The following is a 49,556-nucleotide window of genomic DNA, read 5'->3' on the forward strand; positions in this document are numbered from 1 at the left end:
ATCGGGTTTTCCGGTGCGGCCATTCCGCGGCTTCCGGCCGCGGTCGGCGGCCCTCACCCCTGCCGCGCGAGCAGCCCGGCCAGCAGGTTCGTGAGCCCCTCCGCCAGCCCGAACGCGGGCGGCTCCTCCCGCTCGGCCGCCGCCACGGCCGCCGTCGGGTTGGCCGCGGGCCACGAGCCCGACAGCAGGACCACCACCCCCCGGGCGAAGTGCCGGGCCGCCTCCGCCGGCAGCTCCGGCACCCGGATCCGCACCAGCTCGCCCAGCCGCTCGGTGTTCGCGGCGGCCCGGCGTTTGAAGCTGCGGGCGAACTCCACCGGGATGTTGCGCTCCAGCACCGGCGCCATCGAACTCAGCAGCTCGCACAGCACCGGCTGCCCGGTGAGCGTCGCCGCGATCGTCCCGGCGATCCGCTCCTCACGCGCGAAGCCGGGCTCCGCCGGCCCCGGTTCGCCGAGCGCGGCTTCGAGGTCGCCGAGCCAAGCCGTCCACGCGCTGTCGAGGACCTCCAGGAAGATCGCCTCGCGGCTGTCGAAGTACCGGATCACGTTGGACTTCGCCAGCCCGACGCGGCAGCTGAGCTCCCGCAGGCTGATGTCGGCGACCGGGCGCTCGGCGAGCAGCTCCCTCGCGGCGGCGAGGATGGCCCGCCGGCGCGCCTCGATCTGCTCGGGACGGCGGGCGCGCTGGAATCCGGCGCTCATGGCGCCGAGGCTACCGATCGGTCGAAGCCTTCGTTCCGGTTTCCCGGCGCGACTTGACCCGGCGGTAGCTCCAGCCCAGCAGCGCGAACAGGATCACCGACGACAGGATCAGGCTCGACCCGGTGCTCCAGCCGCTGAACGGCAGCGACTTCACCGTGCCCCAGACGATCCCCGCCGCCAGCAGCGCCAGCCCGGCCAGCACCGAGCCGGCGATGCGCAGCGGCGACGACACGCTGTCCTCGGCCGCCTTCATCGCGCGGTCGCGCACCGGGTCGACGTACCGCTCGAGCGCCGGGAACTCCGAGGCGAGCAGCAGCAACCCGGCCAGCACCAGCAGCAGCCCGGGGCCGGGCAACACGAGCAGCAGCACCCCGACCACCAGCAGGACGGCACCGGCCACCACCTTCAGGCCCCGCCTCATCCGCTTTCCGAGCCCCACGCGACCACTCCTGTCGTTTGGACCGATTCTTCCCGTCCCGGCCGCTGTCTGCCACTCACGAGAGCCCATACCCGCGCGGCGGCCACGACTAACGCGCAGAGCGTCGCCGAACCCAACCAGCCGACGACACCCGGCCAGACGTACAAGAGCTGCCCGAACGTGCCCCGCCGCCCGGCGAAGACGACCCCCATCAGGTCCGGCAGCAGCACCAGGACCACGCCGGGCACCAGGCAGGGCAGCAGCCGCAGTCCGGCCCGCCACGGGCTCGTCCGCCGCGCGGCCCACCGGCGCGCGTGGACGGAGCCGAGGGCGGCGAGCAGCACCGAAAGCAGGATCAGCCCGGCGAGCACCCGGTCCGCGACCACCCCGGCGGGCAGCGCGAGCTCCGGCGTACCGCCCTGGACCAGGGTGGCCAGGCCCTGCGCCAGCGTGTCCGCGTCGTTGTCCAGCGCCATGCCGGTGGTGGCGAGCACGGCGATGCCGTAGCCGTCCGGCAGCAGGAGCTGCGCGGCGGTGTGGCTGAACCACTCGCCGGTGTGGGACAGCCGTCCCGACGGATCGGCACGCCAGCCCAAGGCGTAGTCGCGCCCGGGTGCCGGGGTGTGCGCGAGCGCGACCGAGGACGGCGACAGGACACCGCCACCGTCACGCTGCGCGATCAGCCACCGCGCCAGGTCGTCCGCGGTGGTCAGCACGCCGTGGCTGCCACCGGTGAACCAGTCCGGTTCGGTCACCGGCACCTCGAACCCGAACGCCCGCACGTACCCCGGCGAGAGGTCCGCGGGCGGCTCGTCCACGGTCGTGCTCGACGTCATCCCGAGCGGCTGGAACAGGCGCGTCCGCAGGTAGGTGCCGAACGGCTGTCCGGCGACGACCTCGACGATCCGGGCGGCGACCTCGTAGTTCGGGTTGTGGTAGTGGAACCGCGTGCCCGGCTCGTCGGCGAGTTCGGCGTCCTTCAGCCGGGTGACGGCCTCGGCGAGGGTGTGCGGCTGCGGCAGCGCCAGATCGGGGAACGCCGAGTCGGCCATCCCGGACGTCTGGTCCAGCAGCATCCGGACGGTGATCTTCGCGCCGCGCGGGTCGGCGAGCCGGAAGTCCGCCAGGTACCGCGTCACCGGCTCGTCCAGCCCCAGCCGGCCCGCTTCGGCGAGCTGCAGGATCGCGAAGGCCGTCATGGACTTGCTCACCGACGCGATCGGCAGCCGGGTCGACGCCGTGAGAGGTGTGCCCGCGGCGTCGTGCCCGTACCCGGCGACGCGGACGACGTCCTGGCCGTGGGTGACCGCGACCGTGACGCCGGGCAGGCCGGTGTGGTCCAGGTAGGCGCGGACGTAGCTGTCGATGTCCCGCGGCGGGGCTGCGCCGGCCGGGGTGGCCGTGGCCAGCAGGAGGGCCGCCAGCACGAGGAGGAGCCGTGTCATGGCTGTGAAGGTAGGCAGCGCGGGGTGGCTGTCGCTGCTGCCGGACGGCCGGGGCGACCCCCTACTTTCGGCAGCTCCTTGACGGGCTGTCACGGCCGCCTTATCTTCAACTCATCGGTTGATAAACCATCTGGTTGACCAGGAGGTGCGGCTCATGCCGGGCGTGGTGGCGAGCTTCTGCATGTCGCTCGACGGGTTCGTGGCACGGCCCGACGACAGCGTCGGACCGCTCTTCGACTGGTACCAGGCCGGAGACGTCGAGGTGCCGATGGTCGGCTACCCGATGACGTTCCGCGTCGCACCCGCCAGCGCGCAGTACCTGAGCACGTTCCTCGATTCGGTGCGCCACAGCGCCTTCGTCTGCGGCCGCCGGGTGTTCGAGCACACCCACGGCTGGGGCGGCCGCCCCCCGGGCGGCGGCGCGGCGTTCGTCGTGACACACCGGCCCCCACCGGCCGGCTGGCCCGCGGACCACTTGGCGCCCTTCACGTTTTGCGCGGACATCGCGAGCGCGATCGAACAGGCCAAGGCGGCCGGCGACGGAACGGTGGGCGTTTCCGGGCCGTCGATCGCCCAGCAGCGCCTGCGCCTCGGCCTGCTCGACGAGGTGCGGATCGACCTGGTTCCGGTGCTGCTCGGCGCCGGCGTGCGGTACTTCGGGGACTCCGGCATCGGGAACGCCGAGCTGGAGCAGGTGGAAGTCGTTGCGGGGCAAGGGGTTACGCATTTGCGGTATCGGGTTCACTACCGCTGATCCCGGTTGGACACCACCTGATCGGTAACTGTTCAGGCCGTTTCGGGCTGTGAGCGGGGGTTGTGGGATGATCTTGTTGTGGGGGAAGGTGTTCGTCCGTCGTATGACGAGCTGGTCGCGTTGGTTGCAGCGCAGGCCGTGGAGCTCGCGCGGGCGCGGGAGGAGATCACCGCGTTGCGGGCGGAGGTCGCCGCACTCAAGCGCCAGCTGGGCACGAACTCGGGCAACTCCTCGATGCCACCATCCTCGGACCGGTTCGCCAAGCCCGCCCCCAAGTCACTGCGAGGCAAATCCGGACGCAAGCAGGGCAAGCAACCCGGAGCAGCGGGAGCGAACCTGTCCCTGGTGGAGAATCCGGACACGATCCTCGACCACGCACCGTCGGCCTGCTCGGGATGCGGCGCGGCCCTGCGCCGCGCCCACCGTGCGGGGATGATCCGGCGGCAGGTCGTGGACCTGCCACCAATCCACCCGTCGGTGACCGAGCATCGTCTGCACCGGTTGCGGTGCCGCGGATGCCACCACGTCACGACCGCACCCGCCCCAGCCGAGGCGACCGCGCCCGCCTGTTACGGACCGAACGTGACCGCGTTGGCGGTCTATCTGCTGACTTACCAGCACATCCCGGTGGCCAGGACAGCGCAACTGCTGCAGGACCTGCTCGGGGTGCCCGTGTCGACCGGCTGGGTCGCCGGTGTTCTCCCTCCGGTCGCCGCGCAGCTCGACGGGTTCGCCGAGCGGGTCGAGGACGCGTTGCGGGCCGCGCCGGTGGCGCACTTCGACGAGACCGGCATTCGGGTCGAAGGAAAGAACTGGTGGCTGCACGTCGCCTGCACCCCACGCCTGACCGCCTACCTGCCGCATCCCCAGCGTGGTGGTGAGGCGATGGACGAGTTCGGGATCCTCACTCGGTTCCGTGGTGTTGCGGTCCATGACGGGTTGATGTCATATCAGGACTTCGGGCGCAACCACGCCCGCTGCAACGCCCACCATCTCCGCGAACTGGTCGCGGCCGGCGAAGCGCATCCGGAGCACGCCTGGCCCCGGATCGCCATGAAGACTCTCGAAGAGCTCAATACCGCTGCTCATGCCGCCCGCGACGCCGGCCTGGCCGCGATTCCCGCCAATATCGTCGATCCGTTGCTCTCGAGGTTCGTCCGCACTGTCCACCTTGGTCTGCTGCACCCGCCGGATCGGGGTCGCAAGCAAAGCAAGACACGGAACCTGCTGGTGCGCCTACGCGACTACCAGCACCAAGTGCTGCTCTTCGCCCGCGACCTCACCGTCCCGTTCACCAACAACCAAGCCGAACGGGACCTGCGGATGATCAAGGCACAGCTGAAGATCTCCGGCGGCTGGCGCACACAACACGGCGCCCATGCCTGGCTGCGGGTTCGTGGCTACATCTCCACCGCACGCAAGAACGGCCTCCACATCATCACCGCACTCCGTGACGCCATCACCGGAAACCCCTGGCTGCCAACAACTATCGAAATTGCCTGAATAGTTACCCTGATCGTGTGATGAACTCATGTTCGATGCTCGGTAATCTTGAGCTATGTCCGACAACGCGACTCTCTCCTCCGACGCGGTGGCCATCGCCGACCGCATCGGTGAGCTGCTCGCGTGCATGCGCTCTGCCGAAGCCGAACTTGGTGCACTGCTGGTGGAAATCGAACAGCGTGGGGTGATGGAGCTCTTCGGCTACCGCTCTGCCGCTCGGCTGTTGGAGCATCTCGGCGATGTTCCCAAGCAGGCCGGCGAACGGATGATGAAACGCGCTCGCGCTCTCAATCCGGGCCGGAATCTCGACGGCAGCCCGATTCCCGCTTTGGCGCCCGCGACTGGTGTTGCCGCGCTGGCGGGGCGGTTGAGCAACCCGATGATCGATGTGATCACCGGGGTGCTCACCCAAGTCCCGCCCGAGCATCACGCGAACGTCGAAGTCGACCTTCTGACTTTCGCCGCCGATGCCGGACACAAGCAGGTCGCCGCCCTCGGCGCCCGCATCCTCGCCCACCTGAACCCCGACGGCGCCGAACCGGACGACACCGAGCCCGCCACCCCGACCCGGGAACTGTTCTTGCGCCGCAAGCGAACCGGGGTCTGGGAGTTGAACGGCACGTTCGACGACGAGACCGGCACCCGCACCAACGCCCTACTCGACTCGCTCGCCGAACGCCGCACCACCGACGACGGCCCCGACCACCGCACCCTGCCCCAACGCTACGGCGACGCCTTCTCCGACGCGGTCGACCTCGCCCTCAACTCCCCAGACCTACCCATGCAAGCCGGAGAACGAGCCCACGTGATGGTCGCGGTGTCGCTAGCCGACCTAAGGACCGGCGTGGGGACAGCCACTCTCGGCGACACCGGTGAGATGACCGCTGCCGAAGCCCGGGTGCACGCCTGCGACAGCATGCTCATCCCCGCCGTCCTCGGTGACAAGAGCGAACCGCTCAACCTCGGTCGCCTCCGCCGCTTGATCTCTGCCGGACTCCGCCGCGCCCTGTACCTGCGCGACCGCGGCTGCGCCTTCCCCGGCTGCCACCGACCACCACGCCACTGCCAAGGTCACCACATCCGCCACTGGGCCGACGGCGGACCCACCAACCTCACCAACCTCGTCCTGATGTGCGCCCACCACCACCGACTCCTGCACCGCTCCGGCTGGGAAGTCCGCATCGCCCCCGACGGCCTTCCCGAATTCCTCCCACCGGTGTTCATCGACAGGCGCCGAAAACCCAGGCGCAACAACCTCCACGAACCACTGCCATTCGCAGCCTGAGCCAGCCGGACACGGGAAAGGCCCGCAGCCATACGGCTACGGGCCCACACCCACGCCAATCCGGGCAGGCGACCGACTCAGCAGTCGCAGCGCATCGGCAGACCACGCCCATCGACCGCCAGCCGGCTCAACCGCCTGCAGGCTTCACTCGGCCGCCAGCAGCTGCTCGAACGGCACGAAATCCGGCTCCCCCGACGCAGAAGGCCGTCCACCCGCCAGCGAAGCCAGCTCCGCCCCTGCCTTCTCGATCCGCCGCTGCAACGCCCCCGAGGCCTCACCACTGCCCCAGTCGGACGAAGCCGCGTACACGCCCGTTGCGACCGGATCCGCCTTCAAATACCCGAACAACGGCCGCAACTGGTAGTCGAGCACCAGGGAATGCCGTTCCGTCCCGCCCGTGGCCGCGAGCAGCACCGGCTTGCCCACCAGCGAATCCGCGTCCAGTACGTCGAAGAACGACTTGAACAACCCGCTGTACCCCGCCGTGAACACCGGCGTCACCGCGATCAGCGCGTCCGCGCCGGTCACCGTCTCGATCGCCGTGCGCAGCTGCGGGCTCGGGAAGCCCGTCAGGAGGTTCTTCGTGATGTCCAACGCCACGTCCCGCAACTCCACCACCGACACCGAGACCGGTTCCCCGGCCGCGGCGACGGTCGCCGCGGCCAGGCGGTCGGCCAGCAGGCGGGTCGACGAAGGCACCGACAGACCCGCCGTCACCACTGCGAGCTTCATACCGTTGCCTCCACCGAAGCCGAAGCGGCCGCCTTCAGCGACGCGTGCGTCGGCGCGTCCGGGACGTGGGCGGGGCGCCGGGCGTCCAGTTCCTTGCGCAGCACCGGGATCACGTGCTCGCCGAGCAGGTCGAGCTGCTCCAGCACCGTCTTCAGCGGCAGGCCCGCGTGGTCCATCAGGAACAGCTGGCGCTGGTAGTCACCGAAGTTCTCGCGGAAGGTCAGCGTCTTGTCGATGACCTCCTGCGGGCTGCCGACCGTCAACGGCGTCTGCTCCGTGAACTCCTCCAGGGACGGGCCGTGCCCGTACACCGGTGCGTTGTCGAAGTACGGCCGGAACTCGTTCCACGCGTCCTGGGACTTCGGGCGGATGAACGCCTGGCCGCCCAAGCCGACGATCGCCTGGTCCGCCGATCCGTGGCCGTAGTGCTCGAAGCGCTGGCGGTAGAACGAGATCAGCTGCTGGAAGTGCGACGTCGGCCAGAAGATGTGGTTGGCGAAGAAACCGTCGCCGTAGTACGCCGCCTGCTCGGCGATCTCCGGGCTGCGGATGGACCCGTGCCAGACGAACGGCGGGACGCCGTCCAGGGGCCGCGGTGTCGACGTGAAGCCCTGCAGCGGGCTGCGGAACTTGCCGGACCAGTCGACGACGTCCTCGCGCCAGAGCCGGCGCAGCAGCGCGTAGTTCTCGATCGCGAGGGGGATGCCCTGGCGGATGTCCTGGCCGAACCACGGGTAGACCGGGCCCGTGTTGCCGCGGCCCATCATCAGGTCGACGCGGCCGTCGGCGAGGTGCTGCAGCATCGCGAAGTCCTCGGCGATCTTCACCGGGTCGTTCGTGGTGATCAGCGTCGTCGACGTCGACAGGATCAGCTTGGACGTCTGCGCCGCGATGTGGCCCAGCATCGTCGTGGGCGACGACGGGACGAACGGCGGGTTGTGGTGCTCGCCGGTCGCGAAGACGTCGAGGCCGACCTCCTCCGCCTTGAGCGCGATGCGGACCATCGCCTTGATCCGCTCGTGCTCCGTCGGCGTGGTGCCGTTGGTGGGATCGGTCGTGACGTCGCCCACCGTGAAGATTCCGAACTGCATGACCTGCTCCCTTCGCGAGCACCATCTTACATGCGCGTTCAACTACTTCCAAGCAAGAGATATTCCGGCCGTCAGGTGCTCCAAGGGCACCGGCTAAGGTCGTGGGCATGGACGCGGAGCTCGCTCGGCTGGGTTTGGCAGAACGTTCGGTACGACTACTCGCCGGTCGCGACATCTGGGCCTCGATCACCCCCTTGCTCGCCCCGCGCCGGAACCTGGTGGCCGCCTTCGGCCACGTCGGCCCCGGCGCGGCGGCCTTGCTGCCCTTGCAACCCGGCGACACGCTGATCACGGACGCGAGCCTGGACACGGTGCTGTCCGGCGCGACGAGCCCGCACGCGCTGCTGCACTGGGTCAAGGCGGGCGTGATCGTGCACTCGCTGCGGGGGCTGAACGCGAAGCTGGTGATCGCGGAGGACGACCCGTCCTTCGTCGTGGTCGGCTCGGCCGACGTCACCGCCGCCGGCCCGCGGCAGCTGTTCGAGGCCGTCACCGTCTCCCACGAGCGGCACACCGTCGAGGAGGCCCAGGAGGCCTGGCTCGAGTGGTGCGACCTCGCGGGCCCCTCGCTGACCGCCGGTGACCTGGAGCCGCTGCTGGAGCAGTACGGCGCCGGCAAGCTCGTCACGGCCCGCCCCGCGGCGACCCGGTCCGCCGCGGCCCGGCCGGTGGTGACCAGCCGCCCGGTGACGCCGGTCCGGCCCGCGGCCGCGACACCGCCGCCCTCGCCGGTGCGCCCGGCGGCCCCGCCCGCTTCCCCGGTGCGCCCGGGCGTTCCGGGCGCGGCTCCTTCGGGCGTGATCCGTCCGGGTGTCCCCGGTGGCCCGGCCACCACGACCCGCCCCGGCGCCCCGGGGAGCCCGGCCACCACGTCCGCGACCCGCCCCGGCGTCCCTGGGGGCCCGGCCGCGGACCACCCCGGCGCCTCGAACGGAGCCACCCCTTCCGAGGTCGCGGGCCCCGCACAGCCCGCCGCGGCCACGCCGGCCGCCTCCCCCGCCGAGCCGGGCACCACGCAGCCGGAACAGCCGGAGCCTGCCGCGGCCGCCGCCGAGCCCGGTTCCCCGAACGGGACCGCGGAACCGGTTGCGGCCGAGCCGGAAGCCGAAGCCCCCGAAGCCACTGACGTGCCCCGGCCGTCCTGGCCGCGGCCGGCCGAGCTGTACCTGGTCAGCCTCGTCGAAGGCGGCGAACCGAACGCCGAGGCCGCGTACCGGCTCGAAGAGCTGCAGCGCGAATACACCCACCCGGGCGAAGCCGGCGAGTCGCCGTTCCGCGTCGAGCTGCTCTGGGCCGACGACGGCCAGGGCCAGGACCCGCCGCGGACGCTCCGCCAGGGCGTGCACGTGATCCCCGTCTACAGCCAGAAGCAGGGCCGTCCCCTCGTCGGGTCGCGGATCGAGGCCCCCGGTCTCGTCCTGCAGGCGTACATCGACGAGTTCGCGTACCCCCGCCGTACCTACTGCTACGTCCTGACCCGGCAGTCGGCCGCCAAACCGGCCTTCGGGGACCTCCGCAAGGCCCTCGCCGCGATCGGCGAGAAGCCGAACTTCCGGAACAGCTTCCAGGTCCCGCGGAAGATCGAAGCCCTGCTGGGCCTGTGGCCCGACCTGGGCTACGACCCCCGCTGACGCGCGGCGTACGCCACTCCGGGGACGGGAGCGCGCGAAAGTTGTCGGGGTCGGCGGATATCCTGCACTACGGTGCAGGCGAGTCCGCACCACCACCAGCACTTTCGCGAGCCACGATCCGGGAGAACGACCCTGTGACTGCCGAGACCTTGTACGGGGCCGACGACCTGACGCATCTCGAGGGTCTCGAAGCCGTCCGCAAACGACCCGGGATGTACATCGGCTCCACCGACAGCCGGGGCATCAACCACCTCTTCTCCGAAGTGGTGGACAACTCGACGGACGAGGGTGTCGCCGGCCACGCGACGAAGATCGTCGTCACCCTGCACGCCGACGGCAGCGTCCAGGTGGACGACGACGGCCGCGGGATCCCGACCGGCACCCACGCCAAGTCCGGTTTGTCCGGCGTCGAGCTGGTGCTGACGCGCCTGCACGCCGGCGGCAAGTTCGGCGGCTCGGGCTACAAGACCTCCGGCGGCCTCCACGGCGTCGGCGCTTCGGCGGTCAACGCGCTGTCGCACCGCTTCGACGTCACGGTGAAGCAGGACGGCAAGGTCCACCAGATGTCGTTCAAGCACGGCGTCCCCGGCACGTTCGACGCGCCCGGCCCCAAAGCCAAGTTCACCCGCCGGTCCGGCCTGAACCTCGTCGGCAAGATGAAGCGCGGCGAGCGCAGCGGCACGTCGATCCGCTACTGGTACGACGCGCGCTACTTCGAGTCCGGCGCGGCGCTGGACGTCGAGGCCGTGCGGACCAAGATGCGCAACACCGCGTTCCTCGTCCCGGGCGTCACGTACGTGCTGCGCACGGCGATCGAAGACACGATCAACGAGGAGACCTTCCACTTCCCGCACGGCCTGGTCGACATGGTCGACTTCCTCACGCCGTCGGGCGAGAAGCCGGTCTGCGGCACGCTGCTGATCACCGGCGAGGGCACGTACAAGGAGAACGCGGCGGACGCAGCAGGCGTCATGCAGTCCAATGTGGAGCGGCACGCCGAGATCGAGGTGGCGCTGCGCTGGGGCACCGGCTACGAGCGCACGGTGGAGTGCTTCACCAACACGATCCGCAACGTCCACGGCGGCACGCACCGCCGAGGCTTCGACCGCGCGATGGCGAAGGCGTTGCAGGACGCCATCTCCAAGACCCGCGGGCTGCTCAAGCCCAAGGAGGACATGCCGACGATCGAGGACGTCCTCGAGGGCATGACCGCGGTCGTGCACGTCCGGCTCCCGGAGCCGCAGTTCACGTCGCAGACGAAGGACGAGCTGTCCACCGCCGGCATCACCCGGGTCATCCAGGGCATCGTCGACAAGCACGTCAAGGCCTGGACCGAGGACCGCAAGACCAAGTCCGAGGCCAAGGTCGTGCTGCAGAAGGTGGTCGACGCCTCCCGCGTCCGGCTCACCCAGAAGCAGCAGAAGGACGCCGCCCGGCGCAAGACCGCCCTGGAAGGCGCGGCGATGCCGCCGAAGCTGGTCGACTGCCGCACCACCGGCGTCGCCCGCAGCGAGCTGTTCCTGGTCGAGGGCGACAGCGCGCTGGGGTCGGCGCGGATGGCGCGCGTCTCGGAGTACCAGGCGCTGCTGCCGCTGCGCGGCAAGATCCTGAACGTCCAGAAGGCGTCGCTGGGCGACACGCTGAAGAACGCCGAGATCGCGTCGATCGTCCAGGTCCTGGGCGCGGGCACCGGGCGCACGTTCGACCTGACGACCATGCGCTACGGCCGCGTGATCCTGATGGCGGACGCGGACGTCGACGGCTCGCACATCCGCACGCTGCTGATCACGCTGTTCGCGAAGTACATGCGCCCGGTGATCGAGGACGGCCGGCTGTACGCAGCGATGCCGCCGTTGCACAAGCTGGTCACGAAGGGCCGCAACCCGGAGACGCACTTCACCTTCACCCAGCGCGAGATGGAGCAGAAGTTCGCCGAGCTGGAGAAGGCGGGCAAGAGCATCGTCACGCCGGTGCCGCGGTTCAAGGGTCTCGGCGAGATGGACGCCGACGAGCTGTGGGAGACCACGATGAACCCGGCGACCCGCTCGGTCCGCCGGATCACCATGGACGACGCCGAAGCCGCCGAGGGTGCGCTGGAGCTGCTGATGGGCGAGAAGGTCGAGCCCCGGCGGAACTGGCTGGTCGCCTCCTCCGACCGGGTCGACCGCGAAGCCATCGACGCCTGAGTTTTTCGTAGCTACCAAGGAGTTCTGCCGTGGCACGCCGCAAGGGCACCACCACCAAGGTCGATCCGAGCGCGTTCGACGCCGCCGGGGCGCAGGTCTTCGAGAACCCGCTGAAGACGGAGATCGAAGACTCCTACCTGGAGTACGCGTACTCGGTCATCCACTCGCGCGCCCTGCCGGACGCGCGGGACGGGCTCAAGCCGGTGCACCGCCGGATCCTGTACTCGATGAACGAGAACGGCTACCGGCCGACGCACGCGTACGTGAAGTCGTCGCGCGTGGTCGGTGACGTGATGGGCAAGTACCACCCCCACGGCGACGTCGCGATCTACGACGCGATGGTGCGGCTGGCGCAGGACTTCTCACTGAACGTCCCGCTGATCGACGGCCACGGCAACTTCGGCTCCCCCGACGACGGCCCGGCCGCCAGCCGGTACACCGAGGCGCGGATGTCGCCGGAGGCGATGCAGCTGGTCGGCGAGCTCGGCGAGGACACCGTCGACTTCCGCCCGAACTACGACGGTTCGCTCGAAGAGCCGTCCGTGCTGCCCGCGGCGTTCCCGAACCTGCTGGTCAACGGCACGTCCGGGATCGCGGTCGGGATGGCGACCAACATGATCCCGCACAACCTCGGCGAGGTCATCGCCGCGGCGCGGTGGCTGATCACGCACCCGTCCGCGACGCTCGACAAGCTGATGGAGTTCGTGCCGGGCCCCGACCTGCCGACCGGCGGCAAGCTGCTGGGCCTCGACGAGGTCCGCCGCGCCTACGAAACCGGCCGCGGCGTGGTCCGGATGCGCGCGAGCGTCGAGACCGGGCCACTCGAAGGCAGCCGCGGGCGGCAGGCGATCACCGTCACCGAGCTGCCCTACGGCGTCGGGCCGGAGAAGGTGATCGAGAAGATCACCGACGAGGTCAACAAGTCCAAGCGGCTCACCGGCATCGCCGACGTCAAGGACCTCACCGACCGCGAGAACGGCACGCGGCTGGTCATCGAGTGCAAGGTCGGCGTCAACCCGCAGGCGCTGCTGGCCGACCTCTACCGGCTGACACCGCTGGAGCAGTCGTTCGGCATCAACAACCTGGTCCTCGTCGACGGCCAGCCGCAGACCCTGGGCCTGAAGGAACTCCTGGAGGTCTTCCTCCGCCACCGCTACGACGTCGTCACGCGGCGCACGAAGTACCGGCGCCGCAAGCGCGAAGAGCGGCTGCACCTGGTCGACGGCCTGCTGATCGCGCTGCTGAACATCGACAAGGTGATCAAGCTCATCCGCGAAAGCGAGAACGCGCAGGCCGCGAAGGACGGCCTGATGACGCGCTTCAAGCTGTCGGAGATCCAGGCGACGTACATCCTGGACACGCCGCTGCGCCGGCTGACCAAGTACGACCGCCTCGAACTCGAGTCGGAGCAGGAGCGCCTGCGCGAGGAGATCGCGGAGCTGACCAAGATCCTCGACGACGAGTCGGTGCTGAAGAAGCTCGTCTCGGCCGAGCTGGCGAAGGTCGCGAAGGACTTCACGACCGAGCGCCGCACCGCGCTGATCGACGGCGACCTGAAGGAGGTCCTGGCCGCGTCCAAGCCGTCCGGGCCCCTGGAGGTCGCGGACGACCCGTGCCAGGTGATCCTGTCGGCGACCGGGCTCGTGGCGCGCACCGCCGCCGAGTCCGAAGAAGCCACCGAGACGCGTCGCCGCAACGGCCGAGTGAAGCACGACGCGGTGGCGGCATTGGTCCACACGACCGCGCGCGGGCAGGTCCTGCTGGTGACCAGTCGCGGCCGGGCGTTCAAGACCGACGTGCTGCCGCTGCCGGTGCTGCCCGAGCAGGCCGGCACGGTGTCGCTGCGCGGCGGCATGGCGGCGAAGGAACTGGTGCCGCTGGAGAAGGGCGAGACGGTCGTCGGGATCGCGCCGCTGGGCGAGCAGGCGGCGGGCTCGCCGGGCCTGGCGCTCGGCACCCGGGCCGGCGTCGTCAAGATCTGTTCGCCGGAGTGGCCGGTCCGCTCGGACGAGTTCGAGGTCATCTCGTTGAAGGACGGCGACGAGGTCGTCGGCGCGACGTGGCTGACGGACGGCTCGGAGACGCTGGCGTTCGTGTCGTCGGAGGCGTCGCTGCTGAAGTACGCGGCGTCCCTGGTCCGCCCGCAGGGGCTCAAGGGCGGCGGAATGGCCGGGATCAACCTGCCCGGCGAGGCGACGGCGGTGTTCTTCGGCGCGGTCCGCACGGACGACGACGAGCACGGCGAGCCGATGGTGATCACCGCGACGGGCCAGAGCGTGAAGATGACGCCGTTCAGCGAGTACCCGGCGAAGGGCCGCGCAACGGGCGGCGTCCGCGCCCAGCGGTTCCTCAAGGGCGAAACGGCGTTGCGGGTGGCCTGGATCGGCCCACGCCCGGCGGCCGCGGCCCGCAACGGCGACCCGGTGGAGCTCCCGGAGATCGACGTCCGCCGCGACGGCTCGGGCCACGCCCACCCCGGCCCGGACGTGGTGGGCCACCTCATCGAGCGCGGCTGATCCGTGAGGGGCCACCTCGGCAGGTGGCCCCTCACGCCCCGCTAGGCGACCTTGAACGACTGAGCGGCGCTGCCGCTGCAGGCCGCCTGGACCAGCTGGACGCTGTCCGCCGTGGACGAGCCCGGCACGGTCAGGCACTTGCCGCTGTGGCGGGCGACGAAGTGGTAGTAGCCGCCGCCCTCGGGCACCGGCTGCCACTGCTGGTTGCCGCCGCCGCTGTAGGACCACAGCTGCAGCCCGGCGTTGTCCGCGGTCGAGACGTCGGTGACGTCGATGACCTCGGCCGCGTTCGTCCGGTTGTTGATCCGGTCGTAGCCGCCGCTCGTCGGGGCGAACTGGTATTGCTGGGCGGCGGTGCCGTTGCACGTGTACTGCTGGATCACCGTGCCGTTGGCGCTGCCGGCCGCGCGGGCGTCGACGCACTTGCCGGACGCCTTGTTAGTCACCGCGTAGAAGGCCGCGGGGTCGATCGTGCCCGGGTCGGTCGGCCCGGTCGAGCCGCCACCGAGCCACTTGAGCCCGTCCAGCACGAACCGGTTCTGGTCGGCGCTCTCGAACGTCGACGACAGCGCCGTGTTCGTGTCGTAGTTCATCGCGTTGTGGCCGAAGTTGGCGTAGAGCATCTTGTAGTTCTTGTTCGTCCACGCGATCGGGTAATAACCGCTGTACCAGGTCTGGTTCGGGTCGGTGCCGATCGGGAAGGTGCCCTGGTCCATCGACGCCAGGACGGTGATGTTGCCGTTCTGGCGCAGGTCGTTCTGCCAGGCGTACCACTCCGACGTCGACGACCGGATCGTCGCCGGCAGGTTCGCCGTCGACGGGTGCGTGCGGTTCTCGATCTTCAGCGTCTCCGGGGTGGGGCCCCACGTGTTCGACGTGAACCGGCCGGTGCCGAGGAAGTCGTTGTGGAACCAGTTGGCGTACGACGGCGTCGAGCTGTCGTTGTAGGCGGTGACGTGGAAGCCGAAGAACCCGCCACCCGCCTGCATGTACCGCTGGAAGCCCTGGAACTGCGCCTGCGACTGCGGCTGGTCGTCGAGGAACAGCACCACCTGGTACTGGTCCGGGGTGATGGTCGTGAGCTGGTTCCAGTTGGTCGTCGCGGTGTAGGTGAACCCGTTGACCGACGCCTGCTGCGGGAACCAGACGTTCGCTTCCTTCTCGAAGCTGATGTGCGCGGCGTCGTAACTGCCGCTGTAGAAAGCCAGCACCTTGAACGGGGTCGCGGCCTGGACGGGCGGAGCGCCGAGGCTCAACCCCAGGCACGCGGCGAAGAACGCCAGGATCCGGATCAGCGGACGGCGGGATCTCATGGGCGGACCTTTCCGGTGGGGGACGGGGATCACCAGGGGCGGTGCGGGTACCGCAGGCCGAAGCCGAACGGGAACAGCGCGGGTTGGCCGTCGCCGGCGTTGATCGGCTGCTGGCCGGCGCTGCGCATCCAGGTCACCGGCAGCTTGCCGGTCGGGTTGTAGTCGCCGAAGAGAACGTCGGCGACACCCTGTCCTTCGCTGCCCGGGAGCCACGATTCGAGGAGCCCGGCCCAGTCCGGCAGCTGCGCGGCGATGTCGAGCGGACGTCCGGACACGAGCACGACCACCGTCGGCACCCCGGAGTCCTTCAGCTTCTGCAGCGTGGCGAGGTCGGTGGCGTCCAGCCCCATCCCCTGGGGCCGATCGCCCTTGCCTTCGGCGTACGGCGTCTCCCCCACGACCGCGACGGCGACGTCGTAGCTCTGGTCGATCCCCGTGCCGTCCTTGGCGAAGGTGACGTTCGAGGACTTCTGCCGGAGGCCCTGCAGGATGGTGGTGCCCGGGATGACCGGGCCGCCGGTGCCTTGCCACCCGACCGTCCAGCCGCCGGACTGGTTGCCGAGGTCGTCGGCGTTCTTGCCGGCCACGAAGACCTTGCCCCGCTTCGAAAGCGGCAGGACATTCCCTTCGTTCTTCAGCAGCACCTGGGATTCCCGCACGGCCTGGCGCGCGAGATCGCGGTGCGGCTTGCTGCCGATCGTGTTCAGGAACCGGCGGTCGGTCAGCGGGTGCTCGAACAGGCCGAGCTCGAACTTCTTGGTGAGGATGCGGCGGTTGGCGTCGTCGATCCGGGACATCGGCACGCGGCCCTGTTCCACCAGCGACCGCAGCGTGTCGATGAACTTCTGCCACTCGTAGGGCACCATCACCATGTCGATGCCGGCGTTGATCGACGCCTCGACCTCTTCCGGGGTGAAGCCGCTCTTGCCGTCGATCTTGTCGACGCCGTTGTAGTCGGAGACGACGATCCCGGTGAACCCGAGTTCCTTCTTGAGGACGTCGTTGACCAGGTAGGAGCCGGCGTGCATCTTGACGCCGTTCCAGCTGCTGTAGGAGATCATCACCGAGCCGACCCCGCGCTGGATCGCGGCCTTGAACGGCGGGAGGTGGATCGCGCGCAGCTCCTGCTCGCTGATCTCGGTGTTGCCCTCGTTGACGCCGCCGGTGGTGCCGCCGTCGCCGACGTAGTGCTTGGCGGTGGCCAGCACCGAGCCGGGCTGGTTCAGCCGGCGCCCCTGCAGGCCGGTGATGATCGACGTCATCTGCGTGGCGAGCTGCGGGACCTCGCCGAAGGACTCGTAGGTGCGGCCCCAGCGGTCGTTGCGGGCGACGCACAGGCAGGGCGCGAAGTCCCAGTCGATCCCGGTGCCGGAGACCTCTTCCGCGGTGGCGCGGCCGATCTTCTCGACCAGCCGCGGATCGCGCGTCGCGCCGAGGCCGATGTTGTGCGGGAAGACGGTGGCGCCGTAGAGGCCGTTGTGCCCGTGAACGGCGTCGACCCCGTAGATCAGCGGGATGCCCAGCGGCGTGGCGAGCGCGGCCTTCTGGAAGCCGTCGTACATGTCGGCCCAGGTGACGGGGGTGTTCGGGGCCGGCTGCGAGCTGCCGCCGGAGAGCAGCGAGCCGAGCCGTCCGGTGGTCACGTCCGCCGGGCTTTTGACCCCCAGGCGTTCGGCCTGCATCATCTGGCCGAGCTTGTCGTCGAGGGACATCCGGCCCAGCAGGTCGGCCACCCGCACCTTGACCGGCCGCCAGGCGTCCCGGTAGGCCGGGCCGTGCTGCCCGGCCGTCGCGGGTGTTTCCGACGCCAGCAGCAACGCCAGAGCCAGCGCGCCGATACCGAGCCTGCGTTCGAGGCGCATCCGGGTCCTCCTCGTCGAGCGACCAAAATTCACGCCTTGAATTAATGCATAGCCGTTACGGGTTGGTCCAGACCTCTGAATGAACTCGGTTTCCGCTCAGCGGGATGGGACTTCCGGTCGGGAACTGGCCTGATTCGGCCATACGGTGACACCATGACTCGCGAACACGAAGACCTCCTGGGCCTGCTGGCCGAAGTCCGCAAGCGCTTGCTGATCCCGGCCCGCGGCATCTCGGACGCCGACGCGGCCAAGCGCACGACGGTCAGCGAGCTGACCCTGGGCGGCTTGATCCGCCACCTGGCCACGGGCGAGCGCCTCTGGCTGCAGATCCTGCGGACGGCCGACGGATCGCTGCCGGACGGCATGCTGGACACGGACCAGTACGCGATGAGCGAGACGCTGTCCCACTGGCTCGCGGCTTACGCGGAGGCCGCCGCCGCGACGGACGAGTACGTGGCTTCGCTGCCTTCACTGGACGTCGAGGTACAGCTGCCGACGACGCCGTGGTCACCCCCGGAACCCCAGTTCTGGTCGGCCCGCCGGATCGTGCTGCACCTGATCCACGAGACGGCCCAGCACGCCGGCCACGCGGACATCATCCGCGAGTCGCTGGACGGCGCGAATTCGACCGCCCAGCTGGCTTAACGGTCCGAGCGCAGCGAGGCCGGGTCGAAGGATTCCCAGTACGCGTCCTCGTCCTCGGCACTCGCGGCCGGCGCGGGTTCCGGCGATGAAGGCGCGGCCCCCAGCCGTTCGGCTCGCAGCCGCTGGAACTCCTCGACCGTCATGCCGGGGTCGTCGTCCTCGGCGCGGGCCGGGGCCGGCATCCCGGTCATCTGCTCGATCATGGCCGTCATGTCCTCGCCGAGCAGCAAGGCCACCTTGTTGTAGCCGTCCTGGGTCGCCTCGCGCATCGCCGCCTGGGCGATCTCCACCACCAACGGCCCCAGTCGCTCGCCCAGCTCCACCGCCGAGGGGGCCAGCCACAGCCGCAGGAGTTTGCCGCGGGCGTCGACCGTCACCTCGACCTGGCCGTCGAGGTCGTGGGCCGTGCCCGACGCCGACGCGAGCAGTTCCTCCACGCGGGCCATGGCCTCTTCGCGGGCCCGGGCCTGGGCGATCAGCTGGCGGGTCGTGATCACCGCGGTCCCCCACCGTAGGAGTAGGTCTCGGCGTCCGGGTCGTCGTCCGGAATCGGCTCGTAGCCCAGGGTTTCCAGCTGCTCGCGATCGACGACGGGCGACAGCGCGTGGTACATCCGGTCGCCCGCGCGGCGGGTCGCGCGCTGGGCCAGCTCGAAGATCCGGTCGGCGAGCACCGCGGACCCGTGCCGCAGCTCCGATCGGTGGATCGACACGCCCGTCAGCAACCCGCCCGGCGCCACCTGGACCTCGATGCCGCCGGACGAAGCCTTGCCCACCACCGGACCCGAGCGCGCGAGGCGGGCGGACGCCTCCGCGCCCGCCCGCTCCGCCTGTTCGGCGATCCGCGCGGACGCCAGGTCGATGTCGAATTCAGCCACAGCTCACCCCGTAGGCCGGTAGAAGCCGATGAACGACTGTCCCGCGTTCGTGGTGCGGATCTTGCTGACCTGCACCGGGTCACCCGCCTCGACCATCTGGCCGTCGCCGATCACCATCGCCACGTGCCCGGACCACACCACGAGGTCGCCGGGCAGCAGCTGGTCGATCGAGGGCACCTCGGCCCCGACCGTCTGCTGCGCCGCCGTCCGCGGCAGCTGCAGGCCGGCGTCCTGGTAGGAGGTCATGGTCAGCCCGCTGCAGTCGAGGCCGACACCGCGGGCCGTGCCGCCCCACACGTACGGCACGCCGAGCTGGGAGAGCGCGTTGCGCACGGCCTTCGCCGCGGTTTCGTTCGGCGCCATGACCTGCTTGCCGCCGGGCAGGTTGATCGCGACGCCGCTGCCGGGCTGCGGCGGAATCGCCACCGGTAGCCGCGGTTTGTGGACGGCGCCACCGCCGCCACCGCCGCCGCCACCTCCCCCGCCGCCACCGCCGTCCGAACCGCCGGAGTACCCGCTGTTGCTGTTGAACGACGATCCGACCTTGGTCGCGGGAGCGGCCGACGAAGCCGACGTCGACTGCTCGCCGCCACCGAGCCGGCCACCGATGGCGGTCAGGTCGTTGATCGTCTGCTCGCTGAACGTCGCCGCCTGCCCGGTGAGCTGGCTGATCTTCGTCTGCAGCTTCATCAGGATGTCGCGCGAAGCGGCGCCGCGGCTCTCCGGCGGCTGGATGGTCTTCACCGCTTCCAGCGCCTTCATCGACGCCGCGATCTCCTTGATGATCTGGTCGCGGACCTGGTCGTTCTTGATCTCGCCGACGTGCAGCGTCTCGGCCGCCTCCGCGACGGCCTTCTCGATCTCGGCGCTCTCGTCGAGGAGGTCCTGGACCTCCTTCTCCAGGCTCTGCGACGTCGCCGTGGCGCGGTCGGTCGTCGAGCCGGAGCTGGCCGAAGCCAGCGAAACGCGCTGGTCCGACGCGACGTCGCGGGTGCGGCCCACCGACGTCTGCAGCGCGACGTGCGCGTCCCGCGCGCCGCCGATGGCCGCCGGGTCGTGGCGCAGCTTCTGCGCGAACTGGTTCGTCGTGTCCAGGCCGTGCCGGACGAGCTGGTCGGTGTGTTGCTCGGTCACGCGCGGTCCTGCCCGAGGTCGCCGCCGAGCCGCCGGAGGACGTCGCCGTGTTCGCCCTCGACCGCCGCGTAGTTGCGATCGGTCTGCCGGGCGGCTTCGCCGACCTGCCCCCAGCCGCCGCCGACGCGGTGCATCTTCTCCTGCAGCGCACGCATCCGGCCGCTGTAGGCGCCGGAGAAGCCGGACTCGCCGCCCATCTCGGAAAAGCCGTGGCCACCGAGCGTCACGTGCGGGCCGACGTGCCGCTCCGCAGCCCCCTTGACGTCTTCCCCGAGCGGGTCGACTTCGCGCGCGTACCGCGTGTACGCGCCCTCATCGACGTGAAACCCCGAACCGTCCACTGGCCCTCCCTGTCACCGAGGATGCGACGTACGCGAGGCACCCCCGGTTCCCTGTGCGGGAATCAGCCTAGTCCACGCTCCGTACCCGGGTGGGCGAATTGCCCGGAGTCAGCCGGTGACCTTCTTGAGCCAGTTCGGGTCCTGCCAGGACACGATCGAGCCGTTCGCGGTGACCGTCGGCGTGCCGAACCCGGACTGCCCGCCGCCGAAGTCCTGCGCCAGCTTCGGGTCGTTCTCGATCTGCTGGAACGCGGTGTTCAGCTGCTGGTCGTAGGTGCCGGCGTTGACGGTCTGGGCGAACTCCGGGTCGGTGATCCCGACGTTCTTGCCGAGCTCGATCAGCTGCGCCTTGTCGTAGCCGCGCTTGCCCTCTTGCGGCTGGTTGGCGAACAGCGCGTCGTGGAACTGGAGGAACTTGCCGGCGTCGGCCGCGGCCAGCGCCGCGTTCGCCGAGTCGAGCGAGTAGCCCGGCGGGCTGGAGCGCTGGTTGAGCAGCGGCACCATGTGGTAGCGCACCTGCAGCTTGCCGTCGTTGATCGCCTGCTCGACCTGGCTCTTGTACTGCTTCTCGAACTCGCCGCAGATCGGGCAGAGGAAGTCGGCGTAGACGTCGATCGAGGCCTTGGCGCCGGCCTTCCCCACGGTGACGACCACGCCGTTGCGCTTCTGGGTGACATCGCCCGCCAGCGCGCTCGCCGACGCGCCGGGGTTGATCACCTGGCCCTCGGTCTGGTTCCGGTCCGCGATCGTCCAGATCACGCCGCCGATCACCAGCAAGGTCAAGACGACCACGGCACCGATGCCGATGATCCACTTCCGCTTGTCCCCGGACGCGCCCCTGGCCTGGGCCACCGCCCTCGCCCCACCGGCCTGCGCCGCCTGACGGCGCTTCCGTGCGGTCCGCTCTGCTCCACCCACTGTGTATCAGTTCCCTTCCGCGATACCCGAGTAGTCGGGTCCGGGTTCGCCCGAGTTCCCGCGACCTCGCGCCAGCCAGCCGTCGAGCGACAGCGAGGTGCGCGGACGCGCCAGCAGCCACACCGCCAGCAGCGCAAACCCCGTGTCGCGGAGGATCTCCTGCGGGTACTCGGTCTGCCCCGCCGCCACGTGGCCACCGCCGCCGAAGCACCCGCAGTCGATGCTCAGGCCGCGCGCCCACGATTGGGCGATACCGGCGATGAGCACGAGCAGCAGCCCCAGCGCGGCCGCGGCGGCCCACCGGGTCGCCAGGCCGGCGAGCAGCAGCAGCCCGAGCACGAGTTCCACGAGCGGCAGCGCGATGGCCACCATGTCTTCGAGCGCGTCCGGCAGCACCTCGTACGCCTGCACGGCGATCAGCGTCTGGCCGGGATCCGCCAGCTTGAGCGCACCGGAAACGAGCCAGACGGCCGCCAGCCCGAGCCGGGCGAGCGTGCCGACGGTGTTCAGCACGGGTTGGGACGGTCGCACCACGCGCTTAGGCTAACGGGGGGACCTGAGAACAACGTGAGGCGGAGGGAGCGGCCGGATGCGGTGGCGCACGCTCCTCGGCTCGGCGTTGCTGCTGGTCACCGCGTCGGCGTGCGGCCCGGCGAAGGTCTCGCCCACGGACTCGCTCGTCACCCGGGCGAGTGCCGCGGATCACCTGACCATCGGCATCCGGTTCGACGCCCCGGGGCTTTCCGAGCACACCATCGACGGCCGGTTCGTCGGGTTCGACGTCGACGTCGCGACTTTCGTCGCGAGCGAGCTCGGCGTGCCCGCGAAGGACATCACGTGGCGCGAGACGACGTCGGCGACGCGGGAAACGGACCTCACCTCCGGCGCCGTCGACCTGGTCGTGGCGAGCTACTCGATCACCGACAAGCGCAAGCAGGTCGTGTCGTTCGCCGGCCCGTACTTCACCACCGGCCAGGACCTGCTGGTGCGGCGGACGTCGGCCGACATCGCCGGGCCCGAGGCGCTGAACGGGCGCCGGCTGTGCTCGGTCACCGGGTCGACGCCGGCGCAGCAGGTGAAGGACAAGTACGCCCAGGCCGTCCAGCTGGTCGAGTACCCGCGGTACTCCGACTGCGTGACCGCGCTGCTCGCCGGGCAGATCGACGCGGTGACCACGGACGCGGTGATCCTGGCCGGCTACGTCGCGCGCGACCCGGAGCTGCTGAAGATCGTCGGGAAGCCGTTCTCGAAGGAGAGCTACGGCGTCGGCCTGCGCAAGGACGACACCCAGGGGGTGGCCGCGGTCGACGACGCCATCCGGAAGATGATCTCCTCCGGCGAATGGCTGCGCTCGCTCAACGCGAACATCGGCCCGTCCGGTTACCAGCTGCCCCCGCCCCCCGAGGTCACGTCGAAGTGAAGCTCCCCGACCTGCCGGTGCGTGCCGTGCTGCCCGACGTCGTCGCCGCGCTCGACGAACGCGGCACCGCGGTGCTCGTGGCGCCGCCCGGCACGGGGAAGACGACGCTGGTCCCGCTCGCCCTGGCGGCGGCGGCCGAGGGCCGGGTCGTGGTCGCCGAGCCGCGGCGGCTGGCGGCCCGCGCGGCGGCGGCGCGGATGGCGGCGCTGCTGGGTGAACCGGTCGGCGAGACGGTGGGCTACGCCGTGCGCGGCGACCGGAAGGTGTCCGCGCGGACCCGGATCGAGGTCGTGACGTCGGGGCTGCTGGTGCGGCGCGTGCAGGGCGATCCGGAGCTGCCCGGCGTCTCGACGGTCCTGCTCGACGAGTGCCACGAACGGCACCTGGACGCCGACCTGCTGCTCGCGCTGCTCTTGGACGTCCGCGCCGGGCTGCGCGAGGACTTGCGGCTGCTGGCGACGTCGGCGACGGTCGCGTCCGGGCGGCTCGCGGCCCTGCTCGGCGACGCCCCGGTGGTGACGGCCACGGCGCGGACGTACCCGGTGGAGTTCTCGTACGTCCCGCCCGCTCGCGGTGAGCGCGTCGAGGCGTGTGTCGCGCAGGCGGTGCGGACCGCGTTGTCCGACGGGGACGGTGACGTCCTCGCCTTCCTTCCCGGCGCCGGGGAAATCGCCCGGACGGCGGGTCTGTTGTGTTTGTCCGATGTGGACGTTCTCCCGCTGCACGGCCGGTTGTCGGCGGCGCACCAGGACGACGCGCTCCGGCCGCGTGACCGGCGGCGGGTGGTGCTGGCGACGGCGGTGGCGGAGTCGAGCCTGACGGTGCCGGGCGTGCGCGCGGTGGTGGACTCGGGACTGGCGCGCGTGCCGCGCGTCGACCACCGGCGCGGGCTGCCGGGGCTGGCGACGGTCCGGGTGTCGGCGGCGGTGGCCACGCAGCGGTCCGGCCGCGCGGGCCGGGAGGCGCCCGGGCGGGCGTACCGCTGCTGGGCCGAGCACGAGCAGGCGACGCTGCCGGCGTACCCCGAACCGGAGATCCGCACGGCCGAGCTGGCCCGGCTGGCGCTGGAGCTGGCGTGCTGGTCGACCCCCGACGGCAGCGGGCTGGCCTGGTGGGACCCACCGGGCGAAGGCGCGCTGGCCGCGGGCCGGGCGCTGCTGGTGACGCTGGGCGCGACGTCGTCGGACGGGACCGTGACCCGGCGCGGACGCCGGATGGCCGAGCTCGGCCTGCACCCGCGGCTGGCCCGCGCACTCCTGGACGGATCTTCCGAAGTGGGCGCCCGCAACGCGGCCGAGGTGGTGGCGCTGCTGGACGCGGGCGCGACGCTGACGGACGTGCACGCGGAGCTGAGACGCCTGCGCTCGGCGGGGGACGAAGGAGCGCGGCGCTGGAAGCGGGAAGTGCGGCGGCTGGAGGGCTTGGTTTCACCCGCCCGCGCAGCCGGCCGGCCCGATCCCGCGCTGGTCGTCGCCCTCGCCCACCCGGAACGGCTCGCCAAGCGGCGTCCCGGCGGCGCACCCGTCTACCTCATGGCCGGCGGCACCGCCGCCGAACTCCCGCCCGGCAGCGGCCTCGACGCCGAGTGGCTGGCGATCGCCGAAGCCACCCGCGATCCCGGCCGCGTCCACGGCACCATCCGCCTCGCCGCGGCCGCCGACGAGACCCTCGCCGTCCGCACCGGCCAGGTGTCCGAAGTGGACGAAGTCACCTGGGACGGCGACGTCGTCGCCCGGCGGGTCCGCAAGCTCGGCGCCATCGTCCTGTCCGAGAAGCCGCTCAAGCACGCCGACGTCCGCGACGCCCTGGTCACCGGCCTGAAATCCGAAGGACTCGGCCTCCTGAAGTGGAGCCAGGACGCGATCCGCCTCCGTGAACGGATGGCCTTCCTGCACCGCGTCCTCGGCCCGCCCTGGCCCCCGGTCGACGACGCCGCCCTGTTGTCCGATGTGGACTCCTGGCTCGACCTCGGCACCGCTCGCCGGAAGTCCGACCTGGCGAACATCAACGCGGGCACCGCACTGAAAGCCCTCCTCCCCTGGCCGGAAGCGGCGAAACTCGACGACCTCGCCCCGGACCGCCTCGAAGTGCCGTCGGGGTCGCACATCCGCGTCGACTACCGCGGCGACCAGCCGGTGCTCGCCGTGAAACTGCAGGAGACCTTCGGCTGGACCGAAACCCCGGTGATCGCCGGTGTCCCGGTGGTGCTGCACCTGCTCTCCCCCGCCGGACGGCCCGCGGCGATCACCGCCGACCTCGCGTCCTTCTGGACGTCCGGCTACCCGGCCGTGCGCGCCGACCTGCGCGGCCGCTACCCGAAGCACCCCTGGCCGGAGGACCCCGCCGGCGCCGTCCCGACCCGGCACACCCGCCGCCGCACCTGACGAAAGTCGGGGGCGGCCCGCGACCGTCGTCCGATGCCCGCGCACCCCCGCGGACCGCAGACTTCGACGCATGATCACACTCAGAGGACTCACGAAGCGCTACGGGGAGAAGACCGTCGTCGACGCACTCACCTGTGACGTCGCTTCGGGCCAGGTGACCGGGTTTCTCGGCCCCAACGGCGCCGGGAAGTCGACGACCATGCGGATGACCGTCGGGCTCGACCACCCGCAAGCGGGTGAAGCCCTGGTCGGCGGGCGGCGCTACGCCGAGCTGCGGCACCCGCTGCGCGAGGTCGGCGCGCTGCTCGACGCCAAAGCACTGCACCCGGGCCGCAGCGCCGGGAAGCACCTGCTGGCCATGGCCCGCAGCAACGGCATCGCGGCGAGCCGCGTCGAGGAGGTGCTGGCGACGGTCGGGCTGTCCGATGTCGCCGGCAAGCGGGCCGGGCAGTTCTCGCTCGGCATGGGACAGCGGCTGGGCATCGCGGGCGCGCTGCTCGGCGACCCGGGGGTGCTGCTGTTCGACGAGCCGGTCAACGGCCTCGACCCGGACGGCGTCCGCTGGGTGCGGCAGCTGATGCGATCGCTGGCGGCCGAGGGGCGGACGGTGTTCGTCTCGAGCCACCTGATGAGCGAGATGCAGCTGACCGCCGACCACCTGGTGGTGATCGGCAAGGGCAAGCTGCTGGCCGACGCGCCGGTGGCGGAGTTCATCGCGGGCAATTCCCGCACGACGGTCTCGGTCCGCGTCCCGGCCGACGGCGACCGCGCCGCGCTGGACGCGCGCTTGCGTGCCGAGGGCGGGCTGACGCACCCGGGCGAGCCGGCCGAGCTGGTGGTGGACGGCGTCGACGTCACCCGCGTCGGCGACCTCCTGCACGAGCTGGGGATCCGCGTGCACGGACTCGCCGAGCGGACGGCGTCGCTCGAGCAGGCCTACATGGAACTGACGGCTTCTTCGGTGGAATACGGGGTTTCGGCATGACGGCACCGGTCGAAGTACGCGGCGGCGGGCTCCCGGGAGCGGTGGCCGCGGAGTGGACGAAGTTCTGGTCGGTCCGGGCGACGTGGTGGTGCCTGGCGGCGGGAACGGCCCTGATGCTGTGCTACGGCACGCTGTCGGCGATCGCCCAGCGCCTCGGAGACGAACCGCAGGGCGCCCACACGATCGCCCTCGGCGGCGGTTTCTACCTGGCCCAGTTCGCGGTGATCGCGCTGGCGGCGCTGTTCGTGACGAGCGAGTACGCGGGCGGAGGAATCCGCTCGACGCTGCTGTGGACACCGGTCCGGTCCCGCGTGGTCCTGGCGAAGGCGGCGGTGCTGGCGCCGGTGCTGTTCACGTACGGAGTGCTGCTGTCGTGCGCGGGAATGGCCTTGGCCACCGCGGTGATGGACGGCCACGGCCTGCCGACGTCGTTCGAAGCGGGCTTCACGACGGCGTCGGGCATGGGCGGGTACTTCGCGCTGCTGGGTCTGTTGTGCGCGGGAATCGGCTGGGCGTTGCGCAGCGCGGCCGGGACGCTGGTGTCGGTGATCGTGCTGCTGGTCCCGCTGCCGCTGATCGCGGCGTCGCTGGGCCTGCCGGAGGCGATGCCGTACTTCCCGGGCATCGCGGGGGTGAACGCCATGGTCGAGGCGGGACAGCCGAACCCGATCACGATGACGGCCGCCCCGTACGCACCTTGGGTGGGCTTGGTGATCTGCGCGGCCTGGGCCGCGGCGGCGTTGCTGGCGGGCGCGGCGGTGTTGCGCCGCAGGGACGCCTGAACGCCCGGTGCGATATTGCCTTGCCGCCCCAGGAGAGCAGTGTCTACGTTCCGGTGATGCGTTCGCGACTGCTGGCGGTGACCTTCGACGCGGAGAACACGGCAGGACCGGCACGCTTCTGGGCCGGCCTGCTCGGCCGGGAGGTCGTCGAGGATGCCGGCGGTGTGCTGCTGCCGGGCGGGGACGCCCAGCTCGGCCTGCGGTTCGTCCCGGGCCGCGCTGGCCGGCTCGGCGCGAACCGGATGCACCTGCACCTGACCAGCGCCGACCTCGACCACCAGCGGCACACGGTGGCCACGGCGGTCCGGCTCGGTGGCCGCCACGTCGACGTCGGACAGCGGCCCGAGGAGGGGCACGTCGTCCTGGCCGACCCGGCAGGCTACGAGTTCTGCGTGATCGAGCCCGGCAACGGCTACCTCGCCGGGTGCGGGCCGCTGGGCGAGCTCACCTGTGCCGGAACCCGGCAGGCCGGCCTGTTCTGGAGCGAGGCGCTGGGCTGGCCCGTGGTGTGGGACCGGGGCGAGCAGATCGCGATCCAGTCACCGCGCGGCGGCACGAAAGTCGCCTGGGACGCCTGGGACGGCACGCCCGTGACGCCGGAAGCGGGGCCGAACCGGCAGCGCTTCGAGCTGCTCCCGGCGGACGGCGACCAGCGGGCGGCGGTCGACGCGCTGATCTCCCTCGGCGCCACTCGGCTCGAGGCCCGCACCGACGGCACCGTCGTGCTGGCGGATCCGGACGGCACCGAGTTCCGCGTGCGGCCGGCCGACCGCGACCCCGCCGGGTCGCCACCCCGGTCCGGGTGACCGCCGGATTGCTCAGCCGGCTGCGAACACCACGACAGGGTGGCGGGCCACCGGGCCGAGGTCAGCCCACGCCGATCCCCGCGAGGATGTCCCGGGCGCTCGCGACCAGCTCAGCCAAGTCGGGCGGCGCAAGCGATCCCGTCCCCGCCAGCGCGCCGAAGATCGTCCCCTCCATCCAGTCCACCACCACCCTCGCGTGCCGCGAAGGGTCCGGGGAACCGGCCGCCTCCAGGGCGGCCGCCGCTTGGCGGCGGATCTGCAAACCGCCCTCGTCGTACACCGCCCGCAGCTCCGGGCGCCGGGTCGCCTCCAGTGCGAACTCGTACCGCGCCAGCATCCGCGTCCGGCCCGCGGTGATCGCGTCGAACGCATACCCCGCGACGAACTCCGCCAATCCGCCACCGCCACCGGTCAGCGGGGCCTGGTCCAGGACCACGATCCGCGCGATCGTCAGTTCCAGCAGCGCCGCCCGCGTGCGCGCGTAGTACGACGTCGACCCCGTCGGCAGGCCCGCCGCGCGGTCCACCGCCCGGTGAGTCAAGCCGCGCATGCCTTCCGCCGCGATCACTTCGATCGCTGCGTCCGCGATCACATCCAACCGATCCACGACAAGGCACTCTACAGGTGTAGAGTTCTCTACACCTGTAGAGGAGGCGACATGCACGCAGTAGTGGTCGGCGGGGGCATCGGTGGACTGGCGGCGGCCGCGGGGCTGCACCGGGTCGGCTGGACGGTCACCGTTCTCGAGAAAGCGCCCGAGTTCGGCGACGTCGGCGCCGGGATCTCGCTCTGGCCGAACGCCCTGCGCAGCCTCGACGAACTGGGCGTCGACCTCGGCGAGCGCCTGGCGCCGCAGCGAGAAGGCGGGTTCCGCGACCGCCGCGGCCGCCGGATCACCCGCTTCGACGCCGCCGGGTTCGAACGACGGCACGGGCGGCCGCTCGGCGCGATCCACCGGCGGGACCTCATCGCCGCCCTCCGGGACGCCGTCCCGGCGGACAGCCTCCGGACCGGCGCCGAAGTCACCGAAGTCCGCGAAGACGGCCTGGTCCGCTACAACGAGAGCGAACTGCGCGCCGACCTCGTCGTCGCGGCCGACGGCATCCACAGCCGGGTCCGCCACGCCCTCTTCCCGGACCACCCGGCGCCGGTGTACTCGGGCAGCACGGCGTTCCGCGGTGTCGCGCACCGCCCCGGAACCGGGCTGAGCACGAGCTTCGACCGCGGCACCGAGGTGGGCGTCCTCCCGCTGACCGGTGGCGACGTCTACTGGTGGATCTCGACCCTCGCCCCACCGGACACCCGCCGAGCCGACCTCGAACCGGCCTTCGAGAACTGGCACGAGCCGATCCCGGCACTCCTCGACGCCACTGCGCCCGAAGCCGTGCTGCACCACGACCTCTACTACCTCGGCACCCCGTTCAAGACCTACACCCGGGGCCGGATCGCGCTGCTCGGCGACGCCGCCCACGCGATGCCGCCGTTCCTCGGCCAGGGTGGCTGCCAGGCCATCGAGGACGCCGTCGTGCTCGCCCACGCGGTGTCCACACAGGACACCGTCGACGCCGCCCTCGAGCACTACGACCGGCAGCGACGGCCGCGCAGTCAGCAGGTCGTGCGCGAGTCCGTCCGGATGGGCAAACTCGGCCCCCAGCTGACCAACCCCGTCGCGGCGATACTGCGCACGGCCCTGCTGAAGTGCCTGCCGGCCAAGGCGACGGCCCGCATGGGCGCGGGAATCACGGGGTGGACGCCGCCGCGTCTCCCCCGACCAGTCCCGCCTCGTACGCCGTGATCGCCGCCTGGACCCGGTTCTTCGCGCCGAGCCGGGTCAGGATGGTGCTCACGTGCGCCTTGACCGTGCCCTCGACGACGAACATCTTCGCCGCGATGTCCGCATTGGACAGTCCCGAACCCAGCAGCGTCAGCACTTCCCGCTCGCGCGGGGTCAGCGCGGCGATCCGCTCGCGAGCCGCGGCGGCACGCGCCAGCTGTCCGCCGGAGAGCCGGGCGATCACCCGCTGGGCCACCTTCGGCGAGAGGAACGCGGCCCCGCCGGCGACGGCGTGGATACCGGAGAGCAGTTCGCGCGGGTCGCCCGACTTGAGCAGGAACCCGCCCGCGCCGAGGCCGAGGGCGCGCTCGATGTAGTCGTCCTCGCCGAACGTGGTCAGCATGATGACGCCGGTCGCGGGCAGCAGCCGCCGGATCTCGGCGGCCGCGCCGAGGCCGTCGAGGCCCGGCATCCGGATGTCCAGCAGCACGACGTCCGGGTGCGTGGCCAGCACCTGGGAAACCGCTTCCCGGCCGTCGGCGGCTTCGGCGACGACCTCGATGCCCGGGTCCGCGGCGAGGATCGCCGCCACCCCCGCCCGCATCATCGCTTCGTCGTCGGCCAGCACGACCTTGATCACGGCGCCCCCTCGGTGAACCAGTCCTTCGCCACCAGTTTCCCATCGGCGAAGCACAGCCGGTAGGCGGCGTAGTCGTTGTCGAGCCACGACCGTCCGCTGCCGTAGTACTCGCAGGCGACCCCGGGCACGGACGGCAGCGGCGGCTCGCTCCGCAGCGGCCGGGCGTCGCGCTGGTTCTCCGGCAGCCGCGGCGCCACCTCGGTCCGCGGCTGCCCGATCCGCAGCCGCTCGTAGACCCCGGTGGGCAGCTCCGAGGAGTTCCACTGGTAGAGGAACGCGATCTCGGCGACCGCGAGGACCACCCCGAACAGGCCGAGCGGGACGGCGACGGCCTGGATCAGGCTGCGCCGCACGTCGCGCCGGGCCAGTTCGAGGGCGCGCGCCGACGTCGACGTCCCGGCTTCTTCGTCGTCCGAGGCGGTCTCCGGCCGCTCGACCGGCGCGGCCCCGTGCGGCAGCGTCGCGGTGACGGCGAACCCGCCGGCCTCGGGCCCGGCCCGCAGCGTGCCACCGACGAGCCGGACGCGCTCGCGCAGGCCGATCAGCCCGACGTGCCCGGACGCGGCCCCGGGCAACGGCCCGGCGGGCGGCGGCGCGTTGACCACGCTGACGTCCGTCCGCGCGCCGGCGCTGGTCACCCGGACCGAGACGGCGGCGCCCGGCGCGTGCTTCGCCACGTTCGTCAGTGCTTCCTGCACCACGCGGTAGGCGGCGCGGGCCACCATCGGCGGCCGCTCCGCGTCGTCCACTGTGGACTCGATGAGCAGTCCGGACGCCCGCGCCCGGGAGATCAGCTCGCCGAGGTCACCCTGCACCGGTTCGACCGGCGCGGCGTCCTCGCGCAGCACGCCGATGATCTCGCGCAGCCGCTCGGTGGCCGTCGCGGCGCTGGTCCGCAGCTGCGCGGCGGCCTCTCGCTGGGCGTCGCCGAGCCCGCCCGCGACCTCCAGCGCGGCGGCGCGGACGGCGATCAGGCTCAGCTCGTGCCCCAGCGAGTCGTGCATGTCGCTGGCGATCCGCGCCCGCTCGCGCAGCCGGGCCTGCTCGGCGACCAGCTGCTGCCTGCTCTCCATCTCCTCGGCCCGGCGCCAGCCGGTGCGGGCGAGCTCGCCGCGGACCCGGACGTACCGGCCGAGCAGCCACGGCGACAGCCCGGCGAAGACGAGGATCGCGACCAGCTGCGCCCAGTCGCCGAGGCCGTCCGGACCGAAGACGAGCGCGACCGGGAGCCCCAGGACCGCGACGGCCACCCCGGTCAGGATGCCGGGGCGGGCGCGCGGCATCCGCAGCCCGGCCTGGTAGCCGATCGCCACCAGCACGAAGATCACCCACGCGGGCATGCGGCTGCCGTAGGGGAACGGCACGGCCAGCGCCCCGGCCAGCGCGAAGCCGAGTGAGACGGCCGGGTACCGCCGGGCCGTCGCGACCGAGCCGGTGACGACCACGAGGCCGCCGGCCAGCTCCCAGTACGACCGGGTGTCCAGCGCCCCGACGACGACCGTGAACGCGAGGAACAGCCCGATGGCGACGTCGAGCGCCACCTGCCACCTACGCTTCGTCACCGCCCGCACGGGTTCGAAGCTACAAGGCGTGACAACGGCAGGCCACTGCCGAAAGTCAATCCTTCAGCGTGTCCACGAACGCCAGGGTCTGCGGCCAGGAAAGGGCGAAGGCCTCGGCGTTCACCTCGGTGCCGCGGCGCGCGGAGTCGCTGAAGCCGTGTTCGGCGCCCGGGAAGTGCTGGGTGAACGTCGCGCCGCGCGGCCGGGCCTGCAATGCCGTCTGCAGCCGGGCGAACGTCTCGTGCGAGACGACCGCGTCCGCTTCCGGGTAGGCGACCAGCACCGGCGCGGTGATCGATGTCGACAAAGCGACCGCGTCGAGGTCGTGGTTCGGCGGTGCCGGATCCCGGACCGTCGGGTGGTAGGCGACGACCCCGGAGAGCCGCTGGTCACGGGCGGCGAGCAAGAGCGCGAACCGGCCGCCCAGGCACCAGCCCATGACACCCGCCGACGTGCAGCCGAGGTCGCCGAGCAGGTGGTCGAGCAACGCCGCCTGCTCCGCGAGCGCGGCTTCGTCACGCAGCTCGCCGAGCTTCGCGCCGAGGTCCTCGCGGGCGGTGTTGTCGGTGCTGGCGCCGTGGAAGACGTCCCAGGCCAGCGCCGTGATCCCGCGCCCGGCCAGCTCGTCGGCCCACGCCCGCACCTGTGCACCGATCCCGGTGATCATCGGCAGCAGGAGCATCCCGGACGCCGATCCGCCGTCCGGGCGGGCCAGGTAAGCGGAGAGTTCGCCGACACGGACGGTGGACGTCTCGATGCGCATATCCGCACGGTAGCGCCCGGCGTGTTGCATGATGATCCACCATGGCCGAGCGCACACTCGCCGACCAGTTGGGCGGCTACCTCCCCGAAGGCATCGAGGCCCTCGAAGAGCACGAGCGGCAGGACCTCGCCGACGCGCTGCGCGACGCGCGCAGGCGGCAGGCGAAAGCGCTCGCCGAAGCGGGCGAAGAAGGGCTCCGGTACGTTCCCGCGCTGCTGCGCGGCGCGGTCCGGAAGGCGGTCGGCCTGTGAACTACGCGGCCGAGGCGGAGATCCTCAAGCTCGCCCGCGTCCTCGACGTCGAGCCCGCGCGCCTGGCGTACCTCGCCCGCGTCGACGCCGACGACCTGCAGGCCTTCCGCGAGCAGGTCACCGACACGCTGTTCGACGCCAACGCCGCCGCGCTGCAGCGGATGGCCCTGGCCGCGCGGGTCGTGCCCGTCGGGGTGCTCGCCAAGATCGCCGAGAAGGTGTTCGGCCCGCTGCTGTGCGCCCGGATCGCCGGCCTGGTCGACGTCGCGCGCGGGGTCGACGTCGCCAAGCGGCTCAGCCCCCGGTTCCTCGCCGACGTGGCCGCGGAGCTCGACCCGCGGCGCGCGAGCGCGATCATCAGCCGGATCCCCTTGGACACCGTTCTCGCCGTCGCCGGCGAACTGGCGCAGAAGGCGGACTGGATCACCCTCGGCCGGTTCGTCGGGCACCTGCCGGACCCCACCGTGCGGCGGGCCCTGGAACAGATCGACGACCCATCGCTGCTGCGGATCGCGTTCGTGCTCGACGACAAGCGCCGCGTCGACCACGTCGTCGGCCTGCTCCCGGCGCACCGGCTCGGCCGGCTGGTCACGGCGGCGAGCGCCGACGAAGACCTCTGGACACCGGCGCTCGACCTGCTGGCCCACCTGGGCGAGGCGCGGCGCGCCACGCTGAAACCGATGCTCGCCGGCCTGCCCGAAGGGTTCCGGGAACGCGTTCAGGCCACGATCAAGGAGATCCCGTAGCCGACGATCGCCGCGCAGGCGGCGAAGCAGACGACCGCGCCGGCCAGCGGCCCGGTGCCCGGGGCACCCGATTCGCGGGCCGCTTCGCGCTGGGAGAGCCCTACCACCCCGAAGGAGAAGAGGCTCGTCAGGACCACGACCGACGCCAGGGCGACGACGAAGACGAGACCGAGGGAACCCCAACTGATGTGCACGGCGCTCCTCAGGCGTTGGCCGGCTGCGGTACGCCGGGCTCGGACTCGGTGATGGAGTGGGCGTTGATCGGGTTCCGCTTCGACGCGAGGTAGATGCCCAGGGCGACGACGACCCCGGCCAGGCCGACCAGCACGGTGCCCCAGGTCCCGAGCGTCGAGATCTCGGCGGCGAGCGCACCGACGATCGCGGCTGCGGGCAGCGTCAGCGCCCAGGCGAGCACCATCCGGCCCGCGACGCCCCAGCGGACTTCGGCGAGCTTGCGGCCGAGCCCGGAGCCGATGATGCCGCCCGAGCAGACGTGCGTCGTGGACAGCGCGAACCCGAGGTGCGCCGACGTGAGGATGACCGCCGCGGCGCTGGTCTCCGCCGCGAACCCTTGCGGTGTCCGGATTTCCGTGAGCTTCTTGCCCATGGTCTGGATGATCCGCCAGCCGCCGAGGTAGGTGCCGAGCGCGATCGCGGTGCCGGCGGTCAGGATCACCCAGAGCGGTGGCCCCGAGTTCGGCGCGAGCGAGCCGGACGCGATCAGCGTGAGCGTGATGACGCCCATCGTCTTCTGCGCGTCGTTCGTGCCGTGCGCGAGCGACACCAGGGAAGCGGAGGCGATCTGGCCGGCCTTGAAGGTGCGGCCGACGGTGTCCCGCTTGGCCCGGGCGGTGATCCGGTAGACGAGGAAGGTGCCCAGCGTCGCGACGATCCCGGCGACGACCGGCGAGGCGAGCGCCGGGATCAGGACCTTCTCGACGACTTTCCCGAAGTGGACGGCGTCGGAGCCCGAGGCGATCCAGGTCGCGCCGATCAGCCCGCCGAACAGCGCGTGCGACGAACTCGACGGCAGCCCGATCAGCCAGGTCACCAGGTTCCACACGATGGCGCCGACGAGCCCGGCGAAGATGATCACCGGCGTCACCTTCGTGTCGTCGACGATCCCGCCGGAGATCGTCTTGGCGACCTCGACCGAGAGGAACGCGCCGACGAGGTTCAGCACGGCCGAAACGGCGACGGCGACTTTCGGTTCGAGCGCCCCGGTGGCGATGGAGGTGGCCATCGCGTTGGCGGTGTCGTGGAAGCCGTTGGTGAAGTCGAAGGCCAGCGCGGCGACGATCACCACCAGCACGATCAGCGAGAAGTCCATGGGCGGCCCACTTTCGTTGCTGTTCGTCGGCAACGCTACTGATCGACAGCGACCACGCCGATCCCTGCCGGGTGACGGCATACCGAACTCTGCATGAACCGGGGTGGGGTAAACCCCACCAAGACTCTGTGGTTCAGCCCAGTGTGTCCGCCCGCGTCGCCTGAAAGGATCGCAACCGGGCGAAAGGGGCCACACGATGACCAAGCTGGGGTGGGCGATCGTAGCGACGGTGGCGTCGGCCGCGTTGTTCTTCTTCGGCACGGGCTTGGACCCGGTGCCCGAACTCGCCTGGCTGGCACCGCTGCCGATCTTGCTGCTCGCTCCGCGCGTCACCGGCGCCGCGGCGGTGGCCTGCGCGTTCGTCGCCTACCTCGCGGGGAGCACCGGCAGCTGGAGTTACTTCTGGCATTCGCTTTCGATCCCCCGCCCCGCGGGGATCGGGATCCTCGGCGGCAGCGCGCTGTTGTTCGCCCTGTCCGCGGGGCTGTTCCGGTGGCTGGTCCGGCGTGGGCACGGCTTGCCGGCTGCGCTCGCCGCACCCGCGCTGTGGACCGTCGTGCTCTACGTCGTTTCGCTGCTCAACCCGACCGGCCTCGTGGGCACCTTCATGACGACCCAGGCCGACCGGCCGTCGATCGTGCGGATCGCCGCGGTCACCGGGGGCTGGGGCGTGGAGTTCCTCGTGCTGTTCGTCCCGGCCGCCGTGGCCGCCGCGCTCGCCCCGGGAGTCCGCGGCCGGGCCCGGCTCTCCGGCCTGGTCGTCACCGCCGCGGTGCTGGCCGGGCTCGCCTTCTGGAGCACGCCGCCGCTCACCGGGCCGACGACGCGGATCGCCCTGCTCGCCCAGGGACAGAGCCGCTGGGCGATCGACGTCGCCACGTTCGAGGGCCGCACCCGCGTGCAGTCCTATGTGGACGAAATCGGCCGGCTGCCGGACGGCGTCCAGGCGGTCGTGCTCCCCGAAGCCACCTTCGCGGTGGACCAGGTCAGCCGTGCGCGGCTCGTCGAGGCCTTCACGCAGGTCGCCCGTGCGAGGAACCTCGACGTAATCACCGGCGTCATCGATACGACCCCGGACGGCCGGTTCAACGCCGCACTGGCGATTCCGCCGTCCGGCCCGCCGGTGGAGTACCGCAAGTGGCACACCGGGGATTCGCCGAACCTCGCCTCCGGCACCCAGCTCGCGCACCTCGCCGGGATCGGGCTGATGGTGTGCATGGACGTCAACTTCGCCGACCCCAGCCGTGAATACGGCCAAGCGGGCACAGGCCTGGTCCTCGTCCCGGCCTCCGACGAAGACGTCGACGGCTGGGTGCACAGCCGCACGGCGCTGATCCGCGGCGTCGAGAACGGCTTCTCGGTGGCCTGGAGCGCCGCGCGCGGCACGCCGATGCTGGCCGATGCCCAGGGGCACGTGCTGGCCGACGCCCACACCGGTGACCGCCCGTTCTCGGTGGTCGTCGCCGACGTCCCGCTCGGTCCCGGCAAGACCCCGTACGCCCGATTCGGCGACTGGTTCGCCTGGCTCTGCGGGCTGGTCGCCCTGGCCGGGATTATCACGGCGGCCCGCAGGCCGTCGTTGTCGCCCGTCACAACGCCCGCCGGGCAACTCTGAGCGTTTTCCCAGGTCGCCTCCAGCGGTCTGTGCCCGATCATGATCCGGGTCACGTACTGACGGGTAACTGGAGGCAGTGGAATGCGGGTCACCAACGGCGGTGTCAAGCGAATCCTGGCCGTGCTCGCCGCGGCGCTCACCCTCGGCGCGGTCGCGCCGTCGGTCGCGGAAGCGGCACCGGGCAGCGGCTGGAACGACTGGGGCTGTCGTCCCTCCGCCGCACACCCGGAGCCCGTCGTGCTCGTGCACGGCCTCGGTGCGAACGACACCGTCAACTGGTTCTTCCACGCGCCGAAGATCGCCGCCCAGGGCTACTGCGTCTTCTCGCTGACGTACGGCACCGGCATCCTCGGCCCCGGCGTCGGCGGGCTCGCGTCCATGCGGGACAGCGCCGCACAGCTCGGCCGGTTCGTCGACCACGTCCGGTCCACGACCGGAGCGGCGAAGGTCGACATCGTCGGTCACTCCGAAGGCAGCACGATGCCCGCGTACTACCTGAAGTACGGCGGCGGTGCCGCCAAGGTCGCCCGCTTCGTCGGCTTCGGCGCCAACTACCGCGGGACGACGCTCGGCGGCCTCGACGCACTCGCCAAGGCCCTGCTCACGTCCGTGCCCGGGCTCGGCGCGGTCCTGCGCACGGCGTGCGGCGCGTGCACCGAGTACCTGGCGCCGTCGGCCTTCCTGGACGACCTCGCCCGCGGTGGCGTCCACGTCCCCGGCCCCACCTACACGAGCATCGTGAGCAAGCACGACGAAGTCGTCACGCCCTACACCAGCGGAATCCTCGGTGAACCGGGCACCACGGACATCGTCCTGCAGGACTTCTGCGCGGGAGACGCGTCCGGGCACCTGAGCCAGGCGATCGACCCGAACGTCACCGGCCTGATCCTGCACGCGCTCGACGCGAGCTACACACCGGCGTGCACGCCGTTCACCCTGCCGTTGTGAGCGGGTTCTGCCCCAGGTACCGGCGCCCGTTTTCGGCGGACTCCCGCACGGCGGCGAACCCGTAGCCCACCATCGCGGTCTCGTAGGCCGCCACCGCCTCGAGCGGTGGCGCCCCGGCCAGCGCGGACGCCAACGTCGCACCGTCGCGCAGCGCGGTGTTGGCGCCCGCGCCGCCGGCCGGGCTCATCGCGTGGATCGCGTCGCCGACGAGCGTCACGCGCGACGGTTCCCACGGCCCGATCGGGATGCTCGTCCGGATCGGTTGCGGGAACGTCGCCGGGACGTCCCAGTGCTCGACCATCCCGCGGGCCAGCGGGTGCCAGCCGTCGACCAGGCGCAGCGCCACCTTCTGCAGGTCCTCCGGCGCCATCGCGGCGAGCTCGGCTTCGGAGTGGCCGACGACCTCCCAGCGCGCACCCACCGAGCAGGTCATGTACGGCCGGTCGTCGCGCAACCGCAGGTCCGGCACCAGCCGGGCGCACGCGCCGGCCACCGGTTCGGGGTAGTCGACCGGCGCGAACCCGGCCATGGTCCGGTCCGGCCCGATCATCATGGAGAACACCGCGAACATCTCCGGCTCGAACAGCGCGCGCGTTTCCGGCGTCAGCGGGATCCGGCCGTAGAGGTGCACCAGCCCGGCGTCGACGACCTCGGCGTGCGGGAGGTACTGCCGCCGCACACCGGAGTTGATGCCGTCGGCGCCGACGAGCAGGTCGCCCCGCGCGGCCGTCCCGTCGGCGAAGTGCGCGGTCACACCGTCCGCATGGGTCTCGTAGTGCGTGAACCGCTTGCCGTAAGCGACTTCCTGGCCGTGCAGCAGGATCTGCCGCAGGGTGAAGCGGTTGATGTTGAGGTGCGTCCCCTCGTCTTCCAGGCGCGTGAGCAGCCGCAACCGGTGGTCGTAGACGTTCGTGTGCGGCAACGCGCGGCCTGCGGTGGCGCGGAAGAGTTCGTGCGATTCCGGCGGCAGCACCGCGCGCAACGCCGTGTCGCCGACGCCGCTGATGTGCAGCCGGTACCCCTGCTTGCGCGCGCCCGCCGACTCGTCGCGTTCGTAGACCCGGCACGGGATTCCGGCGCGGCGCAGGCCGTGCGCGAGGCTCAGTCCACCCAGACCGGCACCGATGATGATCACAGACACAGCTGTCCCTTCGTCACGGATGAGGAAGGGACGCACAGGTAAGCCTGCGTGAGCATGCCCGGACTAACCCATACCGGACTGTGTCTTCGCGCGTCCTCGCTTTCGACGTTAGCGCACGCGCTCCCCGGCGCGCCACACCATGTTCGTCAGCGGCACGCCGGGCCGGTAAGCCAGGTGCGTCACCGAAGGCGCGTCGAGCACGTGGACGTCCGCCCGCGCGCCCGGCCGCAGCACGCCGACGTCGTCGCGGCGCAACGCCCTCGCGCCGCCCGCCGTCGCCGACCAGACCGCCTCCTCGATCGTCATGCGCATCTGCAGCACCGCCGTCGCGACGCAGAACGCCATCGACGTCGTGTACGAGCTGCCCGGGTTGGCGTTGCTGGCCAGTGCCACCGTCGCCCCCGCGTCCAGCAGCCGTCGCGCCGGGGCCAGGGGCTGGCGGGTCGACAAGTCGCACGCGGGCAGCAAAGTCGCGACCGTTTCGGAAGCCGCCAGCGCTTCGACGTCCGCGTCCGAAAGGTAGGTGCAGTGGTCGACGCTCGCCGCGCCCAGCTCGACGGCCAGCCGGACACCGGGGCCTTCGCCGAGCTGGTTGCCGTGCACCCGCAGGCCGAGCCCGCGCCCGGCGGCGGCCTTCAGCACCCGCGTGGACTGAGCCTCGTCGAACGCTCCCGTCTCGCAGAACACGTCCGCCCAGCGCACCCTTTCCGCGACCGCGTCGAGCATCTCGCCGCAGACGAGGTCCACATAGGACTCGGCGTCGGCGCCGGGCGGCACGAGGTGCGCGCCGAGGAACGTCACCTCGTCGGCCACCTCGCCGGCGATCCGGGCGCTGCGCGCTTCGTCCGCGACCGTGAGCCCGTAGCCCGTCTTGGTCTCCAGGCACGTCGTGCCCTGCCGGGCCGCCTCGTCGACGTGGTGCCGCAGGTTCGCCGCCAGCTGCTCGTCGGACGCTTCCCGCGTCGCGCCGACCGTGATCGCGATTCCGCCGGCGGTGTAGGGCTTTCCGGCCATCCGCGCCTCGAACTCGGCGGTGCGGTCCCCGGCGAAGACGAGGTGCGTGTGGCTGTCGACCCAGCCGGGCAGCACCGCGCGGCCTCCGACGTCGACGCGTTCGTCGGCGTCCGGGGCCTGCGCGGCGGACCCGGCCCAGGCGACCTCGCCGCCCTCGACGACCAGGGCGGCATCGGTCAGCCTGCCCAGCGCCGGGTCGTTGGTGGTGAGCTCGCCGATGCCCGTAATCAGGACTGCCACAGCGCCTCGATCTCCTTCGCCAGTACGGTTTCCGGTCGGTCGACGAGCAGGTGCACGCCGTCCCGCACGACCTCGCGGCCGGCGACGACGACGTGCCGGACGTCCGAGCCGGACGCCGCGAAGACGATCCCCGACGGCTCGATCCCGGCCGTCCGCACCGAATCCAGGGCCACGGTGACGAAGTCCGCGCCCGCCCCCACGGCGAGCGCGCCGACCTCGGCCCACCCGACCGCCGCGTGGCCGGTGCCCGCTTCGAGCAGCTCTTCGGCACTGAACCGGCCACGCTGTTCGCTGGCCAGGCGGTCGTCCAGCTCCAGCGCCCGGGTCTCTTCGAACGCGTCGACGACGGCGTTGCTGTCGCTGCCGATGCTCAGCCGCACCCCGGCGTCCCGCAGGGCGCGGGCCGGGCCGATGCCGTCGCCGAGGTCGCGTTCGGTGGTCGGGCAGAAGCACGCCCCGACCCGGAACTCGCCGAGCCACCGCACGTCCCGGTCGGTGAGGTGGGTCGCGTGCACGACGGTGAGCCGTTCGTCGAGCACACCGCGGGCCCGCAGCAGCCCGGTCGGGGTGAACCCGGTGGCCGCCTCGCACTGCTCGTTCTCCGCGCGCTGCTCGGACAGGTGGATGTGCAGCGGCCGGTTCCCCGGCACACCCTTGTCCACTTCGGACAGCTGGTCCTCGGGTACCGCGCGCACGGAGTGGATCGCCCCGCCGACCCGGAACAGCTCACCTTCCTTCAGCGCGCCCACGCGCGAAGCCCACGCTGACGCCGAGCCGTCCGAGAACCGCCGCTGGACGTCGTCGGGCTCGACACCGATGCCGCCCGCCAGGTAGCAGGTGTCGAGCAGCGTCAGCCGGATCCCGGCCTCGGCCGCGGCCTGCCGCAGCGCCTCCCCCATCGCGTTCGGATCGGCGTACGGCTTCCCGCCGGGCGCGTGGTGCAGGTAGTGAAACTCGCCGACGCTCGTGTACCCGCCGAGCACCATCTCGGCGTAGACCCCGCGGGCCAGCCGGTAGTACGTGTCGGGGTCGAGCCGGGACGCCAGCGCGTACATCCGCTCGCGCCACGTCCAGAACGTGCCGCGCTCGTGGTGCGTCCGCCCCCGCAGGGCCCGGTGGAAGGCGTGCGAATGCCCGTTCGCGAAGCCCGGCAGGGTCAGTCCGCGAAGCACCACGCCACTGCGGGGCGCGCCCGTCGTCACCGCGGTGATCCGGCCGCCGCCGACGTCGATCCGCACCCCGGCCGCGATCCCGTCCGGCAGCCAGGCCTGTTCGCACCAGAAAACTGTCGGTGGCTCGCGATAGGCTGGAAACGGGGGGCGCCCCCGCGGGCTGAGGGTCATCGCGCCAGCCGCTCCAGCACGGTGGCCAGCGCCGCCGCGCCGGCTTCGACGTCGCCGGCCTCGGCGAACTCCTCCGGCGAGTGGCTGATCCCGGTCGGGTTGCGCACGTAGAGCATGCCGGCCGGGACGAACCCCGCCAGGATGGCCGCGTCGTGCCCGGCGCCGGTCGGCAGCTCCGGCGGCCCGCCGAGCCAGCCGCCCAGGTCACGCCGGAGGGCGTCGTCGAAAACGACGTCGCCGGAGTAGGACTCTCGCGTCACCTCGACCCGGCAGCCTTCCTCCTGCGCCGCGGCCGACGCCGCCCGGCTGACCTCGGCGACCAGGCCCGGCGTGCCTTGGCCGGGCACCCGCGCGTCCAGCCAGAGGTCCACTGTGGACGCGATGACGTTGGTCCCGCCGGGGGTCGGCACGAGCCGGCCGACGGTCGCCCGCGCGTCCGGCACCTTCGCGGCCAGCCGCCGCACGGCCGTGACCGTCGCCGCGGCGGGCAGCATCGGATCCGCGCGGTCGGCGAGCAGCGTGGCGCCGGCGTGGTTTCCCTGTCCCGCGAAGGAGAACCGCCAGCGCCCGTGCGCGATCACCGTGCTGCCGACGGCCACCGGCGAGCCGAGGTCGATCAGCCCGCGCCCCTGCTCGACGTGGAGCTCGATGAAGTGCCCGATCCGGTCGAGCCGCTCGGTGTCCGGGCCGATCCGGGCCGGGTCGACGCCCGCCTTTCCGGCCGCTTCGGCGAACGTCACGCCGTCGGCGTCCCGCAGGCCACGCGCCTTGTCGGCGTCGATGGTGCCGGTGAGCAGCCGCGACCCCAGGCAGGGAACGCCGAACCGGCCGCCCTCCTCCTCGGCGAACACCACGACGGCGAGCGGCCGGCGCGGCCGGAACCCGTTGCCCTGCAACGCCTCGACGGCGGCCAGCGCGCTCACCACGCCCAGCGGGCCGTCGAACGCACCGCCGCCGGGAACCGAATCGAGGTGGCTGCCGGTGACGACGGCGTTGCGCCCCGGCGGCCCCCACCAGGCCCAGATGTTGCCGTTGCGGTCGGTCTCGACGTCCAGCCCGAGCCCCAGCGCACGCTCGACGAACCACTCCCGCAGGTCGTGCTCGGGTGCGTCGAAGGCGTGCCGCGAATAGCCGCCGCGCTTCGGGTCGCGCCCGACGTCGGCGATCTCCTCCAAGAGCCCCGAGGCGCTCACTCCGCTTCCCGCATCGGCACTCGCACACCCCGCTCGTCGGCGACCTCGGCCGCGCGATCGTAGCCCGCGTCGACGTGCCGGATGACGCCCATGCCCGGGTCGTTGGTGAGCACCCGCTCCAGCTTCTGCGCGGCGAGGAGCGTCCCGTCGGCGACGCTGACCTGGCCCGCGTGGATCGACCGGCCCATGCCGACGCCGCCGCCGTGGTGGATCGACACCCAGCTGGCCCCCGAGGACGTGTTGACCAGGGCGTTGAGCAGCGGCCAGTCGGCGATCGCGTCGGAGCCGTCGGCCATGCCTTCGGTCTCGCGGTACGGCGAGGCGACGCTGCCGGAGTCGAGGTGGTCGCGGCCGATGACGACCGGGGCCTTCAGCTCGCCGCTGGCCACCATCTCGTTGAACCGCAGGCCCGCCAGGTGGCGTTCGCCGTAGCCGAGCCAGCAGATCCGGGCGGGCAGGCCCTGGAACGCCACGCGCTCGCCGGCCAGCCGGATCCAGCGGGCGAGGGATTCGTTCTCCGGGAACAGCTCGAGCATCGCGCGGTCGGTGGCCGCGATGTCCTCGGGGTCGCCCGAGAGCGCCGCCCAGCGGAACGGGCCGTTGCCCTCGCAGAACAGCGGCCGGATGTAGGCGGGCACGAAACCGGGGAAGTCGAACGCGCGCTCACAGCCGCCGAGCTTGGCTTCGCCGCGCAGGGAGTTCCCGTAGTCGAAGACCTCGGCACCGCGGTCGAGGAAGCCGAGCATGGCCTCGACGTGGTCGGCCATCGACTCGCGCGAGCGGTCGGTGAACTCGTCGGGCTTCTTGGCCGCGTAGTCGTGCCAGTCGGCGACGTCGACGCCCTTGGGCAGGTACGACAGCGGGTCGTGCGCCGACGTCTGGTCGGTGACGATGTCGACCTCGACGCCGCGGCGCAGCAGTTCCGGCAGCACCTCGGCGGCGTTGCCGACGACGCCGACCGACAGCGGGCGCTTCTCCTGCTTCGCCTTGGTGACGCGGGAAATCGCGTCGTCGAGGTCGTCGGCGACCTCGTCGAGGTAGCGGGTTTCGACGCGGCGGTGCGCGCGCTGCGGGTCGCATTCGATGACCAGGGCGACGCCGTCGTTCATGGTCACGGCGAGCGGCTGCGCGCCGCCCATGCCGCCGAGCCCGGCGGTCACGGTCAGCGTGCCTTTCAAGGACCCGCCGAACTTCTTCTTCGCGACGGCGGCGAACGTCTCGTACGTGCCCTGGAGGATGCCCTGGGTGCCGATGTAGATCCACGAGCCCGCGGTCATCTGCCCGTACATCGTCAGGCCCTGCTGCTCGAGGCGGCGGAACTCCGGCCAGGTCGCCCAGTCGCCGACCAGGTTCGAGTTCGCGATGAGCACGCGCGGCGCCCACTCGTGCGTGCGGAACACGCCGACCGGCTTGCCCGACTGCACCAGCAGCGTCTCGTCGACGTCCAAAGTGGTCAGTTCGCGGGTGATCGCGTCGAAGCTGGCCCAGTTGCGGGCGGCCTTGCCGGTGCCGCCGTAGACGACCAGGTCCTCGGGCCGCTCGGCGACGTCGGGGTCGAGGTTGTTGTGGAACATCCGCAGCGCGGCTTCGGTCTGCCACGACTTGGCGGTGAGCCGGGTGCCACGGGCGGCACGGACGACGCGGGACTCGTGGTTCATCAGGCCTCCAGACGGGCGGCGTCGAGGACGGCGCCGGAGCGGACGAGTTCTTCGGCGGCCGCGATCTCGGGCGCCAGGTGGCGGTCGGGGCCGGGGCCCGCGACCTTCGTGCGGAGCAGGTCGCGCACCGCGCCGGTGACCGGCGACGGCTCCAGTGGCGCGCGGAAGTCCAGCGCCCGCGCGGCCGTCAGCAGCTCGATGGCCAGGACGGTGGTCAGGCCGTCGACGGCCTTGCGCAGCTTCCGCGCGGCCGACCAGCCCATGGAGACGTGGTCCTCCTGCATGGCGCTGCTCGGGATGGAGTCGACGGACGCCGGTACGGCGAGCCGTTTGAGCTCGCTGACGATCGCGGCCTGGGTGTACTGGGCGATCATGTGGCCGGAGTCGACGCCGGGGTCGTCGGCGAGGAACGGCGGCAGGCCGTGCGAGCGCGCCTTGTCGAGCATCCGGTCGGTGCGGCGCTCGGCGATGCTGGCGACGTCGGCGATCGGGATGGCCAGGAAATCGAGGACGTAGGCGACGGGCGCGCCGTGGAAGTTGCCGTTGGATTCGACGCGGCCGTCCGCCAGGACGACGGGATTGTCCACGGCGGACATCAGTTCGCGCTCGCCGACGAGTTCGGCGTGCGCGAGGCTGTCACGCGCGGCGCCGTGCACCTGCGGGGCGCAGCGCAGCGAGTAGGCGTCCTGGACGCGGTTGCAGTCCGGGCCGCGGTGGCTCTCGACGATCTTCGAGCCCTGCAGCGCCTGCCACATCCGGGCCGCGGACTTCGCTTGGCCGGGGTGCGGGCGCAGGGCCTGCAGGTCGGCGGCGAAGGCGCGGTCGGTGCCGAGCAGGGCCTCGACGCTCATCGCGGCGGTGAGGTCGGCGATGTCGAAGAGCCGGTGCAGGTCGGCGGCGGCGAGCAGGAGCATGCCGAGCATGCCGTCGGTGCCGTTGGTGAGCGCGAGGCCCTCTTTTTCGGCGAGCACGACCGGCTCGATGCCCGCGTACTTCAGCGCTTCTTCCGCCTTCATTACGTCGCCGCGATACATCACTTCGCCCTCACCCATGAGCGCGAGCGCGACGGCGGCCAGGGGTGCGAGGTCGCCGGAGCAGCCGAGCGAGCCGTACTCGTGGACGATCGGGGTGATATCGGCGTTGAGCAGGGCCGCAAGCGTTTGCGCGGTGCCCGGGCGGACGCCGGTGTAGCCGCTGGCGAGGGTGCGTAGCCGCAGCAGCATCAGCGCGCGGACGACCTCGGGTTCGACGGCGGGTCCGGCGCCGGCGGCGTGCGAGCGGATCAGGCTGCGCTGCAGCGCGGTCCGGCTCTCGACCGGGATGTGCCGGGTGGCGAGCGCGCCGAAGCCGGTCGAGACGCCGTAGGTGGGCGTGACGGCGTGCGCGAGGTTCTCGATGTGCTGACGGGTCGCGGCGAGGTTCTTCTCGGCGGCGTCGGTGAGCCCGACGGGCGCGTGCCCGCGGACGACGTCGACGACCTGGGCGGCGGTCAGGGGCTCCGGGCCCAGGAGCACTTTTTCCGGCATGGGCCCATTGGACATCGTCCTTCCCGCTGGTGGCATGCGTCGACGAGTGGTTCTGTCTGGTATCCCAGACGCTAAGCTCAGGCCATGGGCGACAGCAGCGAAGTCCCGGCGCTGCGCCGCGGGCTGGCGGTGCTGACCCTGCTGGCGACGCGGCCCGGCCCGGTCACCGCGGCCGCCATCGCCCGGGAAGCGGGACTGCCCCGCTCGACCACGTACCACCTGCTCAACGAGCTCGAAGCGGCCGGTTTCGTCGTGCACCTGCCCGCCGAGCGCCGCTACGGCCTGGGCATCGCGGCGTTCGAGCTGGGCTCGGCCTACCTGCGCCACGATCCGCTGGAGCGGCTGGCCGGGCCGTTGCTGCGCAAGCTCGTCGACCGCGTCGGGCACACCGCCCACCTCGGCGTCCTGCACGGCAACGAGTCGCTGTACCTGATCAAGGAACGCCCGGCCCGGCCGGAGACACTGGTGACGGAGGTCGGCGTCCGGCTGCCGGCGCAGCTGACCGCGTCCGGCCGGGCGATCCTGCGCCGCCTGCCGCCCCCGCACGTCCGCGCGTTGTTCCCGGCGGCGTCGGCGTTCGTGCTCCGCACCGGCCGCGGCCCGCGCACGCTGGCCGAGCTGCGCCGCACCCTCGACGCGGAACGCCGGCTCGGCTGGTCGGTCGAGGACGGCCACGTCACCGACGGCTTCGCCTCGGTGGCCGCCCCGGTCTTCGACCACGGCACCCGCCCGCTGGCCGCGATCAGCGTCACGCTTCGCCACCACTGCACGACGGAACCGTGCACGGAGACGTGGCCGGACCTGGCCGGCGAAGTGGCGACGACGGCGGCCGAGCTCACCAGCCGCATCGGTGGCCACCCGGCCTGACCTCCGGCGCAGGCCGTCCGGGGGTCGCGGCTGCTGCGATCGGCGCAACTGTCACCGAACGGCTCGATTCCACTCCGGTGGGTGATTACCGTAGCTGGGGCTGCGGTTTCGAGGGACACCGATGGATGACGCACGCGTGAAGAAGGCCGGTTTCGGTGCGGTGCTCGCCGTCGCCGAGTTCCGGGCGATGTGGACCGCCGAGCTGCTGTCCGTCTGCGGCGACCAGCTCGCCAGGGTCGCGCTCGCCGTCCTCGTCTTCCAGCGCACGTCCTCGGCCGCGCTGACCGGCCTCACCTACGCCCTGACGTACGTGCCTTCGCTGCTCGGGGGCATCCTGCTGGCCGGCGCGGGCGACCGGTGGCCGCGGCGGGACGTGATGGTCGCGGCCGACCTGGCGCGGGCCGCGCTGGTCGCGGTCATCGCCGTTCCCGGCGTCCCGCTGTGGGTGCTGTGCGTGCTGGTCGCGGTGATGACGGCGCTCGGGGGGCCGTTCAAGGCGGCGCAGCAGGCGCTGCTGCCGTCGATCCTGGCCGGCGAGCGGTACCTCGTCGGGATGGCCCTGCGGAACGTGACGATGCAGGGCGCGCAGCTGGCCGGGTTCGCCGGGGGCGGCGCGCTGATCGCCGCGTTCACCCCGTCCGCGGCGCTGGCGTTGGACGCGGCGACGTTCCTGCTTTCGGCGTTGTTCCTGGTCACCGGCGTCCGGCGGCGAGCGGCGATCGCCGGGGCGGTCCGGCCGGCCTGGCTGTCCGCGACCGGCGCGGGTATCCGGCTGATCTGGCGTGACCCGGCGTTGCGGACGTTGGTGGCGCTCAACTGGTTGGCCGGGTTCTACGTCGTCCCGGAGGCGCTGGCCGCGCCGTACGCGGCCGGGATCGGCGCGGGCGCGACGCTGGTGGGGCTGCTGATGGCGGCGGACCCGGCGGGCAGCGTGCTCGGCGGCGTCGTGTTCGGCAAGTGGATCCCGGAGCACGTGCAGGTCCGGGTGCTGGGCCGGCTGGGGATCGTGGCCGGGCTGCCGCTGGTGGTGTTCGCCTGCCGGCCCGGCCTGGTGGCGTCGGTGGTGCTGCTGGCGGCGTCCGGGCTGGTGGCGACGGGCTACAACATCCAGGGCACGGTCTCGTTCATGCGGCGGGTGCCCGACGAGCACCGGGCGCAGTGCGCGGGGGTGAATTCGGCGGGCCTGATCACCGTGCAGGGGCTGGGCGCGGCCGCGGCGGGCGCGCTCGCCGACGTGCTGGGCCCGGCGCACACCATCGCCGTGGCCGGGGCGGCGGGTGCCGCGGTGGCCGTGCCGATCGCGAGGGCGTGGCGCCGGGTCGGAGTGGTGGGGCGATGACCTCAGTTGTCGCGTCCGCACATGGTGCGCCTCCCTTCACGACCCCGGGCCGGACCGGCTCCGTCACCGGCCGGACACCATGAGTATGCGGACCGGGAGCGGGATCGCGCGCCCTGGGCCGCGCATTCGTGACGTCCTCGTGGCGCCGCGGCGCTGGGTGCTGTGGCGCCAGGGTCCGCGGGTGGTCGTTTATTGCCTGGTCAGCGAAGTGGTGGCGGTGGTGCTGACGCTGCGCCCGTCCCCGATCGCGGTGGACCGCCGGACGCTGTCGATCCTGGTGGTGCTGCTGGTTCTGGGGGTGGCGCAGTCGGAGTCGGGCCGGCGCGTGGAGCGGATCCGCCGCCGCGTGTCGGGGACGCCGCACATCAACATGACGTCGGTCTGGACGTTCGCCGGCGTGCTGCTGCTGCCGCCGCTCCTGCTGGCGGTCCTGGTCGGCGGGTTGTACGCGCACCTGGCGGTCCGCAGCTGGTACCGCCTGCAGCGGGTGCCGGTCTCCCGCACGGTCAGCAACGCGGCGATCATCGTGCTGTCGTGTTTCGCGGCCCAGTCGGTGCTGCGGGTTTCGGGTTTCTCCGACGTCCGCTCGGCGATGGCCCGCAGCTGGGCGGGGACGTTCGCGATCGCGGCCGCGGGGGTGGCGTTCTTCGCGGTGAACGCGCTGCTGGTTCTCCCGGCCCGCCGCGAGGTCGGCCGGACCGCGGAGGCGTTGTTCGGCACGTGGTCGGACAACGGCCTCGAGGTGGCGACGTTGTGTCTGGGTGCGCTCAACGCGGTGGTGCTGGCGACGTTGCCGGGCCTGGTGGTGCTGGTGTTCCCGCCGTTGCTGTTGTTGCACCGGACGGTGCTGGTGAAGCAGCTGGAGGTGGCGGCGCACCGCGACGAGAAGACGGGTCTGTACAACACGAGCGGCTGGCACGCGCTGGCGGAACGGACCTTGGCGGCCGCCGCGCGCCAGGGGGGTACGTTCGGGTTGCTGATGCTGGACTTGGACCACTTCAAGCAGGTGAACGACACGTACGGCCACCTGGCGGGTGACGCGGTCCTGAAGGCGGTGGCCCAGTCGATCATCTCGGCGGTCCGCGGCCGGGGGGACGCGGTGGGCCGGTTCGGCGGCGAGGAGTTCGTGGTCCTGCTGCCGGGTATCACGCAACCGGACATCGGCGCGGTGGCGGAGCGGATCCGCCGGGCGATCAGCGCGTTGCAGGTTCCGGCGGGCCGGCTGTCGATCACGGGCCTGTCGGTCTCGATCGGCATCGCGGTCTACCCGAAAGCAGGCGCTTCGCTACAGCGCCTGCTGGACGCCGCGGACACGGCGCTCTACCACGCGAAGGCGACGGGCCGGAACAAGGTGGTCCACGTAGCAGACCTGGCGTGAGGGGTCAGGCGGTCCGCTGCCGCCGTCCGGCGTCGAGGCCGAGCATGGCCAGCAGTTCGGCACAGTCGTCGACGTCGGAGGAGTGTCCGGCCACGGTGAGCACGGCACGATCGTTCTGTTCGCCGAGCCGTACTGCCTCTTCGGCCCGGATAACGCCCATCCGGCTGTCTTCATCATTGGCAAGGGAACTGCCACTACGCCGGGCCCAGGTCATCTGGCCACCTACTTCCGACTCCACGGGTGCGGAGCCATGGTCGGACCCCAAGCATGACATTGACACGAATTTCACCCACAAGTGGCCCCCACCACAGCCCCCAAAAACCCCAACCAAAAACCCAAAACCCCAGGTGAGCGCCCCCACCGACGCACCCCGTCCCCGCCCCACCCGCCGGACTCCCCCCGCCCCGCCCCGCCCCGGCCTCTCGTCTGACTCACCACCGAACGCAACCACCCGGGGGGTCCAGGGGGCGAAGCCCGCCCTGGCGGGGGTTTGGGG

General features: G+C 71.8%; 46 protein-coding genes. 20 read left to right on the forward strand and 26 right to left on the reverse strand.

The annotated features are described in order from the left end of the window. Positions 1 to 53 precede the first annotated feature (53 nt). From ACFVYA_RS14715 to ACFVYA_RS14725, 3 genes are read right to left on the reverse strand one after another with little or no spacing between them, the layout of a single operon-like run. Positions 54 to 704, reverse strand: a complete 651-nt coding sequence (locus ACFVYA_RS14715; protein ID WP_387045202.1) for a TetR family transcriptional regulator — start codon at positions 702 to 704, stop codon at positions 54 to 56. 10 nt (positions 705 to 714) lie between these two features. After that, positions 715 to 1,143 (reverse strand): PGPGW domain-containing protein, encoded by a 429-nt coding sequence (locus ACFVYA_RS14720; RefSeq protein ID WP_285988658.1) that lies wholly within the window; start codon positions 1,141 to 1,143, stop codon positions 715 to 717. Further along, positions 1,122 to 2,567, reverse strand: coding sequence for a serine hydrolase domain-containing protein (locus ACFVYA_RS14725; RefSeq protein ID WP_387045204.1), 1,446 nt, complete (start codon positions 2,565 to 2,567; stop codon positions 1,122 to 1,124). Before ACFVYA_RS14725 ends, ACFVYA_RS14720 begins: the two co-directional genes overlap by 22 nt. Positions 2,568 to 2,721: 154 nt before the next feature. Here ACFVYA_RS14725 and ACFVYA_RS14730 point away from each other — a divergent pair, with 154 nt between their 5' ends. The 3 genes from ACFVYA_RS14730 to ACFVYA_RS14740 all read left to right on the forward strand — a co-directional run bounded on the left by ACFVYA_RS14730 (position 2,722) and on the right by ACFVYA_RS14740 (position 6,109). Further along, positions 2,722 to 3,321 (forward strand): dihydrofolate reductase family protein, encoded by a 600-nt coding sequence (locus ACFVYA_RS14730; protein ID WP_387045207.1) that lies wholly within the window; start codon positions 2,722 to 2,724, stop codon positions 3,319 to 3,321. A gap of 78 nt (positions 3,322 to 3,399) precedes the next feature. Beyond that, on the forward strand, positions 3,400 to 4,824 hold the full coding sequence (gene tnpC / locus ACFVYA_RS14735; protein ID WP_387045209.1) for an IS66 family transposase: 1,425 nt from the start codon (positions 3,400 to 3,402) through the stop codon (positions 4,822 to 4,824). A 55-nt stretch (positions 4,825 to 4,879) separates the two neighbouring features. After that, complete coding sequence (locus tag ACFVYA_RS14740) at positions 4,880 to 6,109, forward strand: DUF222 domain-containing protein (RefSeq protein WP_387045212.1); 1,230 nt, start codon at positions 4,880 to 4,882, stop codon at positions 6,107 to 6,109. A gap of 144 nt (positions 6,110 to 6,253) precedes the next feature. On the opposite strand, the gene ACFVYA_RS14745 is transcribed toward ACFVYA_RS14740, so the two are convergent. Both ACFVYA_RS14745 and ACFVYA_RS14750 read right to left on the reverse strand, forming a co-directional pair. Continuing rightward, entirely contained in the window at positions 6,254 to 6,841 is a 588-nt protein-coding gene (locus ACFVYA_RS14745) for an FMN reductase (protein ID WP_387045214.1), read from the reverse strand. Beyond that, positions 6,838 to 7,932, reverse strand: coding sequence for an LLM class flavin-dependent oxidoreductase (locus ACFVYA_RS14750; RefSeq protein ID WP_285988652.1), 1,095 nt, complete (start codon positions 7,930 to 7,932; stop codon positions 6,838 to 6,840). The genes ACFVYA_RS14745 and ACFVYA_RS14750 overlap by 4 nt, the downstream gene beginning before the upstream one ends. A gap of 107 nt (positions 7,933 to 8,039) precedes the next feature. Here ACFVYA_RS14750 and ACFVYA_RS14755 point away from each other — a divergent pair, with 107 nt between their 5' ends. From ACFVYA_RS14755 to ACFVYA_RS14765, 3 genes are all read left to right on the forward strand, one after another. Continuing rightward, positions 8,040 to 9,563, forward strand: a complete 1,524-nt coding sequence (locus tag ACFVYA_RS14755) for a hypothetical protein (RefSeq protein ID WP_387045216.1) — start codon at positions 8,040 to 8,042, stop codon at positions 9,561 to 9,563. A gap of 134 nt (positions 9,564 to 9,697) precedes the next feature. Next, on the forward strand, positions 9,698 to 11,749 hold the full coding sequence (locus ACFVYA_RS14760) for a type IIA DNA topoisomerase subunit B (RefSeq protein ID WP_285988650.1): 2,052 nt from the start codon (positions 9,698 to 9,700) through the stop codon (positions 11,747 to 11,749). Between the two features lie 29 nt (positions 11,750 to 11,778). Then, positions 11,779 to 14,265 (forward strand): DNA topoisomerase (ATP-hydrolyzing) subunit A, encoded by a 2,487-nt coding sequence (locus tag ACFVYA_RS14765; protein WP_387045218.1) that lies wholly within the window; start codon positions 11,779 to 11,781, stop codon positions 14,263 to 14,265. A 41-nt stretch (positions 14,266 to 14,306) separates the two neighbouring features. On the opposite strand, the gene ACFVYA_RS14770 is transcribed toward ACFVYA_RS14765, so the two are convergent. Beyond that, positions 14,307 to 15,578 carry an RICIN domain-containing protein gene (locus tag ACFVYA_RS14770; RefSeq protein WP_387045219.1) on the reverse strand — a complete coding sequence of 424 codons (1,272 nt, stop codon included), beginning with the start codon at positions 15,576 to 15,578 and terminating at the stop codon, positions 14,307 to 14,309. 29 nt (positions 15,579 to 15,607) lie between these two features. Next, entirely contained in the window at positions 15,608 to 17,440 is a 1,833-nt protein-coding gene (locus ACFVYA_RS14775; protein WP_387045221.1) for a glycoside hydrolase family 3 protein, read from the reverse strand. Between the two features lie 153 nt (positions 17,441 to 17,593). Between ACFVYA_RS14775 and ACFVYA_RS14780 the strand changes: the two genes are divergently transcribed. Then, entirely contained in the window at positions 17,594 to 18,085 is a 492-nt protein-coding gene (locus ACFVYA_RS14780; RefSeq protein ID WP_387045222.1) for a DUF664 domain-containing protein, read from the forward strand. Here ACFVYA_RS14780 and ACFVYA_RS14785 read toward each other — a convergent pair. The 6 genes from ACFVYA_RS14785 to ACFVYA_RS14810 all read right to left on the reverse strand — a co-directional run bounded on the left by ACFVYA_RS14785 (position 18,082) and on the right by ACFVYA_RS14810 (position 21,868). Further along, positions 18,082 to 18,582, reverse strand: a complete 501-nt coding sequence (locus tag ACFVYA_RS14785) for a YbaB/EbfC family nucleoid-associated protein (protein WP_387045224.1) — start codon at positions 18,580 to 18,582, stop codon at positions 18,082 to 18,084. The genes ACFVYA_RS14780 and ACFVYA_RS14785 overlap by 4 nt on opposite strands. Next, positions 18,579 to 18,962, reverse strand: coding sequence for a YbaB/EbfC family DNA-binding protein (locus ACFVYA_RS14790; protein ID WP_285988645.1), 384 nt, complete (start codon positions 18,960 to 18,962; stop codon positions 18,579 to 18,581). Before ACFVYA_RS14790 ends, ACFVYA_RS14785 begins: the two co-directional genes overlap by 4 nt. Before the next feature lie 3 nt (positions 18,963 to 18,965). Next, positions 18,966 to 20,096, reverse strand: coding sequence for an NlpC/P60 family protein (locus tag ACFVYA_RS14795; RefSeq protein WP_387045226.1), 1,131 nt, complete (start codon positions 20,094 to 20,096; stop codon positions 18,966 to 18,968). Beyond that, the gene (locus tag ACFVYA_RS14800) at positions 20,093 to 20,437 is read right to left on the reverse strand and encodes a hypothetical protein (RefSeq protein ID WP_387045229.1); all 345 of its coding nucleotides are present in this window, start codon (positions 20,435 to 20,437) and stop codon (positions 20,093 to 20,095) included. The genes ACFVYA_RS14795 and ACFVYA_RS14800 overlap by 4 nt, the downstream gene beginning before the upstream one ends. 108 nt (positions 20,438 to 20,545) lie before the next feature. Beyond that, entirely contained in the window at positions 20,546 to 21,289 is a 744-nt protein-coding gene (locus ACFVYA_RS14805) for a DsbA family protein (protein WP_387045231.1), read from the reverse strand. Between the two features lie 72 nt (positions 21,290 to 21,361). Continuing rightward, positions 21,362 to 21,868, reverse strand: coding sequence for a MauE/DoxX family redox-associated membrane protein (locus ACFVYA_RS14810; protein ID WP_387045281.1), 507 nt, complete (start codon positions 21,866 to 21,868; stop codon positions 21,362 to 21,364). Positions 21,869 to 21,944: 76 nt separating this feature from the next. Here ACFVYA_RS14810 and ACFVYA_RS14815 point away from each other — a divergent pair, with 76 nt between their 5' ends. From ACFVYA_RS14815 to ACFVYA_RS14835, 5 genes are all read left to right on the forward strand, one after another. Next, complete coding sequence (locus ACFVYA_RS14815; RefSeq protein WP_387045233.1) at positions 21,945 to 22,775, forward strand: glutamate ABC transporter substrate-binding protein; 831 nt, start codon at positions 21,945 to 21,947, stop codon at positions 22,773 to 22,775. Continuing rightward, positions 22,772 to 25,159: an ATP-dependent helicase HrpB gene (gene hrpB / locus ACFVYA_RS14820; RefSeq protein ID WP_387045236.1), complete on the forward strand. Its 2,388-nt coding sequence runs from the start codon at positions 22,772 to 22,774 to the stop codon at positions 25,157 to 25,159. Before ACFVYA_RS14815 ends, hrpB begins: the two co-directional genes overlap by 4 nt. A 70-nt stretch (positions 25,160 to 25,229) precedes the next feature. Next, complete coding sequence (locus ACFVYA_RS14825; protein ID WP_387045238.1) at positions 25,230 to 26,144, forward strand: ATP-binding cassette domain-containing protein; 915 nt, start codon at positions 25,230 to 25,232, stop codon at positions 26,142 to 26,144. After that, positions 26,141 to 26,926 carry an ABC transporter permease gene (locus ACFVYA_RS14830; RefSeq protein WP_387045240.1) on the forward strand — a complete coding sequence of 262 codons (786 nt, stop codon included), beginning with the start codon at positions 26,141 to 26,143 and terminating at the stop codon, positions 26,924 to 26,926. The genes ACFVYA_RS14825 and ACFVYA_RS14830 overlap by 4 nt, the downstream gene beginning before the upstream one ends. A gap of 56 nt (positions 26,927 to 26,982) precedes the next feature. Beyond that, positions 26,983 to 27,732, forward strand: coding sequence for a VOC family protein (locus tag ACFVYA_RS14835; RefSeq protein WP_387045242.1), 750 nt, complete (start codon positions 26,983 to 26,985; stop codon positions 27,730 to 27,732). A gap of 61 nt (positions 27,733 to 27,793) precedes the next feature. Here ACFVYA_RS14835 and ACFVYA_RS14840 read toward each other — a convergent pair whose 3' ends face one another. Next, positions 27,794 to 28,450, reverse strand: coding sequence for a TetR/AcrR family transcriptional regulator (locus tag ACFVYA_RS14840; protein WP_387045244.1), 657 nt, complete (start codon positions 28,448 to 28,450; stop codon positions 27,794 to 27,796). Between ACFVYA_RS14840 and ACFVYA_RS14845 the strand changes: the two genes are divergently transcribed. After that, entirely contained in the window at positions 28,391 to 29,527 is a 1,137-nt protein-coding gene (locus ACFVYA_RS14845) for an FAD-dependent monooxygenase (protein WP_387045245.1), read from the forward strand. The genes ACFVYA_RS14840 and ACFVYA_RS14845 overlap by 60 nt on opposite strands. Here the strand turns inward: ACFVYA_RS14845 and ACFVYA_RS14850 are convergent. From ACFVYA_RS14850 to ACFVYA_RS14860, 3 genes are read right to left on the reverse strand one after another with little or no spacing between them, the layout of a single operon-like run. Then, positions 29,472 to 30,146 (reverse strand): response regulator, encoded by a 675-nt coding sequence (locus tag ACFVYA_RS14850; protein ID WP_285988634.1) that lies wholly within the window; start codon positions 30,144 to 30,146, stop codon positions 29,472 to 29,474. The two genes, ACFVYA_RS14845 and ACFVYA_RS14850, sit on opposite strands and share 56 nt — an antisense overlap. Further along, positions 30,143 to 31,717: a sensor histidine kinase gene (locus ACFVYA_RS14855; protein WP_387045248.1), complete on the reverse strand. Its 1,575-nt coding sequence runs from the start codon at positions 31,715 to 31,717 to the stop codon at positions 30,143 to 30,145. Before ACFVYA_RS14855 ends, ACFVYA_RS14850 begins: the two co-directional genes overlap by 4 nt. 46 nt (positions 31,718 to 31,763) lie before the next feature. Beyond that, entirely contained in the window at positions 31,764 to 32,471 is a 708-nt protein-coding gene (locus tag ACFVYA_RS14860; RefSeq protein ID WP_387045249.1) for a dienelactone hydrolase family protein, read from the reverse strand. Positions 32,472 to 32,512: 41 nt separating this feature from the next. Here ACFVYA_RS14860 and ACFVYA_RS14865 point away from each other — a divergent pair, with 41 nt between their 5' ends. Both ACFVYA_RS14865 and ACFVYA_RS14870 read left to right on the forward strand, forming a co-directional pair. After that, positions 32,513 to 32,722, forward strand: a complete 210-nt coding sequence (locus ACFVYA_RS14865) for a hypothetical protein (protein WP_003082038.1) — start codon at positions 32,513 to 32,515, stop codon at positions 32,720 to 32,722. After that, positions 32,719 to 33,468, forward strand: coding sequence for a hypothetical protein (locus tag ACFVYA_RS14870; RefSeq protein WP_387045251.1), 750 nt, complete (start codon positions 32,719 to 32,721; stop codon positions 33,466 to 33,468). Before ACFVYA_RS14865 ends, ACFVYA_RS14870 begins: the two co-directional genes overlap by 4 nt. On the opposite strand, the gene ACFVYA_RS14875 is transcribed toward ACFVYA_RS14870, so the two are convergent. Together ACFVYA_RS14875 and ACFVYA_RS14880 are read right to left on the reverse strand one after the other, a co-directional pair. Next, the gene (locus ACFVYA_RS14875) at positions 33,441 to 33,662 is read right to left on the reverse strand and encodes a hypothetical protein (RefSeq protein WP_387045253.1); all 222 of its coding nucleotides are present in this window, start codon (positions 33,660 to 33,662) and stop codon (positions 33,441 to 33,443) included. The genes ACFVYA_RS14870 and ACFVYA_RS14875 overlap by 28 nt on opposite strands. Positions 33,663 to 33,670: 8 nt before the next feature. Continuing rightward, positions 33,671 to 34,798, reverse strand: a complete 1,128-nt coding sequence (locus tag ACFVYA_RS14880; RefSeq protein ID WP_387045254.1) for an anion permease — start codon at positions 34,796 to 34,798, stop codon at positions 33,671 to 33,673. Between the two features lie 196 nt (positions 34,799 to 34,994). Here ACFVYA_RS14880 and ACFVYA_RS14885 point away from each other — a divergent pair, with 196 nt between their 5' ends. Next, complete coding sequence (locus ACFVYA_RS14885; protein ID WP_387045256.1) at positions 34,995 to 36,413, forward strand: nitrilase-related carbon-nitrogen hydrolase; 1,419 nt, start codon at positions 34,995 to 34,997, stop codon at positions 36,411 to 36,413. A gap of 81 nt (positions 36,414 to 36,494) precedes the next feature. Next, complete coding sequence (locus ACFVYA_RS14890) at positions 36,495 to 37,361, forward strand: esterase/lipase family protein (RefSeq protein ID WP_387045258.1); 867 nt, start codon at positions 36,495 to 36,497, stop codon at positions 37,359 to 37,361. Here ACFVYA_RS14890 and ACFVYA_RS14895 read toward each other — a convergent pair. The 6 genes from ACFVYA_RS14895 to hutH all read right to left on the reverse strand — a co-directional run bounded on the left by ACFVYA_RS14895 (position 37,345) and on the right by hutH (position 45,476). Further along, positions 37,345 to 38,502, reverse strand: a complete 1,158-nt coding sequence (locus tag ACFVYA_RS14895; RefSeq protein WP_387045260.1) for an FAD-dependent oxidoreductase — start codon at positions 38,500 to 38,502, stop codon at positions 37,345 to 37,347. The two genes, ACFVYA_RS14890 and ACFVYA_RS14895, sit on opposite strands and share 17 nt — an antisense overlap. Positions 38,503 to 38,610: 108 nt before the next feature. Next, positions 38,611 to 39,756, reverse strand: coding sequence for an imidazolonepropionase (gene hutI, locus ACFVYA_RS14900; protein WP_387045262.1), 1,146 nt, complete (start codon positions 39,754 to 39,756; stop codon positions 38,611 to 38,613). Beyond that, positions 39,744 to 40,994, reverse strand: a complete 1,251-nt coding sequence (locus ACFVYA_RS14905; RefSeq protein WP_387045265.1) for a formimidoylglutamate deiminase — start codon at positions 40,992 to 40,994, stop codon at positions 39,744 to 39,746. The genes hutI and ACFVYA_RS14905 overlap by 13 nt, the downstream gene beginning before the upstream one ends. Positions 40,995 to 41,095: 101 nt before the next feature. Further along, positions 41,096 to 42,292, reverse strand: a complete 1,197-nt coding sequence (locus ACFVYA_RS14910; RefSeq protein WP_387045267.1) for an allantoate amidohydrolase — start codon at positions 42,290 to 42,292, stop codon at positions 41,096 to 41,098. After that, positions 42,289 to 43,950: a urocanate hydratase gene (hutU, locus tag ACFVYA_RS14915; RefSeq protein WP_387045268.1), complete on the reverse strand. Its 1,662-nt coding sequence runs from the start codon at positions 43,948 to 43,950 to the stop codon at positions 42,289 to 42,291. Before hutU ends, ACFVYA_RS14910 begins: the two co-directional genes overlap by 4 nt. Next, a complete protein-coding gene (hutH, locus tag ACFVYA_RS14920; protein WP_387045270.1) occupies positions 43,950 to 45,476 on the reverse strand; it encodes a histidine ammonia-lyase in 1,527 nt (508 codons plus the stop codon). Before hutH ends, hutU begins: the two co-directional genes overlap by 1 nt. Before the next feature lie 84 nt (positions 45,477 to 45,560). Between hutH and ACFVYA_RS14925 the strand changes: the two genes are divergently transcribed. The 3 genes from ACFVYA_RS14925 (at position 45,561) to ACFVYA_RS14935 (ending at position 49,060) form a co-directional block, all read left to right on the forward strand. Further along, entirely contained in the window at positions 45,561 to 46,343 is a 783-nt protein-coding gene (locus ACFVYA_RS14925) for an IclR family transcriptional regulator (protein WP_387045272.1), read from the forward strand. 121 nt (positions 46,344 to 46,464) lie between these two features. Further along, positions 46,465 to 47,682 carry an MFS transporter gene (locus ACFVYA_RS14930; protein WP_387045275.1) on the forward strand — a complete coding sequence of 406 codons (1,218 nt, stop codon included), beginning with the start codon at positions 46,465 to 46,467 and terminating at the stop codon, positions 47,680 to 47,682. A gap of 139 nt (positions 47,683 to 47,821) precedes the next feature. Beyond that, positions 47,822 to 49,060, forward strand: coding sequence for a diguanylate cyclase (locus ACFVYA_RS14935; protein ID WP_387045283.1), 1,239 nt, complete (start codon positions 47,822 to 47,824; stop codon positions 49,058 to 49,060). Positions 49,061 to 49,064: 4 nt separating this feature from the next. Here ACFVYA_RS14935 and ACFVYA_RS14940 read toward each other — a convergent pair whose 3' ends face one another. After that, a complete protein-coding gene (locus ACFVYA_RS14940) occupies positions 49,065 to 49,274 on the reverse strand; it encodes a hypothetical protein (protein ID WP_285988617.1) in 210 nt (69 codons plus the stop codon). Positions 49,275 to 49,556 lie beyond the last annotated feature (282 nt).

The organism is Amycolatopsis sp. NPDC058278, from assembly GCF_042881395.1.
Lineage (GTDB): Bacteria > Actinomycetota > Actinomycetes > Mycobacteriales > Pseudonocardiaceae > Amycolatopsis.

Bases quoted from the DNA above. Each gene is read 5' to 3' on its own strand.
- ACFVYA_RS14860 (WP_387045249.1), bottom strand. From the start codon at position 32,471: ATGCGCATCGAGACGTCCACCGTCCGTGTCGGCGAACTCTCCGCTTAC.
- ACFVYA_RS14770 (WP_387045219.1), bottom strand. From the start codon at position 15,578: ATGAGATCCCGCCGTCCGCTGATCCGGATCCTGGCGTTCTTCGCCGCG.
- ACFVYA_RS14865 (WP_003082038.1), top strand. From the start codon at position 32,513: ATGGCCGAGCGCACACTCGCCGACCAGTTGGGCGGCTACCTCCCCGAA.
- ACFVYA_RS14940 (WP_285988617.1), bottom strand. From the start codon at position 49,274: ATGACCTGGGCCCGGCGTAGTGGCAGTTCCCTTGCCAATGATGAAGAC.
- ACFVYA_RS14775 (WP_387045221.1), bottom strand. From the start codon at position 17,440: ATGCGCCTCGAACGCAGGCTCGGTATCGGCGCGCTGGCTCTGGCGTTG.
- ACFVYA_RS14725 (WP_387045204.1), bottom strand. From the start codon at position 2,567: ATGACACGGCTCCTCCTCGTGCTGGCGGCCCTCCTGCTGGCCACGGCC.
- ACFVYA_RS14730 (WP_387045207.1), top strand. From the start codon at position 2,722: ATGCCGGGCGTGGTGGCGAGCTTCTGCATGTCGCTCGACGGGTTCGTG.
- ACFVYA_RS14740 (WP_387045212.1), top strand. From the start codon at position 4,880: ATGTCCGACAACGCGACTCTCTCCTCCGACGCGGTGGCCATCGCCGAC.
- ACFVYA_RS14885 (WP_387045256.1), top strand. From the start codon at position 34,995: ATGACCAAGCTGGGGTGGGCGATCGTAGCGACGGTGGCGTCGGCCGCG.
- ACFVYA_RS14830 (WP_387045240.1), top strand. From the start codon at position 26,141: ATGACGGCACCGGTCGAAGTACGCGGCGGCGGGCTCCCGGGAGCGGTG.
- ACFVYA_RS14755 (WP_387045216.1), top strand. From the start codon at position 8,040: ATGGACGCGGAGCTCGCTCGGCTGGGTTTGGCAGAACGTTCGGTACGA.
- ACFVYA_RS14815 (WP_387045233.1), top strand. From the start codon at position 21,945: ATGCGGTGGCGCACGCTCCTCGGCTCGGCGTTGCTGCTGGTCACCGCG.
- ACFVYA_RS14890 (WP_387045258.1), top strand. From the start codon at position 36,495: ATGCGGGTCACCAACGGCGGTGTCAAGCGAATCCTGGCCGTGCTCGCC.
- ACFVYA_RS14825 (WP_387045238.1), top strand. From the start codon at position 25,230: ATGATCACACTCAGAGGACTCACGAAGCGCTACGGGGAGAAGACCGTC.
- ACFVYA_RS14745 (WP_387045214.1), bottom strand. From the start codon at position 6,841: ATGAAGCTCGCAGTGGTGACGGCGGGTCTGTCGGTGCCTTCGTCGACC.
- hutH (WP_387045270.1), bottom strand. From the start codon at position 45,476: ATGCCGGAAAAAGTGCTCCTGGGCCCGGAGCCCCTGACCGCCGCCCAG.
- ACFVYA_RS14925 (WP_387045272.1), top strand. From the start codon at position 45,561: ATGGGCGACAGCAGCGAAGTCCCGGCGCTGCGCCGCGGGCTGGCGGTG.
- ACFVYA_RS14750 (WP_285988652.1), bottom strand. From the start codon at position 7,932: ATGCAGTTCGGAATCTTCACGGTGGGCGACGTCACGACCGATCCCACC.
- ACFVYA_RS14845 (WP_387045245.1), top strand. From the start codon at position 28,391: ATGCACGCAGTAGTGGTCGGCGGGGGCATCGGTGGACTGGCGGCGGCC.
- hutU (WP_387045268.1), bottom strand. From the start codon at position 43,950: ATGAACCACGAGTCCCGCGTCGTCCGTGCCGCCCGTGGCACCCGGCTC.
- ACFVYA_RS14930 (WP_387045275.1), top strand. From the start codon at position 46,465: ATGGATGACGCACGCGTGAAGAAGGCCGGTTTCGGTGCGGTGCTCGCC.
- ACFVYA_RS14715 (WP_387045202.1), bottom strand. From the start codon at position 704: ATGAGCGCCGGATTCCAGCGCGCCCGCCGTCCCGAGCAGATCGAGGCG.
- ACFVYA_RS14880 (WP_387045254.1), bottom strand. From the start codon at position 34,798: ATGGACTTCTCGCTGATCGTGCTGGTGGTGATCGTCGCCGCGCTGGCC.
- ACFVYA_RS14835 (WP_387045242.1), top strand. From the start codon at position 26,983: ATGCGTTCGCGACTGCTGGCGGTGACCTTCGACGCGGAGAACACGGCA.
- ACFVYA_RS14780 (WP_387045222.1), top strand. From the start codon at position 17,594: ATGACTCGCGAACACGAAGACCTCCTGGGCCTGCTGGCCGAAGTCCGC.